At 46.1% G+C, this 57,671-nt stretch carries 55 protein-coding genes and 1 riboswitch (1 of these 56 running past the window's edge); of the genes, 44 read left to right on the top strand and 11 right to left on the bottom strand.

Going from position 1 to position 57,671, the window contains the following annotated elements:
• From V1L65_RS23235 to V1L65_RS23225, 3 genes are all read left to right on the top strand, one after another.
• A protein-coding gene (locus tag V1L65_RS23235; protein ID WP_331701656.1) for an FAD-dependent oxidoreductase crosses the window boundary here: on the top strand, nucleotides 1–1,201 show its 3' portion. The gene continues 335 nt to the left of window position 1, outside the view; only the last 1,201 of its 1,536 coding nucleotides appear in the window; the start codon falls outside the window, past its left edge; the stop codon is at nucleotides 1,199–1,201.
• A 142-nt stretch (nucleotides 1,202–1,343) separates the two neighbouring features.
• On the top strand, nucleotides 1,344–2,300 hold the full coding sequence (locus tag V1L65_RS23230) for a Gfo/Idh/MocA family protein (RefSeq protein ID WP_331701655.1): 957 nt from the start codon (nucleotides 1,344–1,346) through the stop codon (nucleotides 2,298–2,300).
• Nucleotides 2,301–2,381: 81 nt separating this feature from the next.
• Nucleotides 2,382–3,533 carry a sn-glycerol-1-phosphate dehydrogenase gene (locus tag V1L65_RS23225; protein WP_331701653.1) on the top strand — a complete coding sequence of 384 codons (1,152 nt, stop codon included), beginning with the start codon at nucleotides 2,382–2,384 and terminating at the stop codon, nucleotides 3,531–3,533.
• Nucleotides 3,534–3,648: 115 nt separating this feature from the next.
• On the opposite strand, the gene V1L65_RS23220 is transcribed toward V1L65_RS23225, so the two are convergent.
• The 3 genes from V1L65_RS23220 to V1L65_RS23210 form a co-directional block, all read right to left on the bottom strand.
• Complete coding sequence (locus V1L65_RS23220; RefSeq protein ID WP_331701652.1) at nucleotides 3,649–4,332, bottom strand: TetR/AcrR family transcriptional regulator; 684 nt, start codon at nucleotides 4,330–4,332, stop codon at nucleotides 3,649–3,651.
• A 63-nt stretch (nucleotides 4,333–4,395) separates the two neighbouring features.
• Nucleotides 4,396–5,562, bottom strand: a complete 1,167-nt coding sequence (locus V1L65_RS23215; RefSeq protein WP_331701651.1) for an ABC transporter permease — start codon at nucleotides 5,560–5,562, stop codon at nucleotides 4,396–4,398.
• Nucleotides 5,559–6,293 (bottom strand): ABC transporter ATP-binding protein, encoded by a 735-nt coding sequence (locus V1L65_RS23210; protein ID WP_331701650.1) that lies wholly within the window; start codon nucleotides 6,291–6,293, stop codon nucleotides 5,559–5,561. The genes V1L65_RS23215 and V1L65_RS23210 overlap by 4 nt, the downstream gene beginning before the upstream one ends.
• A gap of 377 nt (nucleotides 6,294–6,670) precedes the next feature.
• On the opposite strand from V1L65_RS23210, the gene V1L65_RS23205 reads away from it, so the two are divergent.
• On the top strand, nucleotides 6,671–7,264 hold the full coding sequence (locus V1L65_RS23205) for an AAA family ATPase (protein WP_331701649.1): 594 nt from the start codon (nucleotides 6,671–6,673) through the stop codon (nucleotides 7,262–7,264).
• Nucleotides 7,265–7,394: 130 nt separating this feature from the next.
• Here the strand turns inward: V1L65_RS23205 and V1L65_RS23200 are convergent, their stop codons facing one another.
• Both V1L65_RS23200 and V1L65_RS23195 read right to left on the bottom strand, forming a co-directional pair.
• Nucleotides 7,395–8,222 carry an aldo/keto reductase gene (locus V1L65_RS23200; protein ID WP_331701648.1) on the bottom strand — a complete coding sequence of 276 codons (828 nt, stop codon included), beginning with the start codon at nucleotides 8,220–8,222 and terminating at the stop codon, nucleotides 7,395–7,397.
• A 35-nt stretch (nucleotides 8,223–8,257) separates the two neighbouring features.
• A complete protein-coding gene (locus V1L65_RS23195) occupies nucleotides 8,258–9,424 on the bottom strand; it encodes an iron-containing alcohol dehydrogenase (protein WP_331701647.1) in 1,167 nt (388 codons plus the stop codon).
• Nucleotides 9,425–9,637: 213 nt separating this feature from the next.
• On the opposite strand from V1L65_RS23195, the gene V1L65_RS23190 reads away from it, so the two are divergent.
• The 11 genes from V1L65_RS23190 to V1L65_RS23140 all read left to right on the top strand — a co-directional run bounded on the left by V1L65_RS23190 (nucleotide 9,638) and on the right by V1L65_RS23140 (nucleotide 23,230).
• Entirely contained in the window at nucleotides 9,638–10,543 is a 906-nt protein-coding gene (locus tag V1L65_RS23190) for an ArsR/SmtB family transcription factor (protein WP_331701646.1), read from the top strand.
• Nucleotides 10,544–11,254: 711 nt separating this feature from the next.
• Nucleotides 11,255–12,604 carry an Nramp family divalent metal transporter gene (locus V1L65_RS23185; RefSeq protein WP_432506684.1) on the top strand — a complete coding sequence of 450 codons (1,350 nt, stop codon included), beginning with the start codon at nucleotides 11,255–11,257 and terminating at the stop codon, nucleotides 12,602–12,604.
• Nucleotides 12,605–13,003: 399 nt separating this feature from the next.
• Entirely contained in the window at nucleotides 13,004–15,073 is a 2,070-nt protein-coding gene (locus V1L65_RS23180; RefSeq protein ID WP_331701644.1) for a bifunctional aldolase/short-chain dehydrogenase, read from the top strand.
• 72 nt (nucleotides 15,074–15,145) lie between these two features.
• Nucleotides 15,146–15,523, top strand: coding sequence for a sensory rhodopsin transducer (locus tag V1L65_RS23175; RefSeq protein ID WP_331701643.1), 378 nt, complete (start codon nucleotides 15,146–15,148; stop codon nucleotides 15,521–15,523).
• Nucleotides 15,524–15,546: 23 nt separating this feature from the next.
• Nucleotides 15,547–16,767 (top strand): L-rhamnose isomerase, encoded by a 1,221-nt coding sequence (gene rhaI, locus V1L65_RS23170; RefSeq protein WP_331701642.1) that lies wholly within the window; start codon nucleotides 15,547–15,549, stop codon nucleotides 16,765–16,767.
• Nucleotides 16,764–18,236 (top strand): rhamnulokinase, encoded by a 1,473-nt coding sequence (locus V1L65_RS23165; protein WP_331701641.1) that lies wholly within the window; start codon nucleotides 16,764–16,766, stop codon nucleotides 18,234–18,236. The genes rhaI and V1L65_RS23165 overlap by 4 nt, the downstream gene beginning before the upstream one ends.
• Before the next feature lie 71 nt (nucleotides 18,237–18,307).
• On the top strand, nucleotides 18,308–19,066 hold the full coding sequence (locus tag V1L65_RS23160; protein WP_331701640.1) for a DeoR/GlpR family DNA-binding transcription regulator: 759 nt from the start codon (nucleotides 18,308–18,310) through the stop codon (nucleotides 19,064–19,066).
• 93 nt (nucleotides 19,067–19,159) lie between these two features.
• On the top strand, nucleotides 19,160–19,888 hold the full coding sequence (locus tag V1L65_RS23155) for a (Fe-S)-binding protein (RefSeq protein WP_331701639.1): 729 nt from the start codon (nucleotides 19,160–19,162) through the stop codon (nucleotides 19,886–19,888).
• Entirely contained in the window at nucleotides 19,885–21,438 is a 1,554-nt protein-coding gene (locus V1L65_RS23150) for a LutB/LldF family L-lactate oxidation iron-sulfur protein (RefSeq protein ID WP_331701638.1), read from the top strand. Before V1L65_RS23155 ends, V1L65_RS23150 begins: the two co-directional genes overlap by 4 nt.
• Nucleotides 21,431–22,168, top strand: a complete 738-nt coding sequence (locus tag V1L65_RS23145; protein ID WP_331701637.1) for a LutC/YkgG family protein — start codon at nucleotides 21,431–21,433, stop codon at nucleotides 22,166–22,168. Before V1L65_RS23150 ends, V1L65_RS23145 begins: the two co-directional genes overlap by 8 nt.
• 657 nt (nucleotides 22,169–22,825) lie before the next feature.
• Nucleotides 22,826–23,230: a zinc ribbon domain-containing protein gene (locus V1L65_RS23140; protein WP_331701636.1), complete on the top strand. Its 405-nt coding sequence runs from the start codon at nucleotides 22,826–22,828 to the stop codon at nucleotides 23,228–23,230.
• Here V1L65_RS23140 and V1L65_RS23135 read toward each other — a convergent pair.
• Together V1L65_RS23135 and V1L65_RS23130 are read right to left on the bottom strand one after the other, a co-directional pair.
• A complete protein-coding gene (locus tag V1L65_RS23135; RefSeq protein WP_331701661.1) occupies nucleotides 23,158–23,613 on the bottom strand; it encodes a phosphodiester glycosidase family protein in 456 nt (151 codons plus the stop codon). The two genes, V1L65_RS23140 and V1L65_RS23135, sit on opposite strands and share 73 nt — an antisense overlap.
• 20 nt (nucleotides 23,614–23,633) lie before the next feature.
• Nucleotides 23,634–24,542, bottom strand: a complete 909-nt coding sequence (locus V1L65_RS23130; RefSeq protein WP_331701635.1) for a J domain-containing protein — start codon at nucleotides 24,540–24,542, stop codon at nucleotides 23,634–23,636.
• A gap of 228 nt (nucleotides 24,543–24,770) precedes the next feature.
• Nucleotides 24,771–24,814: riboswitch (PreQ1 riboswitch) on the top strand.
• Nucleotides 24,815–25,076: 262 nt separating this feature from the next.
• On the opposite strand from V1L65_RS23130, the gene queC reads away from it, so the two are divergent.
• The 8 genes from queC to V1L65_RS23090 all read left to right on the top strand — a co-directional run bounded on the left by queC (nucleotide 25,077) and on the right by V1L65_RS23090 (nucleotide 31,663).
• Entirely contained in the window at nucleotides 25,077–25,784 is a 708-nt protein-coding gene (queC, locus tag V1L65_RS23125) for a 7-cyano-7-deazaguanine synthase QueC (RefSeq protein ID WP_331701634.1), read from the top strand.
• Nucleotides 25,784–26,227 carry a 6-pyruvoyl trahydropterin synthase family protein gene (locus tag V1L65_RS23120; RefSeq protein ID WP_331701660.1) on the top strand — a complete coding sequence of 148 codons (444 nt, stop codon included), beginning with the start codon at nucleotides 25,784–25,786 and terminating at the stop codon, nucleotides 26,225–26,227. Before queC ends, V1L65_RS23120 begins: the two co-directional genes overlap by 1 nt.
• Nucleotides 26,224–26,982, top strand: coding sequence for a 7-carboxy-7-deazaguanine synthase QueE (gene queE, locus V1L65_RS23115; protein ID WP_331701633.1), 759 nt, complete (start codon nucleotides 26,224–26,226; stop codon nucleotides 26,980–26,982). Before V1L65_RS23120 ends, queE begins: the two co-directional genes overlap by 4 nt.
• A gap of 43 nt (nucleotides 26,983–27,025) precedes the next feature.
• Nucleotides 27,026–27,523 (top strand): preQ(1) synthase, encoded by a 498-nt coding sequence (queF, locus tag V1L65_RS23110; RefSeq protein ID WP_331701632.1) that lies wholly within the window; start codon nucleotides 27,026–27,028, stop codon nucleotides 27,521–27,523.
• A 365-nt stretch (nucleotides 27,524–27,888) separates the two neighbouring features.
• Nucleotides 27,889–29,238, top strand: coding sequence for a hypothetical protein (locus V1L65_RS23105; protein WP_331701631.1), 1,350 nt, complete (start codon nucleotides 27,889–27,891; stop codon nucleotides 29,236–29,238).
• A 689-nt stretch (nucleotides 29,239–29,927) separates the two neighbouring features.
• Complete coding sequence (locus V1L65_RS23100; RefSeq protein ID WP_331701629.1) at nucleotides 29,928–30,485, top strand: DUF1273 domain-containing protein; 558 nt, start codon at nucleotides 29,928–29,930, stop codon at nucleotides 30,483–30,485.
• Nucleotides 30,486–30,593: 108 nt separating this feature from the next.
• Complete coding sequence (locus tag V1L65_RS23095) at nucleotides 30,594–31,145, top strand: hypothetical protein (protein ID WP_331701628.1); 552 nt, start codon at nucleotides 30,594–30,596, stop codon at nucleotides 31,143–31,145.
• A gap of 128 nt (nucleotides 31,146–31,273) precedes the next feature.
• On the top strand, nucleotides 31,274–31,663 hold the full coding sequence (locus tag V1L65_RS23090) for a cytochrome C oxidase subunit II (protein ID WP_331701627.1): 390 nt from the start codon (nucleotides 31,274–31,276) through the stop codon (nucleotides 31,661–31,663).
• A 65-nt stretch (nucleotides 31,664–31,728) separates the two neighbouring features.
• Here the strand turns inward: V1L65_RS23090 and V1L65_RS23085 are convergent, their stop codons facing one another.
• Complete coding sequence (locus V1L65_RS23085; RefSeq protein ID WP_331701626.1) at nucleotides 31,729–31,998, bottom strand: hypothetical protein; 270 nt, start codon at nucleotides 31,996–31,998, stop codon at nucleotides 31,729–31,731.
• 138 nt (nucleotides 31,999–32,136) lie between these two features.
• Between V1L65_RS23085 and V1L65_RS23080 the strand changes: the two genes are divergently transcribed.
• From V1L65_RS23080 to V1L65_RS23065, 4 genes are read left to right on the top strand one after another with little or no spacing between them, the layout of a single operon-like run.
• Nucleotides 32,137–32,424 (top strand): Dabb family protein, encoded by a 288-nt coding sequence (locus tag V1L65_RS23080; protein ID WP_331701625.1) that lies wholly within the window; start codon nucleotides 32,137–32,139, stop codon nucleotides 32,422–32,424.
• Nucleotides 32,425–32,441: 17 nt separating this feature from the next.
• Nucleotides 32,442–32,564: a hypothetical protein gene (locus tag V1L65_RS23075; protein WP_331701624.1), complete on the top strand. Its 123-nt coding sequence runs from the start codon at nucleotides 32,442–32,444 to the stop codon at nucleotides 32,562–32,564.
• A 22-nt stretch (nucleotides 32,565–32,586) separates the two neighbouring features.
• Nucleotides 32,587–33,006 carry a DUF86 domain-containing protein gene (locus V1L65_RS23070; RefSeq protein ID WP_331701623.1) on the top strand — a complete coding sequence of 140 codons (420 nt, stop codon included), beginning with the start codon at nucleotides 32,587–32,589 and terminating at the stop codon, nucleotides 33,004–33,006.
• Nucleotides 33,007–33,047: 41 nt separating this feature from the next.
• Nucleotides 33,048–33,722, top strand: coding sequence for a helix-turn-helix transcriptional regulator (locus V1L65_RS23065; RefSeq protein WP_331701622.1), 675 nt, complete (start codon nucleotides 33,048–33,050; stop codon nucleotides 33,720–33,722).
• Here the strand turns inward: V1L65_RS23065 and V1L65_RS23060 are convergent.
• A complete protein-coding gene (locus tag V1L65_RS23060) occupies nucleotides 33,710–33,874 on the bottom strand; it encodes a hypothetical protein (RefSeq protein WP_331701621.1) in 165 nt (54 codons plus the stop codon). The genes V1L65_RS23065 and V1L65_RS23060 overlap by 13 nt on opposite strands.
• 68 nt (nucleotides 33,875–33,942) lie before the next feature.
• Between V1L65_RS23060 and V1L65_RS23055 the strand changes: the two genes are divergently transcribed.
• From V1L65_RS23055 to V1L65_RS23025, 7 genes are all read left to right on the top strand, one after another.
• Nucleotides 33,943–34,464 carry a DUF948 domain-containing protein gene (locus V1L65_RS23055; protein ID WP_331701620.1) on the top strand — a complete coding sequence of 174 codons (522 nt, stop codon included), beginning with the start codon at nucleotides 33,943–33,945 and terminating at the stop codon, nucleotides 34,462–34,464.
• A 158-nt stretch (nucleotides 34,465–34,622) separates the two neighbouring features.
• Entirely contained in the window at nucleotides 34,623–35,432 is an 810-nt protein-coding gene (gene racE / locus V1L65_RS23050) for a glutamate racemase (RefSeq protein ID WP_331701619.1), read from the top strand.
• A gap of 160 nt (nucleotides 35,433–35,592) precedes the next feature.
• Complete coding sequence (locus tag V1L65_RS23045) at nucleotides 35,593–36,486, top strand: M14 family metallopeptidase (RefSeq protein ID WP_331701618.1); 894 nt, start codon at nucleotides 35,593–35,595, stop codon at nucleotides 36,484–36,486.
• Nucleotides 36,487–36,605: 119 nt separating this feature from the next.
• Nucleotides 36,606–36,839 (top strand): hypothetical protein, encoded by a 234-nt coding sequence (locus tag V1L65_RS23040; RefSeq protein ID WP_331701617.1) that lies wholly within the window; start codon nucleotides 36,606–36,608, stop codon nucleotides 36,837–36,839.
• A gap of 34 nt (nucleotides 36,840–36,873) precedes the next feature.
• Nucleotides 36,874–37,176, top strand: coding sequence for an iron-sulfur cluster assembly accessory protein (locus V1L65_RS23035; RefSeq protein ID WP_331701616.1), 303 nt, complete (start codon nucleotides 36,874–36,876; stop codon nucleotides 37,174–37,176).
• A 39-nt stretch (nucleotides 37,177–37,215) separates the two neighbouring features.
• Nucleotides 37,216–37,443, top strand: coding sequence for a DUF1450 domain-containing protein (locus V1L65_RS23030; protein WP_331701615.1), 228 nt, complete (start codon nucleotides 37,216–37,218; stop codon nucleotides 37,441–37,443).
• 125 nt (nucleotides 37,444–37,568) lie between these two features.
• Nucleotides 37,569–38,954: a PDZ domain-containing protein gene (locus V1L65_RS23025; RefSeq protein WP_331701614.1), complete on the top strand. Its 1,386-nt coding sequence runs from the start codon at nucleotides 37,569–37,571 to the stop codon at nucleotides 38,952–38,954.
• A gap of 106 nt (nucleotides 38,955–39,060) precedes the next feature.
• Here the strand turns inward: V1L65_RS23025 and V1L65_RS23020 are convergent, their stop codons facing one another.
• A complete protein-coding gene (locus V1L65_RS23020) occupies nucleotides 39,061–41,049 on the bottom strand; it encodes an LTA synthase family protein (RefSeq protein WP_331701613.1) in 1,989 nt (662 codons plus the stop codon).
• A gap of 49 nt (nucleotides 41,050–41,098) precedes the next feature.
• On the bottom strand, nucleotides 41,099–42,235 hold the full coding sequence (locus tag V1L65_RS23015) for a THUMP domain-containing class I SAM-dependent RNA methyltransferase (RefSeq protein WP_331701612.1): 1,137 nt from the start codon (nucleotides 42,233–42,235) through the stop codon (nucleotides 41,099–41,101).
• Nucleotides 42,236–42,378: 143 nt separating this feature from the next.
• Between V1L65_RS23015 and V1L65_RS23010 the strand changes: the two genes are divergently transcribed.
• From V1L65_RS23010 to V1L65_RS22965, 10 genes are all read left to right on the top strand, one after another.
• Nucleotides 42,379–43,011 (top strand): O-methyltransferase, encoded by a 633-nt coding sequence (locus V1L65_RS23010; RefSeq protein ID WP_331701611.1) that lies wholly within the window; start codon nucleotides 42,379–42,381, stop codon nucleotides 43,009–43,011.
• Nucleotides 43,012–43,307: 296 nt separating this feature from the next.
• Nucleotides 43,308–44,924, top strand: a complete 1,617-nt coding sequence (locus V1L65_RS23005) for an extracellular solute-binding protein (RefSeq protein ID WP_331701610.1) — start codon at nucleotides 43,308–43,310, stop codon at nucleotides 44,922–44,924.
• Nucleotides 44,925–44,947: 23 nt separating this feature from the next.
• A complete protein-coding gene (locus tag V1L65_RS23000; protein ID WP_331701608.1) occupies nucleotides 44,948–45,871 on the top strand; it encodes an ABC transporter permease in 924 nt (307 codons plus the stop codon).
• 70 nt (nucleotides 45,872–45,941) lie between these two features.
• Entirely contained in the window at nucleotides 45,942–46,766 is an 825-nt protein-coding gene (locus V1L65_RS22995) for a carbohydrate ABC transporter permease (protein WP_331701659.1), read from the top strand.
• A 30-nt stretch (nucleotides 46,767–46,796) separates the two neighbouring features.
• Entirely contained in the window at nucleotides 46,797–49,187 is a 2,391-nt protein-coding gene (locus V1L65_RS22990) for a helix-turn-helix domain-containing protein (RefSeq protein ID WP_331701607.1), read from the top strand.
• Entirely contained in the window at nucleotides 49,184–51,499 is a 2,316-nt protein-coding gene (locus V1L65_RS22985) for a glycoside hydrolase family 31 protein (RefSeq protein WP_331701606.1), read from the top strand. Before V1L65_RS22990 ends, V1L65_RS22985 begins: the two co-directional genes overlap by 4 nt.
• Before the next feature lie 211 nt (nucleotides 51,500–51,710).
• Nucleotides 51,711–52,397 carry an ABC transporter ATP-binding protein gene (locus V1L65_RS22980; RefSeq protein WP_331701605.1) on the top strand — a complete coding sequence of 229 codons (687 nt, stop codon included), beginning with the start codon at nucleotides 51,711–51,713 and terminating at the stop codon, nucleotides 52,395–52,397.
• Entirely contained in the window at nucleotides 52,394–55,180 is a 2,787-nt protein-coding gene (locus V1L65_RS22975; RefSeq protein ID WP_331701604.1) for an ABC transporter permease, read from the top strand. The genes V1L65_RS22980 and V1L65_RS22975 overlap by 4 nt, the downstream gene beginning before the upstream one ends.
• A gap of 108 nt (nucleotides 55,181–55,288) precedes the next feature.
• Nucleotides 55,289–56,023, top strand: a complete 735-nt coding sequence (locus V1L65_RS22970; RefSeq protein ID WP_331701602.1) for a response regulator transcription factor — start codon at nucleotides 55,289–55,291, stop codon at nucleotides 56,021–56,023.
• Nucleotides 56,024–56,025: 2 nt separating this feature from the next.
• Entirely contained in the window at nucleotides 56,026–57,432 is a 1,407-nt protein-coding gene (locus V1L65_RS22965) for a sensor histidine kinase (protein ID WP_331701601.1), read from the top strand.
• The last annotated feature ends 239 nt before the right edge of the window (nucleotides 57,433–57,671 follow it).

Raw genomic sequence — 57,671 nt, 5'->3', positions numbered from 1 at the left:
GTTTGACCGATTCAAAAAGGGTGAAATTCGTACTTTAGAGCAATTTACCGCTTATTATAATGATTTGATAGACGGAATTCCAATCGAGTCCGGTATTGAAATTACAGATGTGAAGAAGGAAAACGATGAAGCGACTGGCCGCACAAAAATAAGCGAGCTGACTTATAAGACAGCTGGCGGCGAAACAAAAACGGTAGCTGCAAACTATTTTGTAGAAAATACAGATTTCACTGCCCTTACCCATTTGCTTAGCGATAAGCGTATTCCAGGGGTAGAGACGATCTTTAATCAATCCGAGCCGGATTATATGGCTTCTTCTATTATGATGAAGTTTAAAGGGGTAGACTGGGATAAGTTTCATAAGGAAGTCAATAAGCTGAGTCAAGCGGAACGGGATGAGAAGTATGGCTCTACTACGAATGTAACAAATACGTTTACATGGGGCTTTGGTAATGTAGGTGGCAGCTACACAGCAACGCGGGACGATATATTTTTACGTGGCTTGAATATTTTGAATCAGCTTAATGGCGAAACGTTAATTAACGCCTTGCTTATCTATGATGTAGTACCTACTGACGCTGCAAGAGTTGCGGAAGCGGTTGAGCTTGGCAAAAAGGAAACGGATCTCGTGCTGGAGCATCTGCGCAAAGAGCTTCCTGGCTGGGAAAATGCTGAAGTGAATGGTTACCCGGAATATTTATATATTCGCGATTTTGATCGCTATGAAACCGATTATGTCCTGACAGGCACAGATGTAATGGGAGCTGAGATGTTCTGGGATAATGTGAGCATCGGTGGATACCCGCTCGATAATCAGGGGACGAAGACAAGTGTTTGGGGAATCAGTCTAGGCAATCCGGACAAATACGGTATGCCGCTTCGTTCCTTTATTCTAAAAGATTATGCTAACGTAATTGTAGCAGGCAAGAACGTAGGTGCTTCCGCTGCTGCATATGGCAGTGCGCGCATTCAGCCTAATACTTCGCTTGCTGGAGAGGTTATCGGCATTATTCTCGGACAAATTGAAGGTGAAAAACAGCTGACTCAGCTTGATGAGGCAGATATGAAGGAGCTTCATGCTTATTTGAAAAAGCAATATAATATAGTAGTAAGCGGTGTGAAAGGCAAAAATAAAATTGCTGATTACACAGAAGAAGAGAGAGCACAGCTTAATAGCGGCAAAAAAGTTGAAAAGAAATAACGATTCCTTTTAAAATTTCACGGAAATGAAGCGCCCTTTGGACAAGTGTACGTAAACGCTTGTTCAAAGGGCGTTTATATGCTTACAATAGAGCATAGAACTCAAAAAAGTATCATTGGTTGGGCAGCAGGGAGGAACAACAATGAAGGCGGTTTTAGTAGGACTGGGCAGATTCGGGCTTGGATGGTATAAGCGATTGCTGGAGCGCGGCATGCTGGCTGCGGTAGTGGATAGCAATCCAGAGATGATGGACAAAATGGCGGCTGACGACATTCCTTTTTACCATACGCTGGAGGAAGCGCTGGAGCGGGTAAATGTTGATTTTATCGTCAATGTAACACCGCCGCATATACATATGGCTATTAACCGGATTGCGTTTGAGCGCGGCATTGCAGTGCTGTGCGAAAAACCGATCGCTAACGATTTTGAAGAAGCGGTCGAATCCGTTAAGCTTGCGGAGCACTATAATGTGCCTTTTATGATTGCAGAGAACTATAGATTTGCTCCAAATATTAGAACGCTCAAGAAGCTGATCGAAGAAGGAGCTATTGGTCAGATTTCTGAAATCGATATTCGCTTTCACCGCTACCACCCGCTTAAGAGAGCTTATCCGACTCATTTGCTGAAGGACATCGGTATACATCATCTGGATATGCTGCGTTATTTGACAGGAAGGGAAAGTATTAGCGTACAAGCGTATTTGCACAAGCCGATCGGCAGCTGGGAAGAGGAGGGCGCTATTCTAAGCGCTTCGCTAGCTATAGAGCTTGAGGGCGGTATCGCTGCCAGCTATACTGGTACTATCGCTTCGCATGCTCCGGCTACTAATTGGCCGGGCAATTGGCGCATAGATGGTACGAAAGGCTCGCTGGAATGCATACAGGATCGCCTCTATTTGACGGTGAATGGCGAAACGTCATTGATTGAACCGTTAAGCGGTGAGCAATGTCCTGATTGCTTGCAGGAATTTTTGGATGCATTGGCCGAAAAGCGTGCAGGGGAGACTAATGCGCGTGATTATTTGCATACCCAGGCTCTGGTTGAATATGCCGAAAGATCGCATCAGGCGGGCAGAAGGATCGCAATAGATTCTATATAGCAGCCGGGGCAGGCAACTGCATACGGACAACCTCGATCATACAAGGTGATCAGGCATAACAATTATAGAAAGAGGGACAGCATGGCTTCATTGCTTTGGAATAGGGAAACGGAAAGCAGCCGTCTTGCAGGAATGGATTGCTTGCATATTGAAGACGATGCCCTGATGAGGCTGCTTCCATATATTGAAAATAAAGGATACTCAAAAATAATCATTGCCGCGGATGCTATTACCTCGGCTTTGGCAGGTAATGTGCTTTTGGAGAAATTGAGCAAGGCGGGAATTGCAGCTTACGAAACGATCATTAAACCGAACAGCTGCGGCGATGTCGTGGCCGATGAAGCATCGGTCATTCAGCTGCTGCTGGATGTGCAGCAGCTGGAAGCAGAGGCTGTCGTCGCTGTCGGAACAGGAACCTTGCATGACATCACCCGATATACAGCATATACAGCGGGCATCCCATTTATTTCGGTGCCTACCGCACCTACAGTCGATGGTTTTAATTCGAAAGGCGCGCCACTGCTGCTGCGCGGTGACAAAATTACAATTGCTGCAAAAGGCCCATCGGCTATGTTTGTAGATTTAACACTGCTGCAGCAAGCGCCAGCACAGCTTATCGCGGCTGGCTTCGGCGATATGATCGGTAAGTATACCTCATTGCTTGACTGGCATTTTGGGGTGAATGAGCATAACGAGCCGTTTTTGCAATCGACTGCTGATTTGACCATAGAAGCGCTGCAGGCTTGTTTGGAGCAGGCCCAGGATATCGCTGCCGGTACTCGTGAAGGAGTCAAAGTATTAATCGAAGCGCTTATTCAATCAGGCGTAGCGATGCTGCAATTTGGACAGTCGCATTCAGCATCGGGCTCGGAGCATCATTTGTCGCATTATTGGGAGATGGAGTATATACGGATCAACCGGCGTCAGCTGCTGCATGGGGCAAAGGTAGGCGTTGCCTGCGCAGAAATGATCAAGCTCTACAAGCAGCTTGCTGTACAAGATGGAGGACTGGATTTTGTGCGCGACCCTCATACGCTGCGCAAGCTTATTGAGCAGCTGCCCGATGAGGATGAGATAAGGTCGCTGCTTAAACAGGTAGGCGGACCAGCTTCTGTTGAAGAGCTGGGCATCAGCGATGAACTGCTGCAGCGCAGCTTGCGCGAGGCGCATCATGTCCGGCCGAATCGCTATACAATATTGCGGGCGTATAATGAAGCGAGAGGGCTGGGATAATGATTATCCGATTGCCTGACAAACCACAGCCAGTACATAACAAGCAAAAAAAGCGGGCCAAGAGGAGATTTCTCTAAGCTCGCTTTTTATTTGCGCTGCAGCTTCTTAACCCAGCTTAATAAGATTTCGGCTGAGCGGCGATGCCGTACATCAGCATATTGATGGTACGGTCGATTTCCTCATCCTCGTCAAAGGGCTGCTCGGGAATAATAATGATATGCGTAATAATCATGCCTACCAGCACAGTAGAGGCTGTGCGGATAATACGCCATGGCGGCTCTTCTATAAGCTGGCCTTGCTCTTGAAAGTGTTTAATCATTTTTTCAACCCGCTGCAAGACGATCGTAGTCATTGCTTGCTTGATTTGACCAAGCAGCTCAGGCTGAAAAGGGACCTCATGAATTAATATTTTAATCAGCTTGACGTTTTTTCGAGCGAATGCGATACGATCCTTGGCTATTGCCCGGAAGAGATCCTCAACCCGCTGATAGGGCAAATCTAACACTTTGGCAAAATCTCGCATAATAAATGGAGCGACGAGCTTTCCGACGATCGGCCCGGCTATCGATAGAAGAAGATCTTTTTTCGTTTTATAATGACGAAAAATCGTTCCTTCCGCAACGCCTGCCCGTTGGGCGATTTCACTCGTCGAGGTCGCCGCAAAGCCTTTTTCTGAAAAAATATCGATAGCAGCTTCAATAATTTTTATTTGCTTAGCTGTTTTTTTGTCTTCATCATCGTCAGCCAGCTTTAACAAATCAGCCAGCCACTTTTCTTCGTGATTCTCCTTGCTTGCCACAGGGCTGTACCTCCTTGCGGTTATGCTGTGCGGCTGCGCGGCAGCCTTATAGCTCTTACCTTACTATATTTTTCTATGCTTGCGCAATGCAGCGATATTAGCTGCGATAAATATTAGTGACAATGCTGCGAGTACAAAGACATTTACAGCAATGGCCTGCCAGCCTTCGCCGCGTATCATGACATCTCTTAGCGCGTCCGCACCATACCGCAGCGGCATTAGATAAGAGAGCCAGCGCAAGCCGGGCAGCATCGTATCCAAATCGAATAAGCCGGAGAAAAACACTTGAGGGACAATGACGATCGGTATGAACTGGATCATTTGCAGCTCTGTTTTTGCAAAAGCCGATAAAAATGTGCCAAGACTGAGTGCGGTTATGGAAAGCAGCAACGTAATCAGCAATACATAGAAGATTGAGCCGACCATCATAAGCCCGAGCACTTGAATGGAAAAGCCTGCGATCAGCATAGCTTGAATGCTCGTAAATATGCCAAAGCCTGCAATATAGCCGACTACGATCTCCCATCTTCTAAGCGGCGTAGCAAGCAGGCGCTCCAGTGTTCCGCTTGTTCGTTCCTTCAAAAAAGAAATGCCGGCTATTAAAAATACGAAAAAAAATGAAAATACACCAATGAGTACCGGTCCGAAATTATCAAAGGAGGTCATTTTCTCAGAGCCGTGCAAATATTCAAAATGCGGCTGCAGCTGCTGCAAACCTGATGCTGGGCCTGCAGGATTAGCAGTCGTTCCGCCACCGGTCTCACCGGTCTGTGAGCTTGGCTGCTGAGCGTCAGGCTGTTGAGCCTGCTGTGAGCTTTGCGGCATGCCCGCAGGAGCAAGATGCTGCATATTTTGCTGCACAGCTACCTGCATCGTTTGCTGCAGCAATAGCATAACGGCTTTGCTCTTGGCAGGATCGCTGCCCTCCAGGCGGACGATAAGCTCTTCGCCCCGCAGCGTAATGATAGCATCAAGCTCTTGTTTGCCAAGAGCCTTGGAGGCGGCATCTTCGCTATCATACTGCATAATCGAAATATCGGCAGCTTCAAGCTGCTTCACCAAATGCTCAGGTGCTTGCCATACGCCGAGCGTCGGCTTATAAGTATCTCCGTTAAAAACAAGATACATTAGTGTTATGACGAGCAGCGGAGCAGCGATAAGCAAGGCAAGCGTACGTTTATCGCGTACAAACTGGCGTATAATCCGAATAATGAGCGCTTTAATTCTCATGCGGTCTCACCCCCGTATACTAAAAATGCCCCTTCAAGCGTTTGGGAGTTTGTTTTAGCCTTCAGCTCAGCCGGCGTGCCGATTGCGATCAGCTGTCCCGCTCGGATCATGCCCAGACGATCGCAGCGCTCTGCCTCATCCATAACATGGGTTGTTACAATGATGGTCGTGCCTTGCCGGCTAATTTCCTCCAGCTCTTGCCAAATCGATTGCCGCAGAACAGGATCAATACCTACGGTCGGCTCATCAAGAATAAGCGTCGGTGGCTCGTGAATTAATGCGATTGCCAGTGAAAGTCTGCGCTTCATCCCGCCGGAATAGTTCGCAACGAGATTATTCATCGCATCCTGCAAGCCGACCAGCTCCATAACGCTCTTGATTCGCTCCTGCAGCGCCTTGCCCTTCAATCCATATAAAGCTCCAAAAAACTGCAAGTTTTCCTTTGCTGTCAATTCATTATAGAGCGCATCAGCTTGCGCCATATAACCGATGCTGCCAAGCATCGCTAAACTAGGCATTTGCGTATTCATTACCGTAACGCTGCCTTCGGAAGGAATATCAATTCCGGCAATCAGCTTGATCAATGTTGTTTTACCTGAGCCTGATGGCCCTAAGAGACCGAAAATTTCTCCTTGTGAGATCGCAAGCTCAATATGGTCCAGTACCGTGGCAGAACCGAATTTGCGGCTGACCTGCTCTACACGAATCCAGTCAGATTGGTTTAAGGACATGAATTTCACTCCTTTTTAGGTAGTCCATGAGGATAAAAAATGAAAGTGAGTAATCACTCATTTATTTTACGATTTCAGTGTACTTCTTGCTCAAGCTTGTTGTCAAGGATCATATTTTTATTTATCGTGCAACATTATGGAATGTAACTCGTTAAAAATTGATAAGAGAAGCCCCAAGATGTTAGCCCCAAAAATAGCACGGCTGATTTTATAAGTATAGAATTACCCATATGCAATATTTGGCTATTATATTAGAATAGAAAGGAACGTCATGTCATTTATCCAAGTGTGATAACTGGCTGACGCTCCTTTCTTATTATTGGGTTAACTATAGTTTCTGGTTGATTTAATCAAGTCATCAGTCAAGGAGATAGCAAATGGGAAAATTAATATTTGTCGTTGGCGGTGCTGGAGCGGGTAAGACGACTATAGCTAAGGGGCTGGCGAGCAAAAGGAAGCTGGCTTTTTTTGATATGGACACGCTGTTAAGGCCTGCAGCAGTCGCTATTATGACGCTTCAGGGGCTTGATCCGAATGATCGTGATTCTCCGGAATATAAGCGATTATGCCGGGATTTAGGTTATCGTATAACGATGGATGCTGCCTTGGAAAATGTAAGTATTGGGATAGATGCTGTCGTTATAGGACCTTTTACCAAAGAAACCGAGGATGCCAAGTGGTTGGAGAAAGAGCTGCAGATGGCAGGGATGACGCAAGATCAGGTAGAGGTAAAGGTGGTTGTCGTTCATCTTTCCGACGAAGAAACGTATCGGTCGCGATTCATAGCAAGGAGCTCTGAATTGGATAAGTGGAAGCTGGATAATTGGAAGAGCTTTAAAGCGAGCTTGAAGCGAAGAGAAATGGCTTGGCCATTGAAAGAGGGTTCTATTTTATATTTTGATAATTCTCTTGCACTTTCGGATGATCGGCTTGCAATGCTGGAGCAGTTTGTTTTCGGAGCAAAAACCTAACTCTGATGATGATGCTCTGTATGCCAATTATTCTAATGAGTCTGTACTTCATTTTTCGTAATTGGCATACAGCAGCGGTTAATGCTTAATTCGTTAAGTCAGTTAGGCTTGCTAGAAGGTAAGAGTTTTTCTAGAAGTTGAAATTATCCGGGTCAGCGCCGAAGCGTTTATTTTGGTTAAGGGCGGAAATTTGTGCCATTTCCTCATCCGTTAAAGAAAAATCAAAGATTTCAGCATTTTCCTTCATTCGGGAAGGCGTAACCGTTTTTGGAATGACTACAACGCCGTTTTGCAAGTCCCAGCGCAGCACGATCTGTGCGGCTGATTTGCCGTATTTGGCTCCGATTTCCGTTAGGACTGGCAGATCCAGATTGCCTTGCATAAGCGGGCTCCATGCGGTCAGCTGTATTTGGTTTTCTTTGCAGAAAGCATGAAGCGGCTCTTGCGTTAATAGCGGATGACATTCTACTTGGTTAATCATCGGCTTAATCTCGCAGGTTTCCATTAAATCCTGCAAATGATGAATTTGGAAGTTGCTTACGCCGATCGCGCGTACATGCCCTTCTTTATAAAGCTTTTCCATAGCGCGCCATGTATCCTTGTACTTGTCTTTGACAGGCCAGTGGATAAGCAATAGGTCAACGACCTCCAGGCCAAGCTTCTTGCGGCTTTCTTCGAATGCGGCCAGCGTCGTGTCATAGCCTTGGACGGCGTTCCATATTTTCGTAGTTACAAATATTTCCTTGCGTGGAACGGAAGTAGCGGCAAGCGCTGCGCCAACGCCCTCCTCGTTATTATAAACAGCTGCAGTATCAATGCTGCGATAGCCAGTTTCCAGCGCAGCCAGAACGGCCGCCTCTGCTTGTCCTTCCTCTGTAACTTTCCAAACCCCAAGTCCCAGCCAAGGCATGCTTACTCCGTTATGCAATGTAGTGCTGCTAGTAAAAGGTTGTGACATCGTTAGTCCTCCTTAAAATTTACAATATAAATGTTTTATAGAGATGCTTCTAAAATGGCACGCACATCCTGCTTGCCAAGGCGTTTGAAGGAGCCGAAGTCGCCATAACGAACCGCTTCCTCTGCCATGCGATCAAGCTGATCGTCACCAATTTTAAAGTCAGCTAATCTGGATTCTGCCCCAATGCGTGAAAAGAAGCTGCGTGTCGCTTCAATGCCCGCCAGTGCTATTTCCTCATCCGACATGCCTTCGCCATTAATGCCCCATACTCTAGTTGCATACTGTACAAAACGATCAATGCGCTCTTTGTAAACATATTTCATCCAATTCGGGAAAATAACAGCCAGACCTGCGCCATGAGGAATATCATAGATTGCGCTGACCTCATGCTCGATATTATGCGAAGCCCAGTCATTTTCCATACCTGCGCTAATAAGTCCGCCGTTAAGCGCTAACGTTCCGCACCACATCAAATTAGCTCTTGCAGCGGCATCCTCTGGTTTATCAATTGCGATTACAACATTTTCGATAACGGTTTGCAAAATGGATTCACAAAGTCGCTCTTGCAGCGGTGTATTTGTAGTTTTGCTGAAGTATTGCTCAAAGACATGAGACATAATATCAATCGAGCCATATACAGTCTGATTGCGTGGAACCGTATAAGTCAGTGTTGGATCTAAAATTGAAAAGACAGGGTATAAATGCGGGCTGCCGCAAGCTCTTTTTAAATTTTGCTCCCAGTGGGAAATAACGGTGGAGCCGTTCATCTCGGAGCCGGTAGCCGCAAGTGTTAGGATAGTTCCGATTGGCAAAGCCTTTTGAACGACTGCTTTATTCGTATAGAAATCCCATACATCGCCATCGTACAAGGTTCCGGCTGCAATTGCTTTTGCTGCGTCAATAACACTGCCGCCGCCTACAGCGACAATAAGATCAACATTATGCTCTCTGCATAGCTCTATTCCGGCATTTACGCTAGTAAGACGTGGATTCGGCTCTATTCCGGACAGTTCGATTACTTTCAAGCCTTGCTGTGTAAGCTTATCGATCGAGCGGTCATATAAACCTGAGCGTTTAATGCTTCCTCCGCCATAGACAAGCAGCACAGTACTGCCATATTTCGCAGCTAGCTCGCCAATTTGATCCGCTTTGCCTTCGCCAAATACAATACGTGTAGGGTTGTAAAATTGAAAGCTATTCATAGTCCAAGCCTCCTTAGTTAATTAGTTACTTTAAAAGTTAACTAATTATCTTTTTAGTTATGTAGACGAGCTTTATTCTATTTAAAATAGTTGAAAGTGTCAAGTGCCATCACAATTAGATTGAAAGGTTAACTTCTAAGTTATATAATTGGTTCAGCATGCAGGAGTGAAGGCGGGGGAATTACAATCAATATTGAAGTTAATAGTCATAATATGCACATTTTAGAGTGCTTCTCATCCCATACACGTGTACGGATTATTGAGCTGCTTGGCGAGCAGCCGATGAATATTAAAAGCTTGTCGGAGGAACTGGATATCAAATCGCCAATCGTTACGAGGCATATACAAAAGCTGGAAGAAGCCGGCATTGTACGAAGCGAAAATGTAGCAGGCAAACGCGGTATGCAAAAAGTATGCTATTTGCAATTGTCGCGAGCCACACTGCTGTTTCAAGGCGGGGAGAACAGACAGGAGCAAGCGCATCATAAAGAACTGGAACAAGGAAATCGCTATGATATTTCTATACCGGTAGGCAATTATTCTGCCTTTGAAGTGAAGCCGACCTGTGGTCTGGCCTCCGAGACACAAATGATCGGCATGTGCGACGATCCAAGATATTTTGCTGATCCGCAGCATGTGCAGGCGCGCGTCATTTGGTTTGGTTCAGGCTATGTCGAATATCGCATTCCGAACTATATGATTTACAATGAACAGCCGGATTCATTGGAGTTTTCAATGGAGATTTGCTCGGAAACGCCTTGTGCGGTCAGTCATTTGCCGTCGGATATAACGTTTTCTATTAACGATGTGGAAGTAGCGGTATGGACATATCCTGGTGATTTTGGCAGTACGAGAGGTATTTACACTCCGCAATGGTGGTACAAAAATATTCAGCATGGATTAATGAAGATGATTCGCGTTACGCGCCAAGGCTCGTTCATCGATGGGATTAAAGCGTCAGATGTTACGATAGATAAACTGAAGCTGGCCTATGACAAGGAAATTTTGCTGCGTATTTCTTGCAGCTCGACAGCTAAAAATTGCGGCGGCGTTACTTTGTTTGGAAAAGGCTTTGGCAACTACAATCAAGATATTGAGGTAACGCTGAGGTGTAAGTAGCTGCAATAGAAATTTGCGTCCCTAGCAAGTTCAATGAATATAGAAGTTTAATGGAATACGTAAACAAACCGTGATTATAGGTGTCTTTTGTTCCCAATAAGGCCGTTTGGCAGGCATTGGCTCGTTGTGATTAACTCGAAGCATTGGCTAACCATTGTATATGAAAAAGCATTCAGAATAGGCATGTGCCACCTCAAAACGGCTAAATGTATATGAAATTTCATGTACATTACACTGAAATGCCTCAAAAAGCACGATTGTATATGAAAAAGCATACAGAATAGGTTGGTGCTACCTCAAAATGGTTAAATGTATATGAAATTTCATATACATTACACTGAAATGCCTCAAAAAGCACGATTGTATATGAAAAAGCATACAGAATAGGCATCTGCCACCTCAAAACGGTTAAATATATATGAAATTTCATATAGAATACGCAGAAACGTCCAAAAACACAACAATTGTTTACGAAAAATCATATAGAAAACACCGGTCGGCGCTTGCTCCAAACTGCTTTTGTTGGGCATATTTTCGCTATAAAAGTGTTTTTCAACTGCCTACCAAACTCAATTTAGTTTGATAAAAAGATCGCCTCTCCTGGCTAAGGAGGAGGGCGATCTTATTTGTGATAGCGCAAAATATGATCAACAAATCACCGTTAAAATAAACGGCTTCATAATTTGTGCAGAAGATGTAAAAGCTATGGACATGAAAAAAGATCAAACGAATCATAACGGATGGCTGCGGAACAGTAATAATATTAGCTTGGAAGAGGTTAATAATACCGTTAAAATACCTGCCAATGCGGGGTTTTGGCGCAAATTGCTAGCTTTTGCCGGACCGGGCTCGCTTGTCGCTGTAGGCTATGTCGATCCGGGAAATTGGGCTACCTCAATTGCAGGAGGAGCGCGTTTTGGCTATACGCTTTTATCAGTCATTCTAATTTCCAATGTAATTGCGATGCTGCTGCAAGCATTATCTGCGAAGCTGGGCATCGTGACCGGCAAAGATTTGGCACAGGCTACACGCGACGCTGTTGGGAAAAAGACAGCGACCTTTTTATGGATTTTAACAGAGCTTGCAATTATTGCGACGGATTTGGCTGAAGTAATCGGATCTGCCATTGCCCTCAACCTGCTATTCGGCATTCCCTTGCTGCTCGGCATCGCTATAACAGTGCTGGATGTGCTGCTTTTGCTGCTGCTTCAGCGCAAAGGGTTCCGCTGGATCGAATCGATTGTTATCGTGCTGATGGCGACAATTCTGTTTGTATTTGCATTTGAAGTTATAATATCCAAACCAGAACTATCTGCTTTGTTCGGCGGGTATGTTCCAAGCTATGAAATAGTGACCGACCCAGAGATGCTATTTATTTCACTAGGTATTCTAGGCGCAACTGTTATGCCTCATAATTTATATTTGCACTCGTCTATCGTTCAAACCCGGCAATATAAGCGGACAACGGAAGGCCGGAAGGAAGCGCTGAAGTATTCCTTTATCGATTCAAATGTTTCATTATTTTTTGCATTCGTAATTAACTCTGCTATATTGATACTAGGCGCTGCTGCTTTTTACGGAACAGGGCTTGAGGTTTCAGAAATTGAAGCAGCCTACGAGCTGCTAAGCCCAACTTTGGGGGTAAGCATTGCGGGCACATTGTTTGCAGTTGCTTTGCTCGCATCTGGGCAAAATTCGACGATAACCGGTACGCTGACTGGCCAAATTGTAATGGAAGGCTTTATACGCATGAGGATATCTCCTATATTGCGCCGCTTGATTACAAGACTCATTGCTGTCGTGCCGGCATTTGTAGTAACATGGATTTCCGGATCAAAAGGGACGGGTGAATTGTTATTATGGAGCCAGGTTATACTCAGCCTGCAGCTGCCATTTGCCGTAGTGCCTCTAGTACTGTTTACAAGCGACAAAAGAAAAATGGGCATTTTCGCCAATCGAACGTGGATTAAAATAACGGCTTGGACGGCAACCTGCGTCATTATTGCTCTAAACATTTTTTTAATCGCGTATATTATTATGACAGGTCGAGAGTTAGGTTAGCCTTTCTTGAAGAAAGCTGGCGATTCATAGAATACTAAACGTTTTGAGAGCTGTGTAAGATCAATGATCTTATACGGCTCTTTTTTAAATGTAAGAAAGTATAAGTTTTGGTAACCTTATATCCATTCTTGTATTTTATCGGTAATCGCATCTGTCGAAAGGACGGCGGAGCCGTTGATGCTTGTTCGTTTGCCATTACTCAGGTAGTTTGTTTTTATTTGTTTCCTATTAATGATGTCCGATTATTTTTGTTTCAATGGTATTCAAACATAAACAAAGATGATATACTGGGGATAATTACAGATAAACAAATACAAAAACAAGAAAAACTAAGGGGAAAGGACCTGGTTTTCTTGTGCAATGATGCATGAACAAAAATGATATTTGGAGGAACTATCTATGGTACAACCTTTATGGGACAATGCGAAAGCAGCTAATTTGCAGGGTGGCTTGGAGGAGCTTGTCTATCGCTCCAACATTATCGGCGAGGATCGCCGCGTGTGCAATTACGGAGGCGGCAATACGTCCAGCAAAACAATCGTGAAGGATTTCCGCGGCCGCGATATAGAAGTGATGTATGTAAAGGGCAGCGGCTCTGACCTTGCAACGATGAAAGCAGGCAATTTCACAGGATTGCGTATGGACGATATTCGTCCGCTGTTTGAACGGAATGAAATGTCAGATGAGGATATGGTTGCTTATTTGGTTAATTGCATGATCGATGCCAAGCATCCGCGTGCTTCTATTGAAACGCTGCTGCATGCTTTTTTGCCGTTCAAGCATGTTGACCATACCCATCCTGATGCGATTATCAGCCTGTGCTGCGCGCATAACGGCAAAGAGCTTGCCAAACAAATTTTTGGCGACCGCTTTGTATGGGTGCCTTACGTCCGTCCTGGCTTTACGCTTTCCAAAATGATTGCAGAAGGCGTATTGGCTAATCCAAACGCTGAGCTAGTATTAATGGAGAAGCATGGCCTTGTAACCTGGGGCGAAACCTCTGAGGCATGCTACGCTCAAACGATCAAAATCATTAACGAAGCTGAAGCTTTCATTGAAGATCGCGTACAAGCGGACAATGTATACGGCGGCGTGAAGCATGAAGCGCTGGCAGCGGAAGTCCGCCGCAGCATCGCAGCGGCAGTTATGCCTACGATTCGCGGTGCTGTAAGCGATGAGAAGCTGATGATATTGTCATTTGATGATGAAGCGGATGTGCTTGCCTTTGTGGGCGGCAAAGATTCTGCCAAGCTGTCTCAGGTTGGCGCAGCTTGCCCTGACCATTTGGTGCATACAAAGGTTGTGCCTTTGTTTATCGACTGGACTCCGAATGCAGACGATGTAGAAGGCTTGAAGCAGAAGCTTGTTGAAGGTGTTGCAGCCTATAAAGAGCAATACAAGCAATATTTTGAACGCAATAAAAACGAAGGCGACGTTATGTTTGAGGCTGCTCCCCGCGTTATCCTGATTCCGGGTGTAGGCATGATCAATACAGGCAAGAGCTGGGCGATGTCGCAAGTAAGCGGCGCTTTGTTCCACCGTGCGATTGCTGTAATGCGCGGGGCTACAGCGCTTGGTGATTTCGTATCGCTTAGCGAGAATGAGTCGTTTAACGTAGAATATTGGCCGCTTGAGCTTTACAAGCTTTCTCTTGCCCCGGCTGAAGCTGAATTTTCTCGTAAAGTAGCCTTTATTACTGGCGGAGCCGGCGGTATTGGCAGCGAAACGGCAAGACGTCTCGTTTCCGAAGGCGCGCATGTCGTACTTGCGGATCTGAATTTAGAAGGTGCTGAGCGTGTCGCTGCCGAAATTAATGAGAAGTACGGTGCAAACAGAGCTTTGGCCGTCAAGATGGACGTAACTAGCGAGGAAATGGTAGCCGCAGCTTATGCAGAAACGGCGCTCGCTTACGGCGGCGTTGATATTATTGTAAATAATGCAGGCCTTGCTACTTCCAGCCCATTTGACGAGACGTCCTTGAAGGAATGGAACTTGAATATGAACGTGCTTGGAACCGGCTACTTCCTAGTAGCTCGTGAAGCATTTAAAATTATGAAAACGCAAGGTGTAGGCGGAAATATGGTATTTATCGGATCTAAAAATTCGGTTTATGCCGGCAAAAACGCGACAGCTTACAGCTCTGTTAAAGCGCTTGAAGCGCATTTGGCACGCTGTATTGCAGCAGAAGGCGGCGAATTCGGCATTCGCGTCAATACGGTTTTGCCTGACGCTATTTTGCAAGGCTCTGCGATTTGGAACGGCAGCTGGCGCAATGAGCGCGCAGCGGCGTATGGCATTGAGCCGGATCAGCTGGAAGAATACTATCGCAAGCGTACTACTTTGCTAGTGAATATTTATCCGCGTGATATCGCGGAAGGCATCGCGTTCTTTGCTTCTTCCAGATCGGCAAAAACAACCGGCTGCATGCTGACTGTTGACGGCGGCGTACCGGCAGCGTTCACCCGTTAATAGCGGAAACGTACGATTTTTGCCTGTAAATCTCATTTGCTTAAACATGATTCTATAAAAGGGGGATGCTGGATGTTCGAGGCATATGGCGAGAAAATTTGGTATATACCGGATGGCTATATTCCACCCAAAAGCTCTGGCGAGCTTATAAGTCATGAATCAATATGCGTGCTTAATCGCTCATCTGTGGATGCTGAGCTTTCAATAACGATTTTCTTCGAGGATCATGAGCCGATTGACAATATTTCTGCAGTTGTTCCTGGCAGAAGAGCGTATCATATTCGCACAAGCTCGCTCGCAAAAGATGGCGTATCGATCCCGGCAGGCATTCCATATGCAATTGAAGTAATGAGCAGTATCCCTGTTATTGTGCAATACAGCAGATTGGATTCGACCCAGGCTGAAAATACACTAATGTCGACCATAGCTTATCCGATTAAGCAATCATAAATTTTATTAGGAGGGCGTTACCCATGTCCGATCGCGCATATGCATTATTCGAAGAGCAGCAGAAGGCTAGAGGAATCGATTTGAATGTAGTAAAAGAGCGTCTCAAGGCATTGAAGATTGAAACTCCTTCATGGGGATATGGTGATTCCGGTACAAGATTTAAAGTATTTCAAAAAGAAGGCGTGCCTCGCAATCCATTCGAGAAGTTTGAAGATGCCGCACAGGTGCATGCCCTGACAGGACTTGCTCCTTCCGTTGCTATTCATATTCCTTGGGATAAGGTGGAGGATTTTGGGAAGCTGAGAAGCCATGCTGAAGGTCTAGGTCTTTCTATCGGCGCGATTAATCCGAATCTGTTCCAGGAAGATGAGTACATGCTCGGTAGCGTAACTCATGCAGATGCAGCGGTACGTCGTAAAGCTACCGATCATTTGCTAGAGTGCGTCGATATTGCCAAGGAAACAGGCTCACGCGATATTAGTCTGTGGTTTGCGGATGGTACAAACTATCCAGGTCAAGGACATATCCGCAAGCGCAAAGCTTGGATGCAGGAAGCTTTGACTGAAATGTATAAGGCGCTTACGCCGAAAATGCGCATGCTTATTGAATACAAATGCTTTGAGCCAGCGTTTTATCATACGGACCTTGCAGACTGGGGCATGGCTTACAATCTAGCGCAAAAGCTCGGACCGCAAGCTGAAGTTCTAGTAGATACAGGGCATCATTTTCAAGGAGCTAACATCGAGCATATCGTAGCCTATTTGCTTGACGAGAAGCGTCTTGGCGGCTTCCATTTCAACAGCCGCAAGTATGCGGATGATGATCTAATTGTCGGAACAGTTAATCCATACGAGCTATTTTTAATCTTCTATCAAATTCTTGATGCGGCTAATGACGAGGATGCGGCTATACGTGATAATGTGTCCAACATCGCTTATATGATTGACCAATCTCATAATATCGAACAGAAAATTCCAGCCATGATGCGCTCTGTACTTAATGTTCAGACGCAATTTGCTAAGGCGCTTCTTATAGATCACAAGGAAGTAGCAGAAGCTGCTGATCGCCATGATGTACTTGCGGCAGAGCACGCTGTCCGACGTGCATTTGAGTTTGACGTTACGCCGCTTCTTCATGCCATCCGCGAGGAGCAAGGCTTGCCTGTCGATCCGATGCAGGCTTATCTATCAAGCAGCTATGGAAAAGACATCCTGGTGAGAGGCAAGGGTGGTGCGAGCTGGTGACCCATGTTCTTGCATTCGATCTTGGCGCAAGCAGCGGCAGGGCAGTGCTTGGACGTTTAGTTGATGGACGGATTGAGCTGGAGGAGCTTCACCGCTTCTCCAATGATCCCGTTCTAGTTGGCAAACGGCTGCACTGGGACGTATTGCGTTTACTGCACGAACTGAAGCAGGGCTTGCTGAAAGCAAAAAACCAAGGCATCGAGCTTGGCAGCATTGGTATTGACACCTGGGGAGTTGATTTTGGCGTTATTAACGAAGCAGGCGAGTTGCTTGGCAATCCATATCATTATCGCGATACTCATACAACTGGCATGATGGAGCAGCTTATTGAAGAGCTGTCTGCTGATACGATCTTTGAACGTACGGGCATTCAATTTATGCCGATCAATACGTTGTATCAGCTCGCTTCCTTGAATCGGAATCATTCACAGCAGCTAATTGGCGGCAAGCATATATTGTTATTCCCATCGCTGCTCCGTTATTTTTTGACCAATGAGATGTATAATGAATTTTCACACGCTTCAACTACGCAAATCTTTAATCCGAAAACAATGGATTGGGATGACCTGCTGCTGCAAACAATTGGGATTGATCGTGAGCTGCTGGGCGAGGTTGTACAGCCTGGCACACAAGCAGGGAAGCTTAGTGATGAGGTGTGTGATGAGCTTGGCATTGACACTGTACCTGTGATCGCCGTTGCAGAGCATGATACCGGCTCAGCAGTCGTTGCTGTTCCTTCTACTGAACGCTCTTTTGCTTATTTAAGCTGCGGTACTTGGTCGCTAATCGGGACAGAGGTGCAGGAGCCTGTTATTAATGAAATGTCGCAAAGCTTGAACTTCACGAATGAGGGCGGCGCATATGGCACCTTTAGGCTGCTCAAAAATATAATGGGTCTTTGGATTTTGCAGGAAAGCAGGCGCGCGTGGGAGAGAGAAGGCAAAGCTTATTCGTTCCCGGAGCTAGTTCAGCTGGCAGAGCAAGCTGAGCCATTCGCTCATTTTATAGATGTAGACGACGATCTGTTTTTGCATCCTGGGGATATGCCTGCACAGATTCGCTTGTATCTGGATCGTACCGGACAATCGCATCCTACTGATGTAGGCAGCTATGTGAGAGCAATTCTGGAAAGTCTCGCTTTTAAATATCGCCAGGCTTTCGAGCAGATTGAACGATTGACAGAGGCTGTGTATGAGGGACTGCATATGGTTGGCGGCGGCATTCAAAATACATTGTTATGTCAGTGGACAGCAAATGCACTAGGCAAGCATGTATGGGCAGGTCCGGTTGAAGGCAGCGCCATCGGAAATATGGCTGTACAGTGGATTGCCTCTGGCGAGCTTAAGGATGTTTGGGAGGCAAGACGTGTTATTCGCGATTCATTCCCAATTGTCCAGTATGAGGCTCAGGATGCCGAAAGCTGGAATAATGCGTACAAACAGTATAAAATGAAAACGAACATTAAATAGTGAACATGTACGTAATATACTCATTACTGCGCAGCGGCTATGAGGACTAATGTGTGAAATGAGGAAATGGAATGTTGGTTGCTGAACGCTATAACTACATCGTGCAGCTTGTAAATGAGAGAGGGAGCATACGCGTCACAGAGCTCAGTGAGCTTTGTCAGGTGACGGAGGAGACGATACGCCGTGATTTGGACCGTTTGGAGCAGGTTGGCAGACTGCGCCGTTCTCATGGCGGTGCTGTCAGCGTAAAGGATCAGCAGCCGGAAACACCTTTCTTCGAGAGAGAAGTCGCTTATGCCGATGAAAAGCGAAGAATTGCGGAAGCAGCTGTGAAGCTAATTAAGCCGCAGGACCGGATATTGCTTGATGCCAGCTCAACAGCGTGGTACATGGCAGCATCAATGCCGGATATTCCGCTTACCGTCCTTACGAATTCTATTAAGGTAGCGTTGGAGCTTAGTGGAAAAGAGAAGATAGAGGTAATTTCTACTGGAGGGATTCTAGCTTCTCGTTCATTATCTTACGTAGGTCCGCTAGCAGAACGTTCACTTGATGCCTATCATGTAGATAAAGTTTTTTTCTCGTGCAAAGGTGTTCATTTGGATCGAGGCGTTAGTGAATCTAATGAGCTTCAAGCTCGAATCAAGTATCGGATGATTGGCATGGCAGATGAGATTGTTTTGCTGGCGGACTCTAGCAAGTTTGGCATGCAGGCGTTTACACATGTCGCTGATTTGGCAGATATAGATCGAATTATTACGGATAAAGCTTTGGAATCCAGTATACGTGAGAGATTGCAAGAGCGTAATATAGAAGTAACTATAGTTTAACGGTCCTCGCATAATAGGCGCTGGCTTCCCCAAAAGAAGCGCAGCGCCTAGCTTCGATTAGGCTGTTGCTATTTTATGGCTAGGGGGATGACGATGAAGGTATCTTTATTTATTACATGTATAAGTGATGCTATGTTTCCGAAGGTAGGAGAAGCGATGGCAAGGCTGCTTGCCAGACATGGCATCAAGCTGCAATTCCCTACTGTGCAAACCTGCTGCGGACAGCCTGCCTTTAATAGCGGCTATTGGAAGGAGGCGCGCGAATCGGCTCGTACTATTGTCGATGCGTTCGAAGATAGTGACTTTGTAATTGCTCCTTCCGGCTCATGTACAGGTATGATCCATCATTATCCGAAGCTGTTTGAGAATGATCCAGTTATGCTGGAGCGTGTTACAAAATTGAAGGAAAAGTCTTATGAATTTACGCAATTTCTTGTACAGGTGCTTGGGGTTACCGATCTTGGAGCGAGCTTTCCGCATAAAGTAACTTACCATCCATCTTGTCATGGCAGCCGGATACTTGGTGTAAAGGACGAACCGATGCTGCTGCTCGAAAATGTGTCGGGACTGGAATTCGTGCCGCTTCCGTTTGCTGAGGACTGCTGCGGCTTTGGCGGTACTTTTGCTGTAAAGATGGCACATATTTCCGGAGCAATGGTTACAGAAAAGGCGGATCATGTGCTGGAAAGCGAAGCAGAGGTGCTGGTAGGACTTGATATGGCTTGCTTAATGAATATTGCGGGCAATTTGCATTATCGGAATAAGCCGGTGCGAGTGATGCATCTGGCTGAGCTGCTGTACGAAGGGGTGAAGCAAGCATGAGCGGACAACAGGCTATGAAGAAGTCCGTGAAGGAGCGGGCAGAGCTTGCCCTTCATGACGAATTTTTGCGCAAGGCTGTGCGCTTTACAACAGAGCGGCTTCGCAATGGCAAGAAGAAAGCTTCTGAGGAGCATGGCAATTGGGAGCTTTGGCGCGAGCAGGGGAGACAAATCCGTCTTCATACGATTGCTCATTTAGATTATTATTTGAACTTATTCGTTGATAATGCAAGAGCTAATGGCGTTCATATTCATTTTGCTTCGACTGGACAGGAGGCTGTTGCAATTGCTTTGGATATTGCCAAGCATGCTGAAGCCAAGTCCGTTGTAAAATCGAAGTCGATGGTTACAGAAGAGCTGCATTTGAACCAGGCGCTCGAAACGATCGGTGTTGAGGCGATAGAAACCGATTTGGGCGAATATATTATTCAGCTTGCTGGCGAGATGCCTTCGCATATCGTTATTCCGGCCATTCACAAAAATCGCTATCAAATAGCTGAACTGCTGTCGAAGGAAGCAGGTTATGAGCTGCCGCCGGATACGACGGCGCTTGCCGGCTTTGTGCGCAAAAAGCTGCGCGAAAAGTTTCTTGAAGCGGATATCGGCATGACGGGCTGCAACTTTGCGATCGCCGAGACGGGCTCTATGGTACTGTTTGAAAATGAAGGCAATGCGCGGATGGTCAGTACGGTGCCGAAGACGCAAATTACGTTAATGGGCATGGAGCGTATTATTCCTTCCTGGTCTGATTTGGAGGTTATGGCTACGCTTCTGCCGCGCTCGGCAACCGGACAGAAGCTGACGATGTATATGTCCGGCATTACAGGTCCGCGTCGCAATGGAGATGCGGATGGACCTGAAGAGATGCACATTATTATTGTTGATAATGGACGTTCCCTGCAGCTGGGCGACCCTGAATTTCAGGAGCTGCTCAACTGTATTCGCTGCGGCGCTTGCTTGAACGCTTGCCCCGTATACCGCCATATTGGCGGTCATGCTTATGGCAGCACCTACAGCGGGCCGATAGGCGCAGTGCTGACGCCTTCGCTTAATAGCAATGTAGCGGAGTGGGATGATATAGCTGGTGCTTCGAGCTTATGTGGCGCCTGCTATGAGGCGTGCCCTGTCAAAATACCGCTGCATGATATGCTTGTCTACCTGCGCAGGCGCAAGGTGGAAGGCGGGCATGGCAATAAGCTGGAATCGCTTGGCATGCAGGGCTTTGCTGCGGTGATGGGCAGCTCGGGCAAATTTGGCGGACTTGTCCGGCTAGGCAAGCTTGGGCAAAAGCTTGTCGTCCGCGACGGATATATCCGTACGAAGCTTGGACCGCTTAAAGGCTGGAACAGCTATCGTGTCACGCCAAGCTTGCCTAAGAAATCCTTCCGTGACCGTTGGCAAACGCTAGATCAGGAGTTGAAGACTGAGCTGCGCGAGCTCGATGACGCGGCGCGTCAGCGGATGGAGGCGCTTGTTCGAGGGCGTGCGGAGGGGCGTAATAGCGCGTTGAATAGTAAAAAGTCTGGCAAGGGGGATGGCGCAGATGAGTGAGACGCATGAGCAGTGGCTGGCAAGGCTGGCGGAGCAGTCTAAGGCGAAGCAGGAGCGGTTTATGAAGGATATTGCAGCAAAGCTTAGACATCCGCGCATGACGGAGAAGCCTGTTCAGCCTTATCGTGGCGCGCCTGACTTCTGGCAGGCATTTAATTGGTCGCAGGAGGAGAAGGAAGCACAATTTATCGATAACTTTCAGTCCGTTGGCGGCCATACGGCGAGGCTTGCTTCCATGGAAGAAGCTAAGTCTTTTATCGTTAATAAAACTGTGGAGCTAGGCGCCAAATATATCGTTCGTCAGAATGAGTCGGAGCTTGCGGCGCTGGAGCTGGAGGAAGAGCTGAAGCAGCGTCTTCCAGAAGCCGAGCTGAAAGCGTGGAACACGGATGAAGAGCATGCCTGGATGGCAGAGGCGGCACAGGCTGATATCGGCATCGTGATGGCGGATCATGCTGTAGCTTATACTGGCTCGATTACAGTGTTGTCGGCTAATAACAAAGGTCGCTCAGTAAGCTTGCTGCCAACAGTTATGTTCTTTATTATTCCGGTTGACCGCTTGCATACGAGACTGGGTGAGGTGCTGGGCGGGTTTGATCAGGTTGGGCGTGAGAAGCTGCCTGCTGGCATTCACTTTATATCAGGTCCGAGCCGATCCTCCGATATTGAGAATGATTTGACGATTGGCGTGCATGGTCCGGGTGTCGTGTATGCATTGTTGGTAGGTTAAATTAAATGAATAGACAAGAGGCTCGCTGACCATCAGTCGTAAGGACTTATAGACAGCGGGCTTTTTGAGGTGATTTTGGCTAAAGAATGCTTCTGGCGAGGGTGGCGATTCATTGTGGGCGACGATTGCAAGCAAAAAGAAAGGGGGAACGAAGTGCAAGATGGGGAATGGAGAAGCGGCAGTGTCCGCCTTTGTAGGTCAATTTTATCCTTTATAGGGGTTATTTCATCAAAAAAATGGACTAGACAGCGGTCGGAATCCCAAACTTGATCGTAGTAGCATCCTTTCAATTGCTTATTGCCCTATTAACAATTAATCGACACCCTCCTGGCGATCGTTAGCCTAATCCGTAATGAATCGCCAGCTTCCCTAGCTGGTCAGCCGTTCCGTTATTATGCCTTATATCGCAGTTTTGAGGCAGCAAAGTGACAGACGTTCCGTTATTGAAACATAAATCGCAGAAAAAGCCCCATTTTATGCCGAATAGCGGAATGTGTGACCATATTGATTCATATTGATACCCTAAGGTAAGGCAACTGCATACTCCATAGCGCTTAGACGCTCCAATTTATAGCTTTATGAAACTAATGCGGCAAATAGACGTTTTATAGAGTAAGACAATTTTTCCAAATGAAAATATATTGGAGGGAAGGGCTTATGGAACAAGTGGAATGCCCGTGGTGCGGTGAAGAAGTTGTCATTGTCAACGATATTTGCCCGAGTTGCAGACATGAAGTTCTGCTGGACAGAGACGGCCAGGTTTACTTTGTCAATGAAGATGAACTGGAGCAAGACAGTTATGCGGAAAATCTTAGCCTGGAGAACATTCGCGAGCTGCTCCTGCTAAAATTTAAATGCAGCAAATGCGAGCATGAGGAAGCTGAAATTAGAGAGCTGGCGATGACGGGGACGGGGCTAAGCAAGCTTCTTTATGTGCAATATAATCATTATTTGTTTATTTCATGCTGCAATTGCGGTTATGTGGAAATTTATGATCCAAATGTATTAACAGGTAAAAATATAGGTACAGCAGGCACGCTGATCGATATTTTCTTCGGATAATCGTCATAAATCAAATAAAGGGAAAGGTTCTTGACAAAAGACCTTTCCCTTTTATTTTGGAACCGCTTGTTTACCACTTCAAGTTTTTTCCCGAACATCAGCCCATTGCTTAGCAGTCTGCCAGGCGTTGTAATATATTTTCCGTTAGCGTACATGCCGGAGGATGCTCCGCCATCAAGGTTCATGCCGCTAACTGCGCCTAATGCGAGCATCACCTCGCCCCATTGCTTCATGGTGGCGCCGGCAATCGTTGCAATTACAATGGTGCTGTCTTTTTTAACAAAAATCCCGCTTCTGCTCGCTGCGGTTGTTAGTATTTTAGCTTCTGTAAATCCTTCCGCCTGCGCGTTCAAGGCAAGCTTGCCATCCTTTACTAATCTCAGTCAAGTGTTTAACGAACAAATTACTGAGCTGCTTTTTCTAAATAATGCTTCAAAAATTGCTTGGCCTTCTCAGGGTTTTTGGCATTTATGCGAATACCGACGTAAAAGTTTTGCCCTAGTACAGGGACATCATTGACGAATTCCGTTTGTCCAAGATCTACAGCGTAAATTCTTTCAGTCGGATCTTCTTGAATTGCAAATTTTTTGCTGTTTTGCTCTGTGAGAAGCGGGGCGAGCATCGGCTCTTCTCCAAGATCAAGAAAAGCTCCCTGCTGTCCAATCCAATGCAGCATCGCCTCATCCATCACATAAAGATCATCTATTTCAGTTGCCAAAATGACAGTAGCCTTTTGCAAATAAGCCATCTGGTTCATATCATCTTTAGGCACAAAAATAATGTTGGAATCAAAGCGCGACCAGTCCGGAAAAGCTTCAAGCAGCGCATCGTTGATGCGATCGAATTTATCATCATTTTCCTTCATGCCGAAGGTGCCCATAAACATAACGCTTACATCGACGGGCGGCAAGCTGGCCAGCCGTTTCTTTTCCTCCTGATGGTCAATAAAGCTTATAATGCCGTAAATGAGAAGAGCGACGGCGGCGATGGCGCCGATAGTATGATATTTGTAATAGCGCCAGAAGTGGTCGACTTTTTGCGCTTGTCCGGAAAGCTTCTTGTATTTGCCGTATTCCTGTTCGTTGAAGGCTTCTGTAAACTTCTGGTCCTCATAAGCTAATATTTGTTTGTAGGCTGCAGTAACTTGTTCAAAGTCAAGCCCATTCTCCTGCGATGATGCCTCGTCAGGGGCTTCCAGCTTTTGGCGGGAGCGTTCTCGGCGCAGCAGCAGGGAATAGCGTTTTTCCACTTCTTCCTTGTCGGCAAATTCAGGCAATCCCAGTATTTCGTATTGTTTTTTTAAATCCTCCACCATGTCACCTCAATATTAGTATGAAAAAGCTGAATGTTTCGATGAAAAGTTTGTTAATAGATATATCATTTCAACCTGTAAAGCTCTCTATCTTCTAGTATACGGAAATTCGAGAGTAACGCAAATATAATGCCTGTTTTGGACGAGTGGACGTTTAAGAAGGGGTATGCTATAGTAGCGAAGGACAACTAAAGAAGAAATCCGATGCTTGCGCCAGCTGCGGCAGGCTCGGGAGAGGTTCGCGAACTCCCTCTATAAAAAACTAAAACTAAGCGATGGCCATAATTGGCATCGTCGTTTTGTGTTCGGCGTGTTTCGGTCTCAAGGGAGGCTGAAGCACGCCGTTCCTGTTTTTTAATATTTTAAAAGCGGGCAATGATTAAGCAGCTGCTTTTAAAATGCATGAAGAAGCGCCGGCGCAGGCCGTGAGAAACAGAGCATTCTTACGCCAGCCAGCCAAGCTACAGGTATTTCTTCATGTCGGAAGTCAAGCGTAACTCTGCTTCTCCATAACAGAGAGGATGGTTATTACGTATGAACAAAGAAAAAGCAATAGTAGTATTTAGCGGCGGGCAGGACAGCACAACGTGCTTATTCTGGGCTCTAAAGCAGTTCGATGAGGTGGAGGCAGTTACGTTCAATTACGGGCAGCGCCATGCTCTGGAGCTCCAATGCGCCGCTGACATCGCCAAAGAGCTGGGCGTCAAGCACCATGTGCTTGATATGTCCTTGCTGAATCAATTGGCGCCAAATGCGCTTACCCGCACAGAAATCGCGATTGATGAAAAGGAAGGAGAGCTTCCGACTACATTTGTAGATGGCCGCAATCTTTTATTTTTTAGCTTCGCTGCTGTGCTGGCCAAGCAGACAGGAACCCGGCATATTGTCACCGGCGTTAGTGAAACAGATTTCAGCGGTTATCCGGATTGCCGCGATATATTTATAAAGTCGCTCAATGTGACGCTTAATTTGGCGATGGATTATTCCTTCGTGCTGGATACGCCGCTCATGTGGTTGAACAAAGCGGAGGTTTGGCAGCTAGCGGATGAGCTAGGCGCTTTTGAATTTGTAAGAAGCCGCACGCTTACATGCTATAACGGCGTAATCGCAGACGGCTGCGGGCAGTGCCCGGCATGCCAGCTGCGCAGCAATGGCTTGCGAAGCTATTTAGCCGTACGCAGCGCTGTGCCCGTCTCTGCAGGCAAGCGGGAGCCGTTCGAGCATAGGGAGGCGAGAAATTGATGCTGCAGCAAATCTATCCAGCGGCAGTACATCCCTATGAGTATGAGCTGAACAAAGATTTACAGTTTGCCGCAGCGCATTACGTTCCTTCGGAGGCGGCAGGAAAATGCCGGTATGTTCATGGACACACCTATTACGCCAATATCACAATAGCAGGAGATACGCTTGATGAATCAGGATTTCTCGTCAATTTTGCTCTCATTAAGCAGCTTATTCACGGAAGATTTGATCACACGCTGCTAAATGATGATACGAAGCTGTTCAGCAATAGCAATCCCGCACAGTTTCCAACAACCGAAGTAGTAGCGCGTATTATATATGAGCTTGTACAGGAGCATTTGAATGAGCGGCCAAACAAGCCGCAGTGTGTGCAGGTGTTTTTAAGAGAGACACCGACCAGCTATTGCATTTACCGCCCCAAGCGCAAGGAGGCTTCGACATGACTATTGCTGGCACTCGAGCCGCCAGCAGTGCGGCAAGAAAGATACCTGTAATGGAAATTTTCGGACCTACGGTTCAGGGGGAAGGCATGGTCGTTGGACGGAAGACGATGTTTGTCAGAACAGCCGGCTGCGACTATCAATGCTCGTGGTGCGATTCGGCGTTTACCTGGGACGGCAGCGGCAAGGGAGATATTCAGCTTATGACGGCTGAAGAAATTATCGGGCAGCTGGCCGTTACAGGCGGAAGCAGCTTTAACCATGTGACGCTGTCCGGAGGAAATCCTGCGCTGCTGCCGCAGCTGGGCGAGCTTATAGACGGGCTGCACGAGCGCGGTATTGCAGTGGCGCTGGAAACCCAAGGCAGCCGCTGGCAGCGCTGGTTTGAAGCGATAGACGAGCTTACGCTGTCGCCCAAGCCGCCCAGCTCGGGGATGGAGACAAACTGGGGCGTGCTGGACGATATTATTAGCAAACTGCAAGCTGGTCGGCGCAGCTTCTGCATAAAAGTAGTTGTATTTGATGAGCAGGACTTAATATTCGCCAAGCAGGTGCACAGCAAGTATGAGCATGTTCCGTTTTATCTTCAAGCTGGCAATGAGGAGCTGGCTGAGACTAACGAAGCTGTACTGCTGCCTTATTTGCTAGGCCGTTATGAATGGCTGATTGAACAAGTAATGCCGGATGAGGCGCTGCGCGATGTATACGTGCTGCCGCAGCTGCATACATGGATTTGGGGCAATAAAAAGGGCGTGTAGACGTCCAGTCGAATGAAAAAAATGAAAAGGCGGATGAACGACTATGGAAGGCAGAACTAAAGAAGAGCTGAGCGGTATTTCTTTGCTTGGCAGTCAAGGAACGACGTATACATTTGCGTATTCTCCGGAAATATTGGAATCATTTCCAAACAAGCATCCAAATCGGGATTATTTCGTAAAATTCAATTGTCCGGAATTTACAAGCCTATGTCCAATGACAGGCCAGCCTGATTTTGCGACAATATATATTTCCTATATTCCGGATCAGCTGATGGTGGAAAGCAAGGCGCTGAAGCTGTATTTGTTCAGCTTCCGCAATCATGGTGATTTTCACGAGGATTGCATGAACATTATTATGAACGATCTGATTAAACTGATGGAGCCGCGCTATATTGAAGTGTGGGGTAAATTTACGCCTCGTGGCGGCATTTCAATCGATCCTTACTGCAATTGGGGGCAGCCGGGGACAAAGTATGAGCAAATGGCGGAGCATCGTCTGATGAATCACGATATGTACCCGGAGAAAATTGATAATAGATAATTTGCAATAGATAATAGAGCGCAGAAAAAGCTTCGCTTAGGTTAATTATTGGGCAATAGAGCTGACACTACGACAAGTAGAAAAGGCTCTATTGTTTTTTAACGAAGCTGACGAGGGTGTCGATTGTGGGCAACGATTGGCAAGCAAAAAGAAAGGGGAACGAAGAGCAAGATTGGGACTGGAGAAGCGGTATCGCCGCCCAAGCATGAATCGCAATGCGATCCCTTATCTTTACTAGAGGAAATAATCGGTAGAGCTTTGACTTTAATAGTGTTGACAACTCTACTAATCTATTGCTATAATTCTATCTACATAATTCCGATAGGAAAAATATGAATTGTACATACTTACTAGGAGGTCATTACATGACAAGACTGCAGTCCAACTACTTCAAATGGCTGGCGGCGCTGCTGCTGGCGTTCGCTTTGCTGACAGCGCAATCGACAGTTTATGGCGCATCCGCTACAGCTGAGCGTCCAATAGATGCTGAGGAGTACGGCGTATTTTTAAAGGACAAATACAATATTAGCCTAAACAGCTCAATTACGAAAGGCGATTTTATTAAAGCAGTTGCCAGTATACTAGATTATAAAGCAGAAGGAAAGGACCAGCCGTTCACGGATTTGAAGGCGGGAGACGCATTATTTCCAGCTGCTGCAGCCTTGTATGAAAAAGGCATTTTGAAAGGGCCAGCTATCCAAGGAGAGCGTGTGCTGACGAATTCGGTAGCTATTTCAATTGCGGTACGCGCAGCTGAGCTCCAGGAGCTTGCTCTTACTTATCCGGCAGACAAGGTGAATCATTCCTTGAAGGCGCTGAATATTACTAGCAGCGGACTTGGCACTCAGGTAGCGCAGGAATTGGCTGTCGCTGTAGATTCCGGACTTCTGCCGGAAGCAAGCTACGCAGGCTTCAAGCCTGGCGCGGCAGCTGACGTGAAGCTTGCTAACGTTTTGCTTGGCAAAGTACTGGAAGCAAAAGGCCTTTATAAAAACTATATCGGCTATGTGAGCGATGCGGATATTTTTGCAAAATTGAATACGGCATATGCTACTTCTGACATTATTAATGCGCCTGATTTGCAAAAGCTTGTTAACGAAGCGCTAGAGCAGGAGCTGGTAACCGGTTATAATTTGAAAGATTCGCGCTTTCATTCCAACTTCGTTGAATCGTTGACGATCCGATACGGCCATTCCGATTTCAAGCATGCGCTTCAGCTAATTGGCCTATTGCGCAGTGAAGGCTTGGATGCGAAGGTGCAGTTTGAGCCGAAAACATCAGCTTATATTCATTTGGCTGAGTGGGGCGATCCAGGTCCGAATGTTGTCCAAATTGAAAATGGCAATTTTATTGCTTATTCCAAAGAATATGATCTTGCATTTGAATTTTTCAGCACTAAGGATAAAGCAGCATTCCAAAACGTTATTTTAACGTATGCTAAGAAAAACGAAGCTGATCAATCGGGTCTTATTGCTGGCTCATGGTGGCAGCCGCTCTACTTCTCAGCAACTGAGCTGGCTGATTACAAAGTGATTACTAACAATTTGATTACAGATCCGGACAGCGTTTATGAAGTTCATCCATTCTCATTAAATGAAGATTCTGCGAAGGTGGTAGCGGGCTTCAAGGCTATTGATCCTAATGTTATTATTACGCCGTATCAATTCTGGGTAGATGCGCCATTCTTCAACTACTTGCACGGAGAGTCGCTATAATATTACGCCATGAAGAGCTCTGTTCGCCGCTTATGCGGTGGACGGAGCTTTTTTGCTCCCTTACTATCTGGCAGTTGAAAAAGTATGCAATGTAGAATGGACAAGTGCTACATCCACGCTCGTGAAAGTTAAGTACATTTTGTGCATCTAGATTTTCATTTTTTGCCGAATAAACGATTCTAGATGTATTTCATGTATCTAGTTTTATTGAATCACCCTATATCCTGCGAATTCCGCCAAACTAAAGAAGTTTTTCCCCTTAGAATCACTAAAAGGCCAAATTTCTTCAAACTAAGTACAGGATATCAGGCTGTTGAAAAACTGTTTAGGAATGTAACGAATGCCAGAAACGCTATTATACTAAAAACGTTGTTGAAAAAAATCTAACGGAGATATCCTGCCTTATTGAGGTCAAAGGTGCCTAAAAACGTGGATTGTTCACACATAGAGCTACTAATCTTCGTTACAATTTAAAATGAGCTGTTTTGGTTGAAATAGCGCTTGTCAGCTTCGTTAGAATTGTTTCTCAACAGCCTGATTTTCGCAGGATAATCCATAAAAGGTCGAACTAGGCCGATCTGATCAACTTTATTAAGGGTTATCTGCTGAAATTACGCTGAGCTTGACAGCAGCTTGCTTATGCAAAATACTAGGCTCAGTGACAATATGAAAACGAGGGTTGCAGCGATATGAAAAATTTGCTTGTTACGGGCTATCGCGCTCATGAATTGAATATTTTCAGCCAGAAGCATAAAGGGGTCGCTTTTATTAAGCAGGCTGTCAAAAACAGGCTCGTTCCATTGCTTGAGGATGGGCTCGAGTGGGTGATTACACCCGGCCAATACGGAACGGATTTATGGGCGTGCGAGGCGGCGCTTGAGCTTAAAAGCAGCTTTCCGGAGCTGAAAGTATCGATAATAGCAGCATATAGCGACTATACGAAGGATTGGAAGGAGGAGAAGAAGGAATACGCCGATCAGATGATCAGGCAGGTTGATTATTATACAGCTTTGAGCAAGGAGCCGTACAGCGGTCCGTGGCAATTTGCCGCCCGCGACCAATTACTGCTAAGAAAAACTGACGGCTTGCTGCTGTTTTATGATGAGGAGCTGGGCGAGGCAAGCCCGAAATATTTAAAGGAAAAGGCGCTTAAAAAACAAAACGAAGAGGACTACCTTATTATTTCGATAAGTGCTGAGGAGATCCAAAGCATCGCCGATGAACAAAGCTTTCAGCTTCCAGATTAGCCTACTTGCATAAATGCTCGAGATCCGCATATAATAAGAACAGATGTTCTTATTTTTGTGTGTGAATAGCTTGCTTGCAAGCAGCTGTTCGCGCTTGGAGGGTCGGCAATGGCTGTAATAAATGAGAAAACTGTAACAAGGATAGGTGCGGCTAATTTGGCAGGTACAGCAGGCGGCAGCGGGCAACGCGAGAGCGGCAATAGCGACAATAGCGACAATAGCGGTAAGGCCGATACGCATCAAGGCGTTAAGCAAAGCAAGGACGGCAGTGAGCCCGCACAATTACAGAAGGGCGCAGGCTCGCCGCCTATTCAGACGGAGGCGGAGCTGCAGCTGGTAAAGCGGCATATTTTGCTTGGTATTATGATGCAAATTCTTAATCATGATATTCGCGTAATTGATTCAGCCGGCATGAAGCTGCCCCGTCTGTATGAATCGATGCTTCGCGCGGTTCAGGATCGCGTCCTGCTTGATCTTGCCCATACACGCCGATTGTTCCGAGAGCATGGCATCAAGGTATACGAGGAGAAGCGGCAGACCGACGGACTGCACGCCAAGTATGTATGCCGCGGTTACCACCATCATTTTTTTATGCTGTGGGGTTTTGTGAAAGCAGAATCTGAGCGGATGCTGAAGCAATATATTATTCTATCAACTTAATAAAGTTCATTGATTTGTCAAAAAGCTAAAAAACTTTCCTTCTTTGAATAGATTAAGGTTGAGAAAATCTGCTATTGTTAGGTATTATAAGAGGTAGACATTATGAACGCAAAGGGGAGCACGAAGCAATGCATAAGTGGATCATGTTTACTTTCTTTACTGCGGCAGCCTTGTTAGGTGTATATCTACTAGGTTTTGGTATGCCAGAGAAGCCGGTTGATGAATCAGCATCGTTACCGGAAGGAACAGTACTAATGAAGCTTGTAGCAAAAACAGACTTTACATTTGGTGAAGAAGTGTATACTGCAAAAGTGGGAGAAAAAGTTATTTTCAAGCTTGAAGACAAAATGAAGGTTCATGGTGTTGGGATCGATGAGTTGAATGTTGATCTTAATAAGGATAACCCTCAAGCCGAGATCGAGCTAACTGAACCAGGTGAATATGTAATCTACTGTAATATTCCATGCGGTCAAGGACACGTGACGATGAAATCCAAGCTTGTAGTAGAGGCTGCATAATAGAATGTAATGTATGGAAAGGAGCCGATCAGGCTCCTTTTTCCAAATTTCCTGCTGCTTTTACGCTATTGGCTGGCGCTATCCCGGCCTTCATATTGCTTACGCTGCCTGGCAATCATCCAGTCGGCTGCAAATCCAAGCAAAGCCCAGGTAATAATTGTAAGCACGTACATGAGCAGTACGCTGACTTCATGGACATCGACAAAAAAGTCGACAAACCAGGCGGGAATGCTAAGCATAAAGAAAAACATATTATGCGGATCATAGCCTGTATAATTAAATGCACAAATTGCAACTCCGATAAGGGTGGCAATTGCTGTTAATCTATAGCGCATAGTCTTATAGCTCCTTTACGAAAAGTTTGCCGTAATGCTGCTGCATAGGTTATTATGTGACAAAAGGCTAAAAGTCATGCTTAACTGCCGAAGTCTGTTTTCGGCTGAACTCAGTTCTATATTTGGGAGGATATTTTGATGCTAACTCATATTGTATTTTTTAAATTAAAGGATAACAGCCCTGAAAGTGTTGAGCGAACTGCGCAAGTGCTGCGCGATATGGAAGGTAAAATTGATCAACTGAAATATATTGAAGTGGGAATTGATGTGCTTCATTCTGATCGTTCTTATGATATTGCTCTTATTACAAAGTTTGATTCTATGGAGGCGCTTGACGCTTATCAGGTTCATCCGGTTCATCAAGCTGTAATCGAACATATGAAGCAAGTGCGTGAAGCATCAGCCAGCGTTGACTTTGTCAGCTGAGAGGAAGGATAAACGATATGTCAGACGGATCAGATATGCGGGACGTATATGAAATATTGACCTATTTATTGGTCATTATTCTCGGCAGTATTATTATGGTAGCTTGGCTAAAACGCAAAGCGAAGCGTAAGCAGAAATAATAAACAGAGCAGGAGCAGAGCTATGTATTATGTAAATGTTGAGCAAATAGCCGTTCGGCTGCAAGCGATCGACGAGATTACCAAAGCGCTGCAAGAGCTGTCTAGGCAATGGCAAGGCAGCTTGCTGCAAGGCTTGGCGCAGGAACGCGCACTTCATTTGGCTGTTGAGACGGTAACAGATGTAGGCAGTTATATTATTGATGGCTTTATTATGCGTGATGCAAGCAGCTATGAGGATATTATTGATATTACGGGCGAGGAAGGCGTATTTCCCGCCGATATGCAGCCAACGCTAATGAAACTCGTTAAGCTGCGCAAGCCTCTTGTACAGCAATATTTCGAGTGGCAGAGGGCGGAGCTGCATCCATTAACGACTGAGCTTGCAAGCCTGCTTCCAGCTTTTAAGGAAGCGGTTGAGCAGTATTTGAAACGCGAGCTGTAAACGAAGGAACCGGAAGCAGGCAAGGAAGGGGAGGTGAGGAAATGAACCGGAGCAAGGAAAAAGAACTCAAAAGTAAGGAAATATCGCGTAAGTCTGCAAAGGAAACCTCAACAACGCGTGAGCGTATTTTGCTGCAGCTTAAGAAGAAGGGTGCAATGAGCGCAAGCGAGCTGGCGCAAGCGATCGGTTTAACCGAAATGGCTATTCGCCGGCATATGTACGAGCTTGAGAAAGCGGGCAGCGTGCGTATTTTATCGATAAAACAGCCTATGGGCAGGCCTTATCATGCTTTTGAGCTGACTGAAGCTGCTGACGGTTTATTTCCAAAAAATTATGATGCACTGACGCTTGATTTGCTTGCAGAGCTGGCGGATAAACCGGAAACCAACGCTTTGATCGAGATTATGTTCAATGGACGGAAGCAAAAATTGCTGGATCGCTATGCGGCTCGCATGAATAATAAAAGCCTGCAGGATCGCGTTGCGGAGCTTGCCGATATTCAAAATCTTGGCGGGTATATGACGGAGGTTGAGCGAAAAGGCGATGACAGCTTCATCCTGCACGAATACAATTGCCCTATAGCGCAGGTAGCAGGCAAGTATGAGCAGGCCTGTCAATGTGAACTGGCTTTATTTCAAGAGCTGTTGAATGTTTCAGTAAAGCGTACGGAATGTTTGGCTAAAGGACAAAACCGTTGCAGCTATCATATTGGCTGAATCAACAAAATCATGCCTTGCGGCTGCTCCTTTGGGGCAGCTTTTTTTAATATAAGAAAGTATAAGTGACGAGTCGGATGCCATGCAGGCGAAGCTGAGCCGGTTTGCGTCAGCCCGTTGCCCAAGCCAGTTAGCGCAGGAAGCAATGCCAAGTGTGTCAAAACAAGCTGCTGCTGCTTATACTGATTGTAGATAAGTAGGCGTTAGTCTAGATTGGATCATGCACGACAAAGACTTGGCATGCAAAGGAAGTGAAGAAATGATTGGGCAATGGAGTATCGCTATTGCGGCTGGCGCATTTGTTGTGCTCGTTGCAGGTATATTACTTGCGCTTCACAAGGCGCTTGTTCATTGGGGACGTATGCAAATTACGATTGAAGAGCTGGGCAAGCAGGTGCAGGCTACACAGACTGAGTTAGGTCTTATTTTACAGCCCGCAGCCGATACCGTACAAGCGATTAATGATCAATTGCAAAGCAGCAGGAAGCTTTTTCAGGCAGCGGAGCAAGCAAGCGAGGCAGTCGATCAAGTATCCAAAGCAGCAGGTCATTTAACAAATTTGCTATCTGATGCAGCGGTCAGATACGTTGAGCAATCTTCGAAAAAGCAGCAGAAGCAGGTGGATGAGGCACTTCAGTGGGCCGAGATTGCTGTTATAGCATGGCAGCTTTGGCAGAAAGGAAGAAGCAGAGCGGTAAAGATGGAGCAAAGCGGGCAAGAGGAAGCGCTCGTTGAGGTTTAAAGTAGTGAACGAAGTGTGTAAAGTTTGTCGATTTTTGCTTCTGCATACTGTTAAATTGTTGAACGAAGCTTTGATTTACGATAAGATAAGGTTACGTTTTATGTATCCGTATCATATATTATAATATCCTTCAATACGTTTGAGAAAGCGGTGTGCATGTGCAACAGCCGATAGCAATATTAGACTCTGGCGTGGGCGGTCTTACAGTCGTGAAAGAAGTAATGCGCCAGCTGCCGCGTGAAAAAATTATTTATTTTGGTGATACAGCAAGAACGCCTTACGGGCCGCGAACGCCTGAAGAAGTAAGGCAGTTTACAAGAGAAATCGTTGATTATTTAATTCAATATCAGCCGAAGATGATCGTTATCGCATGTAATACAGCGACAGCAGTATCCTTGACGGATATACGCTCGCGAGTAGCAATTCCTGTCGTAGGCGTTATTAATCCTGGAGCCCGAGCCGCGATTGGCCGAACAAAAACAGGCTGCGTAGGCGTTATTGGAACAGAAGGCACGATCAAGAGCGGCGCCTATGAGGATGCTTTGCGCGAGCTGTCGCCGCATGTTCAGGTGGTGAGTGAAGCATGCCCGCAATTTGTCCCGCTAGTCGAGCGCGGCAATTTCCGTTCGGCAGAAACATATGAGGTCGTGCGCAGCTCAATCGAGCATATGAGAAGCTATCCGATTGACTGCCTTATTCTCGGTTGTACGCATTACCCATTTTTATCGGATACGATATCAGAGGTAATGGGTCAGAATGTTAATTTAATTAGCTCGGCCGAGGAGACGGCAAGAGAGGTTAGTACGATTTTGCAGGATAAGCGCAAGCTTGCCAAAACAGAAGCAGTTCCAGTCCATCACTTTTTTTGCAGCGGGGAGCCGCATATGTTCAAGCATATTGCACAGCAATGGCTTGACAAGCAGATTGAGCTCACTCCTGTCGTTTGGCAAGTGCCTAATATCAGTTAACGATGAACCAATAGCCGGAAGCTGTCCTAGAGAGTGTAAGCTCTCCAGAGACAGCCTTTTTATATGTGGTTGCAGGATGGAAGTTTCCTAAGAAGAGATTCTAAGACAGGCTGTTCTTCTCATACGATGGTAGGAGCGTAAGAGAGAGGAGAATTTGCGAATGTCTGAATGGAAGGAAAATGTGCTGTATTTGAATGACGACGTAGCCGCTCAGTGCAGCCAATTAGCTCAAGTGTATCCATTTACAGCTGTTCATGTTATTGGGCATAGTGTGATGGGAAAGCCGCTGATCGCTCTGCGCTGTGGCAATGGATCCAAGCTTATTCATATTAATGGCGCTTTTCACGGCAATGAATGGATAACATCTGCTTTGCTGATGCGATTTATGAACGAGCTGTGCGCCGCCTATGCTGGCGCCGGTTCAATGGAAGAGCGGCAAATAGAGAATTTATGCAATGAAGTTACAATATGGGCAGTGCCGATGGTCAATCCGGATGGCGCCGAGCTGGCGCAGTGCGGCGTTAATCCGCAGCATCCGCTCTATAATGAGCTGCTGCAATGGAATGAGGGCTCGCAAAATTTTGCAGGGTGGAAGGCTAATATTCGCGGCGTGGATCTGAACGATCAGTTTCCCGCATTTTGGCAGGAGGAATGCGAGCGCAGAGGGGTAACACAGCCCTCGCCTCAAGATTATCCTGGCCCGTACCCGCTTAGCGAGCCGGAAGCTGCCGCGATCGCGCTGCTGACAGACCGTATACCTTTTTATTCCGTTGCGGCTCTTCATACCCAAGGCAGAGAAATTTATTGGAATTACCGCGGCTTTGAGCCGCCTCAATCGGAAGCAATGGCACAGCGGCTAGGCGAGGCTAGCGGGTATGCCCCAATTAAGTTAAGCGGCAGCGATGCAGGTTATAAGGATTGGTTTATAAAAAAATACAGCAGGCCCGGCTTTACCGTCGAGGCGGGCTTTGGGCAAACCCCCCTTCCTCTTGATCAATTTGAGGATATTTATAGCGAGCTTAAGCCGCTGCTGCTGGAACTGATTCAGCTGTAAAAGGATTGCTGTTTTTGCGATTCAGCCAGTTAAAGGTTGGAATTAAAAGATAGATGTATGTTATACTTCCTTTAATTAAATGATAATAATACTTACATTGATTAAAGGACGGAGACGATATGCGCAAGCTGCTTTCATTGCGTCACTGGAAACAGACCTTTCTCCTTATTTTTCGTTTGCTGAAAAGTAAGGAAGTTTCTTTTTTGGACAAGCTATTGTTTATTGTGCCAGTGCTCGTGTACTGGATTTCTCCGGACTTTATGCCGTTTATACCGATTGATGATATTGCCGTAACGATGATTGTGGCGGGGTGGTTTGCTAGCAGGATGGGCAGGAAGTATAATATAAAGTAATTACATTCAATGTACTTGAGGAGCTGGACTAATCATGAAATGCAAAATTACACGCAATGCTGCTAAAATGCTAAAGCTTGAGCTCGATAAGCCTGAAAATGCCGGAAAGCTTCTTAGAGTATATGTGACTCATTCTCATGGTGATCATGCTCATTATGGAATGGGCGTCGATGAGCCTACGGACAAAGATGTAGTTGTATCGACTGACAAAGAGATCGATGTTATTTTGGAAAAGGATAACGAGCTGCTGGACGGCGTTCGAATTGATTATTTTTATGTGCCGGAGGAAGGCTTTGCTATCTCGAATCCATCTAAAGGAAATCATGGCGACCATTAAATTATGGATTAGTGTAAAGAGCGAAAAAGGTGATGAAGTATGTCTAAAAACGATATAAGAGTATGCGACAAATGCCAGCATATGCGTATGAAGTCTACTGTTGCCAAACTGCAAAAGCTGGTGCCTGATACAGAAGTTAGAATCGGCTGCAAATCGTATTGCGGACCTTGCAAGCGAACAGCGTTCGTATTTGTTAACGGACGATATATTAAGGGAACTTCCGAGGATGATGCCATTGAAAAGGCACTCGTTTATGTGAAATCATAACTATTATATACACAATTGGCCCAACAACGCTCGGAAGCTGTTGGGCTATTTTAGGTACAAGTTGCCGAAAGGAATGAATACAACTGAACGAGAAGCATGCGACCGCATATAAAAATCGGTATTTATTGTATTGGCTTGGCTTTATAGCAGCAATACTGGCCATACTGCTCTCAGAATTAATCTGGCTTCCTGCTCCGCTTGTACTGGGCAACGGCATGCACTGGATAGAAATCATTGACTGGCTGTATTACGGCTTGCTGCTTATTCCGCTGCTTTGGCTGGCATGTGCATGGCAGGGCCTAAGACAGCTGCGCAGCCTGGGAGCTGCCAAGGGCACAGCAGCTGCATCCCATACTCTAATATACATACTTATATTAGTACGATACTTGATTATGACGCTGAGCGTTGCAGTTATTATTCTGCTTGCACTCCCAAGCAAGCCGTATAATTGGCTTATAATTGCAGCAATTCCATTAGTGCTGCTTGTAATATCGGACATTGTAATTGGAAGCGCAGGCACAGCAAGGCAGCTGTGGACAAGCATAGGCAAGCTGGCTGCCGTTGCGCTGTTGCTGTCCTTTATTATCGTGCCGACTCGATATGAAGTCACCTATCCCGGCATGACGCTGGATATGAACCGTTATGCAGCTATTGAAGGCGGAAGAGCGACCGGTGCCGTGGATGGCGTGCTCGTCTTTGACCGGCCTGCTGTGCTGGCCGATTGGCTGTTTGCGCGCTTGTTTCCGCAATATGAAATAAACAAAATACCGGATAACGAGCCGCCACTCAGCGAGCAATTTGCACAGGTCATCGCTATGAAGCGCGATGCCAATCAGCTGGCCGCTGCAATAGCGCTGCAAAAAACCGGAAAAGGCGCAGGGGTAATAGCGGACGGTGTGCGAGTGGTAGGCATATTAAAGGAGAGTCCGGCAGACGGTAAGCTGCAAGCAGGAGATATTATTGTTGCTATTAACGATCATGCAGTGCTTACTAGCGAAGCTATGCAGCAGTATATGGAAGAAAATGTTAAGCCGGGGGATACGATCCAAATTGAAGTTCGGCGCAGTACAGCCGGAGAAGCCGTTGCAATTAAGCTAATCGCGGCCGGTTCGCCGGATGACCAGAGCAGAGCGGTCGTTGGAGTTACGATTCAAACCGAGGTTAAGCTTGATGCACCAGTTCCGATTGCATACAATCAATACTTGGCGCATCTGGGCGGGCCGTCGCATGGCGCGATGCTGACGCTTGCTCTTATTGATCAGCTGACGCCAGGCGGCGTCCTGCATCAGATTCAAGTGGCGGGTACAGGCACGATAGAGCTTGACGGCAGTGTCGGTATGGTAGGCGGCATTCCTCAGAAGGCATACGCAGTAAGCCGTACCGGCGCAGAGGTGTTTTTTGTGCCTGTTGAAGGGGAGGCGGCTGCTCGCAAAGCGGCTCCGAAGCTCAATATTGTGCCGGTAGCAACGATAGATGACATACTGGCCTGGCTAGAGGCGAATCACAAATAAATATGCTTCGCCTCTAACTTGAAACTATTCAAAAAAGCTATCTGGCAGCGTTCAATGTTGAACTGCTGCGCAGATAGCTTTTTTTAGCGAAGCCATTTATTCTTGCTTAACCTTTTACTTCCAGCGCGCCATTTTTCCTAAAGTTTTTAATTAAATTATGAATGACGGCATTGTCAGACATCATCAGCTCTTCATTAGCCTTTTCTGTAGCGGCAGCGCACTTGGCGCCGTCTACAGGCTCACCGGTTTCAAGGGAGTAGCAAGTGCCGCTGGTGTTGCTTGTCGGGATATAATAAAGCTCTTCGTTTGACCAAGTGCCATAGCGCTGCACGACGATATGATCTGAAAGAGGGTCTTTTAGCAATAGCGGCATGCCAAGCATGTAATAATCAGCTGTTGATATGCCAAGCAAATGTAAAATTGTTGGCGTTAGATCAGTTTGGCCGCCTGCCATCTTGTATTCTCCTGCATAAGCGCCATCAGGCAGATGAATAAGGAGAGGGACCTGCTTGTTAAAGCGTTTTTGCTCAAATTCTGTAAGCGGCTTGTCGAACAATTTGGCATAAAGCTCCCAATCCTTAATAGAATTATCATGATCTCCGTATAAAATGAGTATAGTATCATCCCAAAGATTCTCCTCTTTAAGACGATCAACCAGCTCACCGACCGCAGCATCCAAATAGTGCACCGACTGCAAGTAGTTGCCTAGAATCGTATCGGTCAGCTCTCCTACGTCAAGCTTTTTCTCTGCGGCAGGCATAGAATAAGGATGATGGCTCGTCAACGTAATTAAAAATCCATAGAAAGGCTTTTTCTGATCGGAAAGAACGTCCATCGATTGACGGAAGAAGGATTTATCTCCGACAGCCCAGCCGACCGACTCGTCGGTTACGAAATGCTTCAGGTTATAGAACATATCATAGTTCATGCTCTTGTACATAGCATTGCGATTCCAGAAGCCGCCCTGATAGGCATGAAAAACACTGGCTGAGTAATTATGATCCTTTAAAATATTAGGCATGCAATCAAAGGTATGGCCTGAGTACTGAATGAATACAGAGCCATTCATAATCGGCTGCATCGAGCAATTGGCGGCAAAATCAGCATCAGAGGTTCTGCCGTTAGAAGTTTGATGATAGAAATTAGAGTAATAGGCACTTTCTTTTATTAGTTTGTTCAAATTTGGCGTAATTTCTTTGCCGCCAATGGATGTATTGAACATAAAGTCCTGGAGCGCCTCTACCTGCACCATAAGCACATTTTTTCCTTTATAAGCGCCGAAGGTTGGATCCTTCTCCAGATCCTTGCGCTCCTGTCCGCGCTGCTGCAGCCATAGCTGCGTCTCCGATTGCTGCTGAGCGGACACGGTTTCCGATTTGAACCAGTTCAGCTTGGCATAGCGAGACAGGTCATAGCTGTGAAAGCCTAGTCCACCTACCGCATTGTAGATGGAAAGGTTCCACCAGTTGCCGGCGAACAAGCTTTTCGAGGATTCCTTAGCGGCATTGACATTAGGAAAGTACAGCTGAGAGCCGACAGCAAGTACGCATGCGCCCAATACGACCCGGATGGCCATCGTACGCCATAAAGGAGCAGGCTTGCGCGTCTCCTTGGCTGCGCGCAAATCTTTGCGCCCCTTCCAGAGCATATAAACAGCAAACGGAATAAGGATGACGAAATCGAAAAAAAGCAAGAAATCAGGCACATGTATAAGCGTGCTGATGCTTCCGCCCAACGATTCAACCTGACCAGCCTGAAGCAGCACAGGCACCGTAATTAAATCCTGGAAATAACGGTAATAGACAACGTCCGCGAACAAGAGGAAGGATACAGCAAAGTTCAAAATAATAAGAGCCAGCAGTCTTCCCCTTGTCGGCAGCAGCAATGTCCAGAAGCCAAGCAGCAGGATGGCGCCCAGTTCAATGGTAGCCATCGTCGATGTCATACCCATATATTTGACGGATAATAAATGGTTGAAATAATAAAGCTTTAAAAGTAATGCGACTGCAAATAAAACAACATCTACTGCGAACAGCCGATCAAGCCAGCTAAGTGACCAGCTTGCTGCAGTACGCAAAAATTTACCCACTTGCATAATTAGGAGTGCCTCCTTAAAAAACGACAGAATTTATAATACTGCTGAATTAAGCTCTGGGCGGCAATGGCCCGAAAAATTGATAGAAATCGCATTGAATGCGTCCGTTGTACAGCTTGCGTTTTTTATCCGCATTTTTGCCGAAATACGTTTCGATCGTTTTAGACGGGCTAATGGCAAAATAGGACCAGGTCGGATAATAAAGCGCCGTACGTCCAAAATCACGCAGTGCGCGCTCGGCTTCGATATCATCGCCGAGTCTCTCGCCGTATGGCGGATTAGTAATGACAACGCCATACTCTCCTTGCAGTTTGGCTTTGGATACTGACGCAACCTGCAGCTTGATATCTTTGCCAAAGCCGGCTTTGCGCACAGCCGCTTCAGCAATTTCAATGGCTCCAGGGTCAATATCCGAGCCTGCAATTTGCAGTGGAATATCATCTTTGACGGAATCAAATGCTTCCTCTCTAGCTTCATCCCACAGCTTGTCAGACATCTGCGGCCAGTTCTCGCAATCAAACGAACGGCGCAATCCCGGTGCGATGTTCCAGCCAATCATGGCAGCCTCAATCAGAATAGTGCCAGACCCGCAGAACGGATCGTACAAGGGACGCTCAGGGCGCCAGCGGCTTAGCTGTATGAGTGAGGCAGCTAGCGTCTCGCGCAGCGGAGCTTCAGTAGAAAATTTGCGGTAGCCGCGCTTATGAAGCCCAAAACCGGACGTATCAATAGTTATTAACGCTTCATCATGCAATAATGTTACTTCAATGACGTAACGAGCTCCATCTTCCGGAAACCATTCCGTATGATAGTGCTCCTTCAGCTTCTCTACAATCGCTTTTTTGACGATGCTTTGGCATGCCGGTACGCTGGAAAGCTGAGATTTATGAGAGCGGCCATTGACGGGAAATTCACCATCCTCTGGAATCCAGGCCGGCCAATCCATCGCTTTTACAGCCTCAAACAGCTCTTCAAACGTAGTTGCAGGAAAGCTGCCCATATTAATAAGCACTCTTCCCGCACTGCGCAGCCACAAATTAGCCCGGGCAATATCGATTAGCCCGCCTGTGAAGTGCACTCTGCCGTTTTCTACACGCTGCTCTGCGTAGCCAAGCTCTTTTAATTCTCTTGCCACAACGGCTTCAAGTCCCATAGGGGCAGTGGCAATTAACTGCAATTGATTCATCGTACACACTCTTTCTTTTTAAATAGTCTATAAGTTTAAGTTAGTCTAATAGCTGTGCTTGTCACTTCCTATATAAAAACATACAATTAAGTATAGTTTAATGGCGTGAAATGCACAAATAGCGAAATAATGGAGATGGTAAAATGTTACAAAACGAAAAATATGTTGATGACTTATATAAAATAGACCCTTTGCTGCAAATAGTAAAGCAAAATATTGAAGCCAAGGGCATGCCCAGCATTTCTGTAGCGGATGGCTATGGTCGGCTGCTGACGATGCTCGTTAAAATGAGCGGAGCTTCCAAATTGCTTGAGGTTGGCGCGCTTGGCGGATACAGCGGAATATGCCTGGCACGGGGCTTGTCAGGCAGCGGCTCGCTTGTATCGCTTGAGCTGCTGGAGCAATATGCCGAAGTAGCGAAGCAGCATATGGAGCTGGCTGGGCTAGGCGAGCATGTAGAGTATATGCTGGGGGATGCCAGAGACAGCTTTGCGAAGCTGGAGGAGCAGGGCAGAACCTTTGACTTCTTTTTTATCGATGCGGACAAGGAAGGCTATCCGGTTTATTTGGATTACGCTATTAAGCTTGCGGAGCCTGGCGCCATTATAGTCGGCGACAATATTTTTTTAAGAGGCAGAACGCTCGATGAAGCGAAGCAGGGACCATCTGTGCAGGCAGTCCGAGCCTTTAATGAAACGATTGCAAATGATCCAAGGCTGGAAAGCACTATTTTGCCGGGCTATGACGGATTGGCGATCGCAATTGTGCGCAAGTAGCACGAGTGAGAAGAGCTAGGCGCAAGACTGGAATCAAGCTATAATTATTTCACTTTCATAGTATTTCCAATATGAGACCGCTTATAGGCGGTCTTTTTGTAATTTGAAAAAAACGATAGGATTTTCAGTCATAAATGCCGAAAAAGCCCGTAAATAAAGGAAACTTTATAAATATACACTGCCAGTTTAAAAAATGTATCTATCGCATGACAGCGTTTTCGCTTTATATTGATTACGTAATTAGGCTGCCTTGAAGGGGCTTAATCAAAGACGAAAATTTGAAGGGGAGTTGTAAAATGACAAAAAATTGGTTACAACCTACGCTTTTCAAAACAGTTGCAATGATGCTGACAGTAATGCTGATGCTAAGTGCCTGCGGAGGGGGGGAAAGCGAAACGGGCGGCCCGGACAGCAATAATAAAGAAGAACAGCCGAAGAAGCTCTCCTCGCTTACTTATTGGGCGCCGATGAGCGGACAAGCAGCAGCTACGATGAAAAGCTATAACGAAATTGAAACGTATAAAGAATTGCAGCGCATTACAGGTGTAGCTGTCGATTTTCAGCATCCGCCCCAAGGGCAGGAAGCGGAGCAGTTCAGCTTGATGGTCTCTGCTGACAAGTTGCCGGATGTTATCGAGTATTCCTGGAATTTGTATCCGGGAGGGCCTGAAAAGGCGTTGAAGGACGGAAAAATTATTGATTTGAAAAATCTTATCGAAGAGCATGCTCCAAACTTGAAAAAAATATTGGATGATCATCCGGATTGGAAAAAGCAAATTACAACCGATGACGGCAATATTATTGCTTTTCCGTTTATCCGCAGCGTCGATGAGCACCGAATTTTTTATGGACCTGTAATCAGGCAAGACTGGCTGGACTACTTGAAGCTTGATAAACCGGAAACGCTGGATGATTGGTATAACGTATTGAAGGCATTTAAAGACGGAGATCCGAACCAAAATGGCAAGGCGGATGAAATACCGCTTTACATTAGCGAGGACAATGTCACGCTATCCAATATGTTCATCGGCGCTTGGGGAATATCGAACGGTTTCTATCAAGAAAACGGAGTTGTCAAATACGGTCCCGCACAACCGGAATATAAAGAGTTTCTTGCTTATATGAACAAGCTTTATGCAGACGGCTTGCTGGATAAGGATTTTGCAGTAACAGACGGCAAAATATTCGATGCTAAAATGACTGGCAATCAAATCGGCGCAGCTCCATTGTTTGTTGTTGGCGGTCTTGGAAAATATATGAATTTGATGTCAGAAAAACAGCCTGGCTTTCAATTGGAAGGTATCGGTTATCCTGTAATCAATAAAGGTGACAAGCCGCTATTCGGACAGCGTGATTATGCTGTAACAGGTCTCGGCGCAGCAATAAGCAGCTCCAATAAAAATATTGAGGAAACGATTAAATGGCTGGACTTCGCATATGGCGAGGAAGGGAATCTGCTATTTAATTTCGGTAAGGAAGGCGTTAGCTACACGATGGAGAACGGTTTCCCGAAGTATTTGCCAGAGGTGTTGAAGGACCCTAGCGGATTGCCGTTGCAGCAATCGCAAGCCAAGCATAACCGCTCCAATTGGAATGGGCCATTTGTAAGCGATGTGCGTAATTCCAAACAAGGAATTGATACGTCGGCCATGGAAAATGCAAAAAAAGTATGGGCAGAGCCTACAGGAGAAAAGCAACTGCCGCTTATAACGCCATCTCGTGAAGAAAGCAGTAAATATTCGTCGATTATGACGGATATCAACACATACAAAGGTGAAATGTATGTCAAGTTTATTATAGGCTCGGAGTCGCTTGATCAGTTTGATAAGTTTGTCAATACTTTGGAAAGCATGGGCATCGCAGAGGCGACAAAAATTCAGCAGGCGGCGCTTGACCGTTACAACAAGCGGTAGCTGTCCGAAAGGAATGAATCGGTATGAAAAAAAGGAAGCTGCGCTTTCACGTCATTATAACTGATATTTCTAAAAATAAAATGCTGTACCTGATGGCCATACCCGTCATTGCCTACTATGCGATATTTCACTATGGACCGATGTACGGTTTGCAAATTGCATTCAAAGATTTCAGTCCCGCACAAGGCATAACAGGCAGCCCGTGGCTCGGATTCCAGCATTTCAGCGATTTTTTCAACGGATATTATTTTTGGCGGCTGATTCGCAATACGGTGCTGATTAATATTTATGAGTTGGTTTTTGGGTTCCCTGCTCCGATCATATTGGCGCTGCTGCTCAACGAGCTTAGGCATCAGTTGTTTAAGCGTTTCGTACAAACGATATCTTACTTGCCTCACTTTATTTCGATCGTAGTTGTTGTTGGTATGATGGTTGACTTTTTTGCAAGAGACGGTATAGTCAATCAGCTTTTGGTTTTTTTCGGAGTAGAGTCTGTTGCGTTCATGAGGGAGCCCGGCTGGTTTAGAACTTTATTTGTATCTTCAGGCATATGGCAAGGAGTAGGCTGGGGAACGATTATTTATTTGGCTGCTATGTCAACGATAGATCCTTCTCTTTATGAAGCGTCAAAAATGGATGGGGCAGGCCGTTTCAAGCAGGTCGTTCATATTACGCTGCCAGGCATTATGCCGACAATCGCCATTTTGTTTATTCTCAATATGGGCTCCATGCTGACAGTAGGCAGTGAAAAAGTGTTGTTGATGTATAATCCGCAAACCTATGAAACGGCCGATGTAATTTCAACTTATGTTTACCGCAAAGGTATTCTGGAAAGCAATTACGGATATACGGCGGCTGTCGGGCTGTTCAATGCAGTAATCAGCTTTCTGCTTATAGTGGGTGCAAACAGCTTCAGCAAGCGGATTAGCGACAACAAGCTTTGGTAAGGGGAGAGTGCAAGTGAGAAAACAGGATACTTTTGGAGAGAAGCTGTTTGATGCCGGCAACATTTTATTTATGCTATTGTTATGCTTTATTACGCTCTATCCGTTTCTATATGTTCTATTCGCATCCTTGAGTGATCCGACTGCCGTTTCCCAGCACCGCGGCCTGCTGTTCTGGCCGCAAAGCCTGCAGTGGGAATCCTATAAAATGGTGTTTAATAATCCAATGATCAAAAGCGGCTATCAAAATACGCTGCTGTACGTTGGAGCGGGTACGGCGATCAACTTGTTTTTCACGGCGCTCGGGGCATATGTGCTGTCCAGAAAGGGCTTTTATTTTAAAAACTATATGATGTTTTTTATCGTCATCACGATGGTTTTCAACGGGGGCCTGATCCCGACCTTTCTGCTAGTCAACAAGCTTGGCATGCTGAATACGGCATGGGCGCTGCTTATCCCTTCGGCGATTAATACATTCAATCTGATCATTATGAGAACCGCGTTTCAAAATGTGCCGGTCAGTCTGGAGGAATCAGCGAAAATCGATGGAGCCAACGAATGGACGATTTTGTTCCGCATTATCATACCGTTATCTATGCCGGTCATTTCTGTTATGATTTTATGGTATGCAGTAGGTCACTGGAATTCTTATTTCAGCGCGCTTATTTACTTGCGCAGCAGAGAGCTGTACCCGTTGCAGCTCGTGCTGCGGGAAATACTCGTCACTAACAGCACGGACAGTATGATGACTGGGGCGGGAGCGGCTGATAAGGAGCCTATCGGCGAAACGATTAAATATGCTACTATTATAATTTCTACACTGCCTATTTTATGCTTGTATCCGTTTTTGCAAAAGTATTTTGTAAAAGGCGTAATGATTGGAGCATTAAAAGAATAGAAGCCTAGTGGCCGGCTGGGGGGAAGCGCGATGATGAAACAGACAAAGCAGATGAATGGGCACCGTTCAAAATTGCGCAGAAGCGCCTGGTTATCTTTAATGCTGTCAAACCTATTGATATTGCTTGTTCCGATCATGCTCGGATTTTTGCTTTATATTAAGGTGGAGTCTTCCGTCAAAAGCAATACCGAAAGATACAATTCTGCCATGCTGGAGCAATTGCGCTTGTCTATGGAAAGCAATATGAACGGCATGAATTTATTGGCGGAACAGGTGACACTTAACCCCAAGCTTAATTATTTGCTGAATATCAAGTCGATGAATGAGAACGAAAAGAGCGATTTTATCGACTTTGTACGCAATTATTTGGAACATTATCGTAAAATGACGGGCAGTTTTGTCAATATGTTTTATATTTATTTGCCTAACAGCGATACGATATTGAGCCCTGGCGTAATGTCATCTCCATCTATTTTTTATGAAGCCTATCTGGAGAACGCAGGTCTTCAATATGAGGAGTGGATCGCGCTGCTGAACAGCCGCGGCAACAAAGCCTTTATTCCGTTGCCCGGCAATGGGCTGGCTTACGTGCAGTCTTTGCCTCTTCTCGAAACGGTAGATGTGAAGGGCACCTTCATCATTATGCTCGATCAAATGCAAATAAAAGAAATGTTCAGGCAGATTGAAGCAGTCAATGCAAGCTCAATTTATATATTGGACCGAAACCATAAGATCATTGTCGGAACAGGCGATGAGCTTCCTGAGGAGCTGCTTGGAAAGCTCCTCAGGAAGCTCGACCAAAAGCAAGGACTATTCGAAAACTATATTGATGGCACCATTTCTATGGTGTCTTATACGAGTTCAGAAAAATATGGACTGACGTATGTTTCTGTTATGCCACAGGATACATTTTTACAATGGGTCAACCAAATCAAAACATGGGCGATCATTATTTTAGCAGTCAGTCTCATTATCGGGGTTACGGCTGTGGTCTCGGCCACTTACCGAGGATACAATCCGCTTCGCAGGCTTGCTTTAATTATTAAGCAAAGCAGCAAGCAGGAGCGCTCGCCGTTTGATAATGAGTTTGATTATATCCGCAAAGCGCTTGAGGGATCTATGTATAAAGAGCAGGAGCTTAAAAGTATGCTGGACCGGCAGCTGCCTGTTATTCGGGCAAATTTACTGTCCCGGTTGTTTCGCGGATATATGGAAGGGGAACGGGAGGAAAAACTGAAGGCGCTGCAGTTTGCCGGCGTAGAATTTGTGTCGCAGCGATTTGCTGTTATTTATGTATATACTGAAGATATTGCGCAATTTTCACATGGTCAAAATGAGCATCAATGGGCATTTTCTCAATTTATAATAACGAATATAAGTGAAGAGCTGATCAATGAACGGCACCGTGGCTTTGCAGCCGAAATTGACCGTGACCGGCTGGCTATTCTTGTTAATTTTCGCGCACATCGGGAAGAGAGCAGCGATCAGGGCAGTAATCTAGACGAGCGGCAGAGGCTGGACGAGCATGAGGAATTGAAAACGATTGTGGGCTCTTTAAAGCAGCTTATTGCAGAACGCTTTAAAATGAGTGTGACGATAGCGGTGAGCAATAGCTATACGGGCATCGAACGAATTGAGGACTGCTTCATGGAAGCAGAAAATGCGCTTGATTATACGCTTGTAAAAGGGAAAAGCAGTATTATTTTTTATAAGGAAGAGGCTAAGTTTACCGGGAATTATTACTACCCGCTGGAAATGGAGGTTCGGCTTGTCAATTTCGTAAAGAGCGGCGATAAAGAAAATACGGCTAAGCTGCTCGACGAAATTTATACAAAAAATTTTATCGTTAATCCGATTTCGCCGGAACGTGGCAAAATGCTGTTCTTTAATATTATGAGCACCTATTTGAAGGTTAAAAATAATATTAACAATTTTGCCGAAGAGGATGAGACTGATTTTGATCCGGCTGTTCAGCTTTTAAAGCTGCAAACAGCTGGCGAGATGCACCAGGCTGCATTGAAGCTGTTTAATCGGCTTGCTTCAAGCTTCCAAACGGAAACGACTGACCGCGGCTTGCAAAAGTTTGAAGAGATGGTCCGCCTGATCAGTAATAATTTGTCCAGCACAGAACTCGGACTGCCTTTTATTGCCGATTATTTTCAAGTAACGCCGCAGTATGTGTCATCTTTTTTTAAAAAATACAGCGGCAGCAATTTTGCGGATTACATTGCCCGGCTGCGAATTGACCATGCCAAGCGCCTGTTAGTCGAAACCTCTTATACAAATGCGCAAATTGCTGAAGGCGTAGGCTATTCCAGTACCGTGGTGTTTATACGGGTCTTCAAAAAATTAGAAGGAGTAACTCCAGGAATTTATCGTGAATCGCATTTATACAATGAAGGAGAAGTGAACGTAAGATGAGTGGGAACCGAGTAAATACATTAAATCAAGCGCCCGACGTTACCGAATGCTGGGCTAAGCCTGACAACACTTTTTTTCTAGCTGCGGATGTCGAGCGATTCGATGAGAATCGCGGAGAAGGCTGTATTCGATGGGAACGATATGCCAAAAAGCCCCGTTTTGCTTTTAATCAAGGCGATTACAGATTTGAAAGGACAGACCCATGGATTTTTCCTAATGAATATGCTGAAAATCCAGTAACTAATATAAAGTTATCATTTGTTACGCCGCGCACCGTGCGTATTCAAATGACAGCTAACGAAAGAGAAAATTTTGTTGGCTGTAATAAAGGCCCTATGCTGGTAAGCAATCCGTTGCCGCGTACCGATTTTGTACAAGCGGAGCATATTCAGTCAAATTCGGAAGACCCGCAACAGATCGTCTGGACGTTTGAGGGAGGTTCCGTCACTTTATGCTATCAGCCGTTCCGGCTCATATTCAAAGATGCCGATGGCAAAGAGCTGACGCGGACGCAGCATTTTACCGACACTTCCTGCCTGGTTAATACTGAGCCCGTACCGTTCTCATTTGTACGTTCTACAGAAAATTATTCAGATAGGATGGCGGCAAGCTTTACACTGTCGCCTCAAGAAAAACTGTTCGGCTGCGGCGAGTCGTTCACAAGATTAAATAAGCGCGGACAAAAGCTGGACTTATGGGTGAAGGATGCGCATGGCGCGCAAACGGCGCAAATGTACAAGCCGATTCCTTTTATGATCAGCAGCCGCGGATATGGCATGTTTATTCATTCTTCCGCACCGATGTCATTTGATATGGGGCATTCTTATGATAGTGCTAATGTGCTGTACACCGGGGATGAGAATCTGGATTTGTTTTTCTTTTTTGGAACACCCAAGCAAATTTTATCGGAGTATACAGCATTGACCGGTCGCAGCCCAGTGCCTCCGCTGTGGTCATTCGGCTTGTGGATGAGCAGAATTACATACAAGTCAGAGGAGGAGGTTCGGTCAACGGCTGCCAAACACCGGCAATTGCAAATTCCTTGTGACGTTATTCATCTTGATACCGGATGGTTCGAAAAAGACTGGCGTTGCGACTACCAATTCTCAAATCAAAGATTTACGGATGCAAAACAAATGACAGCCGATCTGTTAGAGGATGGCTTTCGCATTTCATTATGGCAAATTCCATATTTTACACCAACCAATCCGCTTTATGAGGAAATTTTGCAAAAAGGGCTTGCTGTTAAAAGCGCTGATGGCAAATTGCTGACGGAAGACGCTATACTCGATTTCAGCAATCCGGAAGCAGTGCGCTGGTATCAAGAAAAAATAGCGGCACTGCTTAAGATTGGGGCAGCAGCCATCAAAGTCGATTTTGGCGAAGCGGCTCCGAGAATGGGGCTTTACGCTTCCGGCAAGAGCGGATACTATGAGCATAATTTATATCCGCTCCGCTATAATCAGGCCGTTGCGGATATAACGATGCAAACGACGGGCGACGCGATAATTTGGGCTAGAAGCGCATGGGCAGGCAGTCAGCGCTATCCCATACATTGGGGCGGCGATGCTGAAATTACGGATGGCGCCATGGCTGCTTCCTTGCGCGCTGGCTTATCGCTCGGCTTGTGCGGCTTTAGCTATTGGAGTAATGATATAGGCGGATTTACCCGCAGAAGCCCGCAGGAATTGTATGAGCGGTGGCTTCCATTCGGCTTGCTTGTATCGCATAGCCGCTGTCACGGCTCCCCTCCCAAGGAGCCTTGGGAATACGGCGCAGATTTCACAGATGCTTTTCGCAGCGCGACAGAGCTTCGTTACCGGCTGTTGCCATATATTTATACGCAGGCGCAGCTAAGCTCGCAAAAGGGGCATCCGATGATCCGAACCTTGTTTTTCGAGTTTCCAGAGGATGAGGGCAGCTGGCATGTCGAGGATCAATATATGTTCGGCTCTCAGCTGCTAGTTGCTCCGTTGTTTGAAGCCGGGAAATCAAGAAAGGTGTATTTACCGCCTGGAGGCTGGATTGACTATCAGACGGGCACTGCTTATGCCGGTTCGGGATGGAAGGTAATAGAAGCGGACAAAGTGCCGGTTATTATACTGGTGCGCAGCGGGTCGATTATTCCACATGCTCCGCTGGCGCAAAGCACGGATCAGATTAAATGGCAGGATGTTTATTTCGAGCACTTTGCGGACCAGGCAGATCATAGCGCCATTACGGGCTTGTATTATAACCCGGTAGAAGAACAGTTGTATGAATTGACGTACGATGCTTCAACGAACAAGGTAGTGAGCAAGGTTCACATATAAAAAAGTATAGTCGCTGCTTTAAAGAAGAAGTATCATATATTAGGGATGCCTAAGGGAAACTTGTAGAGAAACCCGCGTGTTTTAAGACGCCGGGTTTTTCTTTACTTTAAAAAAGACAGGTTCTGCACAAGTTCTGCATAATTGCTCCATTAAATGTGCAAATCATTTTGCTAGAGTAGAGGCATCAAGCGAAATAAGAGGTGGAAGGCATATGTTAATTCGTGTAAAGGACTTGTCGAAAACGTATGGGCAAGGAGAAGCTGCAGCCAAAGCGCTGCGCGAGGTACAGTTTGAAATCAGCCAAGGGGAAATGGTTTCAATAACAGGGCCTTCCGGCTGCGGTAAAACGACATTATTGCATATCCTTGCAGGCATAGAATCTCCCAGCAGCGGTGAAGTATGGATAGGTGAAGCGCCGCTTCATCAATGGGAGGATAAGCAAATTGCTAGGCTTAGACTCGAGAAAATGGGCTTTATTTTTCAAGCATATCACCTGATTCCAGTTCTTACTGCATGGGAAAATGTAGCATTGCCGCTCATTTCTGCGGGTCAGCCGGCACGGAGAGCCAAAAAACGGGCAATCGAGGCGCTGAAGGAGACGGGGCTGGCTGATAAAGTGAACCGTTATTCGCATGAGCTGTCGGGAGGGCAAAATCAGCGCGTTGCCATTGCCAGGGCGATAGCCGCCAAGCCGGATATAATATGGGCGGATGAACCGACCGGTGCGCTGGATACAGATACTGCAGAGCAAATTATCGGCATGCTCGAGATGCTGAACCGCCATCATGGCACGACAATCGTTATTGTTACTCATGATCCTAAGATTGCTGCCCGCACAAGCCGAATCATTCGTATGGAAAACGGCAGAATTATGCATGATGGAGGCGGCGTGCGATGATCGGCTCGAGTATTGTATGGAAAATGGCGTTCAGTAATTTGCGCAAGCATTGGAGGCAAACGCTTTTGACGGCCGCGGCAGGGGCGATTGGCGCGATACTGATTGCGGTAAGCGCAGTTAACTATGATTCAGTAAACCAAAGCGGGAAAAATTGGATCGATACACGGCTTGGACCGATTAATTGGAAATTGACGCCGGAAGGCGGCACCGACTTATTCACGCGTGAGCAATTAGATGTAATAAGGAAATATACACGTAATTCCATAGATCGCTACGAAATATTGCCTTATGTCGGCGGTGAGGCTGCTATTACAGCAGGAACAGATTTGCTTGGCAGCAGCACAAATAATAATCGTGCCAATGAGACAGAGCCAAGGGCAGTCACTTCCATGCTTCTGTTAGGCTTTTCTATGAAGGAAGCTGCTCTGTTCGATCCGGCAAGGGCTCAGTTATGGGAAAAGGGCCTTGGCGATGACGAGTTGATTCTTAACGATGAAACAGCCAGTTTACTGCAGGTAAAACAAGGCGATACGGTTAATGTAATGAGTAAGAATAGTGATCGGCTGCTAAGGGTGCGCGAAGTTACCGAGCAGGCTGGTTTGACAGGCTACCGGGAATCTGGCAATTTCCGAGGTACGGCAATTGTATCTGAGAAGACAGCAAGAGAAATGGCAGGTATGGATGAAGAAGGGTATCGCACCATTTTTGCTACCTCACATAATCCGTCCATATCTGTCAATGGAATGTTCAGCCTTTCAGATGTAAGCTATCAGGTGGAATTTCTGAAATATGACTACTTAACAAAAGTGAAAAAAATGAATTTTACTCTTCTAATTGGGCTGATCAGTTCGGTTGCAGTCGTATCCAGCTTATTGTTTATGCGTCAAGTGCTTATTATGATTGGAGAGTCGCGCAGAAATCTTTATGGCATTTTAAGAGCGATCGGTATGACGCAAAGAAATATATCAAGCATTTTTATGATAGAAGCCGTTTTGCTTTCCTTGCTGAGTGCAGGTGCTGGCACCATAATTGGGCTATTGGGCGGTTATGGCTTGGTAGACTGGGTGTATAGTGCGTATGCCGAGGAACTTACGCGAATGTCCGGTGAAAATATTTCGGTGTATCCGCATCTATCGATTCAAAGTGCATTAACGGTTTTTGCTATTGTGCTGCTGTTTTTATTGGCTGTATCTTTGATGGCCGCCAGAAAAGCGGGAAAGGTGAGTATTACGGATGCGTTGAAAGGAGCTCCCTCAACCGTTACCCAAAGTAAAAAAAGCAGAAAAATTACGGCAGTGCTTGCGGCGGCGGCAGGTGTATCAGCAGTCGGTTTGCATATCTATTATGCTTTTATCGAAACGCCGGAATTGGACGGGAATCAGTTTCCGCTTATTATATTGAGCTGGCTCGGCAGCTGCTTTGCTGTGCTTTATGCAGCATTGGCACTGCTTTCCAAAGCGGGAGGCTTGTTTGAGAAGCTGTTCGGCATTTTGAAAATTCCGAAGCTGTCGATTATGCTGGCATTGAAATACCCCCGGCAGCACAGCGGGAGAAACTATACAGCAGCATTGTTGTTTGCGCTTGTGATGATGACGGCGACCTTTACTGTGACCATAACCTCGCTGGTCGTTGCTATTTCAGATGTGGACCGTACTAATCAGGCTGTGTTTGGATATGGCGGTTATGCATCCTATCGTACAGACGACGAACGCAATAAAATTATAGCTGCGGCAGCCAACGATTCAATTATTGGTGAAAATGTAAAAGGAAGTATTACGATAGAGCCCTTTATGATTAATTTTTTAGAACAAAGCAGCGCTCAATCAGTTATTCCTGTCAGCTCTGAGCTGGCCGGGCAAAGCGATTTCAAGCTGCTGGAGCGCTCTCCGGAATTTAGCAGTGATGCGGAAGCTTGGGAAGCTGTGAATCGTGATCCGAAATATATTATTTTGCCGCCGTATTACATGGAAAAGGGCGGCATCTTTGATGCAGCCTTCATGCCCGTAAAAGCAGGGGATACGATTACACTTTCTATCTATGAAGATAAATTGAGGAGTTTGGATGAAAAATGGCAGGCAGTTGGAGAACACACCTTTGTTGTTGCGGGCTTTACAGATGATGAATCGAAGCGGATTTTGATCGACTTATACGCAGCAACCTTTGTGCATCCCAGCGTGGCGGAGGAGCTTCGCCCATACGGCTTTAAGTGGCAAAATCAGCCTGATCTGGGCTTTGTTTTATTTGATTTTGACTATAAAGATATTAAAGCTGGACAGCTTTTGGAGCAAAGATTTGCCCTGCAAAATATTTTAACATTCAAGGTGCCTTATTTGGATAATCGTGCTGAGCAATTGATGAACAAACAGTTTGGCGAAGGCTTTACCGGCTTTACCGTTTTCTCGGCGCTTATCGGGCTAATGGGCTTGGCGGTTATTCAATACCGGGCTGTTCAGGAAAGAATAAAGCAAATCGCTATGATGCGGTGTATAGGCGTACCGGGCAAGCAAGTGTACTGGGCATTTTTAATAGAAGGCTTTGTAATTAGCTTAACCGGGCTTGCTATAGGCTGGGCGTCAGGCTTCAGCGGCTCGCATATTATTATTCAATCGGTTTTCGGTGACTTGAAAAGCTATGAAGAACCGCTTCACATCAGCTATCCGTATGAAGTTATCCTGCCTGTATTATTCGGCCTTGCGTTGCTGTCGCTGCTTCTGAATACTGCTCCTGCAAGAGCGGCAGTTAAGCTGAAGGCGGCTGATGCGCTAAGAATGAATCAGGATTAGTTTGGGCATATGTCAAAAGAAAACCAACCGCTTGCGTGATTTGCTGAACTTCTATCATAATGTGAAGTGAACAGATTCAACGGTCAAGAGGAAAGCGGGGGCTGAAAAATGAGGATTGTATGGATTGAGGATGAGCTGCAGCTTTTACAGGAATGCGCTTCGTTTCTCGGCAAGGAAGGCATAGAGGTGTTCGGAACGGATTCCTTTGAGAAAGCTGAGGAACTGATCACTGCAGTTCGTCCTGATCTTCTGTTAGTGGATTGGATGCTGCCTGGCGGTGTCAGCGGAATAGATATTTGCAAGCTTAACGAAAGAAAGTGGCAGCTTCCTTTTATTATGGTAACGGCCAAGGAAGATGAGTTTGACAAGGTGCTTGCACTGGAGCTCGGTGCAGATGATTATTTGACCAAGCCGTTCGGTCTAAGGGAGCTTAGCGCCCGGATTAAAGCTGTTATGCGCAGAATCTCCAAGCAGCCGGCTGCCTTAGCTCAATTGCAGAGAGGCTCGGGGGAGTGGCAGGACGCTTTTTCAGAGGAGCCTGTCATTCGCCGTGGAGAATTAATAATCGATAAGATGAAATTTATAGCCGAGCTGTCTGGTCAGAGGCTGGAATTGACTCGGACAGAATTTCTGCTGCTGTGGAAGCTTGCTTCGTACCCGGGCCGAGTGTTTACAAGGACGCATTTGATGGACGAGGCATTGGGCGATGGCTTTATAGGTTATGAGCGAACGCTTGATTCGCATATACGTAATTTAAGGCGCAAGCTGGCAGATCACGAATCGGAGCGGGCTTATATTGAGACCATATACGGTGTCGGCTACCGCTTTGCGGAAGAGGAATAGTGATGGAACGTTCAAACAGGGACGGTATATCCAAGCAAAAGGGCTATCGAAAGGGCTATAGCCTAATAGCCGTTATTAGTGCTGCAGCAGCAGTGTTTGCCTGGTTTGTCGCCTCCGCTGCTGCTCAAAGCCTGCATGACAGAGAGCTGGAGATTGCGAGATTATATTGGAACGGCTATGCGAAGCTGTATGCCGAACAAAATAATGGGGAGTTAACGGGACTGTCGGAACGACTTCAAAAGGATCAGTATATGTTTGGCTCTAATCAACGGATTTCTGTTATTTTTTATGATCCGGACGGAAAGACGCCAGTGGCTGCCACTCAAAACGGTATTTACATAGAAGCGGCAGAGGGGCTGGAACAACAGTTAAGACACTTGGACAAAATGTCTGTATTGTCTGATGGAAAAATTACAGGATATATTGCTGTCTATTTGGAGCAGTCGTTATATTTACGCTTATTAGCGGGATTATTTACGGGATCAAGCGCTGTTAGCGTAATTGTAGCCGGGTTTATTGTTATCAGGCGCAGCAAAGCTGCGTTTGATAAGGCGAGGCTTGAAACAGCGAGCTTATTATATAGACAGATGACTGATAAAGATATAAAAGAAGCTTTAGTCGCAGAAATCTTGCAAAGTGAATCACGTAAGCTTTCGCATTCGGAATGTGCTGTACGTGTCGCACTTCAAAGTGCAGCAGAGCAGCTTGAGAGAATCAATAAGCTGGAAACTGTGCGGCGGACGATGGTTGCAGATATTGCCCACGAGCTTCGAACGCCAATTGCCGTAATGAGATCGCAGCTGGAGCATGCAATTTCAGATAATGTACCGCTTCCGGTTGAGAAGGCCGCCAGACTGCATGATGAAACGCTTAGACTAACAAAGCTGGTGCGCGATTTGCAGGTATTGGCGTTAGCGGAGTCAGGCAATTTGCCCCTTGCGAAAAGCTGGTTTTCGCTGACAGAGGTTGTTTCGCAGGTTGTTGAAACTTTGGCGCTGGAAGCTGAGGAAAGAGCAATCAAGACGGATATGAAATCGCCGCATGAGCTGATGATCTATGCGGATGAGAGCCGTATCCGGCAAATGATCATTAATTTGACAGGCAATGCGCTGGAGCATGCCCGCAGCAGCGTGCGCATTATAATTGGCATCAATGAAAGCAAAACGATGGTCCATATTGTTGTTCAGGATGACGGCATGGGGATGGAGGAAGAGGAGCTTGGCCGAGTGTTTGACCGGTTTTACCGGGGGAAGAGAAATAACAAAAGCAAGAGCGGGAGCTCAGGGCTGGGACTGGGACTTGCCATCGCACGTGAATTTGCGCACGCTCATCGCGGTACAGTAGAAGTAGCCAGCCGATACGGAGAAGGGACACGATTCTTCGTTGAGCTGCCAATTATGAATGATTGAGAGACGATTGCTTCTCCACTCGCCTGAAGTCGTATTCAGGCGAGCACGTTCACGAAGGCCTGAACTGCGAAGCCGTTTACCCTTGTGTTGGCTGGAGTCTAACGAATTCCAGCAGCGTTATTTCAACGAAAATAGCCAATTTTCTTTTGCATCGAAACTCTATAACCCTATGCGTGTCCGCGAACCTCGAAACAGCTCAATGTATATGAAATTTCATACACAATACGCAGAAATGCCCC

Origin of the sequence: Paenibacillus sp. IITD108 (assembly GCF_036541265.1) — a bacterium.
GTDB lineage: Bacteria > Bacillota > Bacilli > Paenibacillales > Paenibacillaceae > Pristimantibacillus.
This window is presented reverse-complemented; position numbering and strand designations above follow the sequence as displayed.

Bases quoted from the DNA above. Each gene is read 5' to 3' on its own strand.
- V1L65_RS23230 (WP_331701655.1), top strand. From the start codon at position 1,344: ATGAAGGCGGTTTTAGTAGGACTGGGCAGATTCGGGCTTGGATGGTAT.
- V1L65_RS23225 (WP_331701653.1), top strand. From the start codon at position 2,382: ATGGCTTCATTGCTTTGGAATAGGGAAACGGAAAGCAGCCGTCTTGCA.
- V1L65_RS23215 (WP_331701651.1), bottom strand. From the start codon at position 5,562: ATGAGAATTAAAGCGCTCATTATTCGGATTATACGCCAGTTTGTACGC.
- V1L65_RS23210 (WP_331701650.1), bottom strand. From the start codon at position 6,293: ATGTCCTTAAACCAATCTGACTGGATTCGTGTAGAGCAGGTCAGCCGC.
- V1L65_RS23205 (WP_331701649.1), top strand. From the start codon at position 6,671: ATGGGAAAATTAATATTTGTCGTTGGCGGTGCTGGAGCGGGTAAGACG.
- V1L65_RS23200 (WP_331701648.1), bottom strand. From the start codon at position 8,222: ATGTCACAACCTTTTACTAGCAGCACTACATTGCATAACGGAGTAAGC.
- V1L65_RS23195 (WP_331701647.1), bottom strand. From the start codon at position 9,424: ATGAATAGCTTTCAATTTTACAACCCTACACGTATTGTATTTGGCGAA.
- V1L65_RS23190 (WP_331701646.1), top strand. From the start codon at position 9,638: ATGCACATTTTAGAGTGCTTCTCATCCCATACACGTGTACGGATTATT.
- V1L65_RS23185 (WP_432506684.1), top strand. From the start codon at position 11,255: ATGAAAAAAGATCAAACGAATCATAACGGATGGCTGCGGAACAGTAAT.
- V1L65_RS23180 (WP_331701644.1), top strand. From the start codon at position 13,004: ATGGTACAACCTTTATGGGACAATGCGAAAGCAGCTAATTTGCAGGGT.
- V1L65_RS23175 (WP_331701643.1), top strand. From the start codon at position 15,146: ATGTTCGAGGCATATGGCGAGAAAATTTGGTATATACCGGATGGCTAT.
- rhaI (WP_331701642.1), top strand. From the start codon at position 15,547: ATGTCCGATCGCGCATATGCATTATTCGAAGAGCAGCAGAAGGCTAGA.
- V1L65_RS23160 (WP_331701640.1), top strand. From the start codon at position 18,308: ATGTTGGTTGCTGAACGCTATAACTACATCGTGCAGCTTGTAAATGAG.
- V1L65_RS23155 (WP_331701639.1), top strand. From the start codon at position 19,160: ATGAAGGTATCTTTATTTATTACATGTATAAGTGATGCTATGTTTCCG.
- V1L65_RS23150 (WP_331701638.1), top strand. From the start codon at position 19,885: ATGAGCGGACAACAGGCTATGAAGAAGTCCGTGAAGGAGCGGGCAGAG.
- V1L65_RS23145 (WP_331701637.1), top strand. From the start codon at position 21,431: ATGAGTGAGACGCATGAGCAGTGGCTGGCAAGGCTGGCGGAGCAGTCT.
- V1L65_RS23140 (WP_331701636.1), top strand. From the start codon at position 22,826: ATGGAACAAGTGGAATGCCCGTGGTGCGGTGAAGAAGTTGTCATTGTC.
- queC (WP_331701634.1), top strand. From the start codon at position 25,077: ATGAACAAAGAAAAAGCAATAGTAGTATTTAGCGGCGGGCAGGACAGC.
- V1L65_RS23120 (WP_331701660.1), top strand. From the start codon at position 25,784: ATGCTGCAGCAAATCTATCCAGCGGCAGTACATCCCTATGAGTATGAG.
- queE (WP_331701633.1), top strand. From the start codon at position 26,224: ATGACTATTGCTGGCACTCGAGCCGCCAGCAGTGCGGCAAGAAAGATA.
- queF (WP_331701632.1), top strand. From the start codon at position 27,026: ATGGAAGGCAGAACTAAAGAAGAGCTGAGCGGTATTTCTTTGCTTGGC.
- V1L65_RS23105 (WP_331701631.1), top strand. From the start codon at position 27,889: ATGACAAGACTGCAGTCCAACTACTTCAAATGGCTGGCGGCGCTGCTG.
- V1L65_RS23100 (WP_331701629.1), top strand. From the start codon at position 29,928: ATGAAAAATTTGCTTGTTACGGGCTATCGCGCTCATGAATTGAATATT.
- V1L65_RS23095 (WP_331701628.1), top strand. From the start codon at position 30,594: ATGGCTGTAATAAATGAGAAAACTGTAACAAGGATAGGTGCGGCTAAT.
- V1L65_RS23090 (WP_331701627.1), top strand. From the start codon at position 31,274: ATGCATAAGTGGATCATGTTTACTTTCTTTACTGCGGCAGCCTTGTTA.
- V1L65_RS23085 (WP_331701626.1), bottom strand. From the start codon at position 31,998: ATGCGCTATAGATTAACAGCAATTGCCACCCTTATCGGAGTTGCAATT.
- V1L65_RS23080 (WP_331701625.1), top strand. From the start codon at position 32,137: ATGCTAACTCATATTGTATTTTTTAAATTAAAGGATAACAGCCCTGAA.
- V1L65_RS23075 (WP_331701624.1), top strand. From the start codon at position 32,442: ATGTCAGACGGATCAGATATGCGGGACGTATATGAAATATTGACCTAT.
- V1L65_RS23070 (WP_331701623.1), top strand. From the start codon at position 32,587: ATGTATTATGTAAATGTTGAGCAAATAGCCGTTCGGCTGCAAGCGATC.
- V1L65_RS23065 (WP_331701622.1), top strand. From the start codon at position 33,048: ATGAACCGGAGCAAGGAAAAAGAACTCAAAAGTAAGGAAATATCGCGT.
- V1L65_RS23055 (WP_331701620.1), top strand. From the start codon at position 33,943: ATGCACGACAAAGACTTGGCATGCAAAGGAAGTGAAGAAATGATTGGG.
- V1L65_RS23045 (WP_331701618.1), top strand. From the start codon at position 35,593: ATGTCTGAATGGAAGGAAAATGTGCTGTATTTGAATGACGACGTAGCC.
- V1L65_RS23040 (WP_331701617.1), top strand. From the start codon at position 36,606: ATGCGCAAGCTGCTTTCATTGCGTCACTGGAAACAGACCTTTCTCCTT.
- V1L65_RS23035 (WP_331701616.1), top strand. From the start codon at position 36,874: ATGAAATGCAAAATTACACGCAATGCTGCTAAAATGCTAAAGCTTGAG.
- V1L65_RS23030 (WP_331701615.1), top strand. From the start codon at position 37,216: ATGTCTAAAAACGATATAAGAGTATGCGACAAATGCCAGCATATGCGT.
- V1L65_RS23020 (WP_331701613.1), bottom strand. From the start codon at position 41,049: ATGCAAGTGGGTAAATTTTTGCGTACTGCAGCAAGCTGGTCACTTAGC.
- V1L65_RS23015 (WP_331701612.1), bottom strand. From the start codon at position 42,235: ATGAATCAATTGCAGTTAATTGCCACTGCCCCTATGGGACTTGAAGCC.
- V1L65_RS23010 (WP_331701611.1), top strand. From the start codon at position 42,379: ATGTTACAAAACGAAAAATATGTTGATGACTTATATAAAATAGACCCT.
- V1L65_RS23005 (WP_331701610.1), top strand. From the start codon at position 43,308: ATGACAAAAAATTGGTTACAACCTACGCTTTTCAAAACAGTTGCAATG.
- V1L65_RS23000 (WP_331701608.1), top strand. From the start codon at position 44,948: ATGAAAAAAAGGAAGCTGCGCTTTCACGTCATTATAACTGATATTTCT.
- V1L65_RS22995 (WP_331701659.1), top strand. From the start codon at position 45,942: ATGCTATTGTTATGCTTTATTACGCTCTATCCGTTTCTATATGTTCTA.
- V1L65_RS22990 (WP_331701607.1), top strand. From the start codon at position 46,797: ATGATGAAACAGACAAAGCAGATGAATGGGCACCGTTCAAAATTGCGC.
- V1L65_RS22985 (WP_331701606.1), top strand. From the start codon at position 49,184: ATGAGTGGGAACCGAGTAAATACATTAAATCAAGCGCCCGACGTTACC.
- V1L65_RS22980 (WP_331701605.1), top strand. From the start codon at position 51,711: ATGTTAATTCGTGTAAAGGACTTGTCGAAAACGTATGGGCAAGGAGAA.
- V1L65_RS22975 (WP_331701604.1), top strand. From the start codon at position 52,394: ATGATCGGCTCGAGTATTGTATGGAAAATGGCGTTCAGTAATTTGCGC.
- V1L65_RS22970 (WP_331701602.1), top strand. From the start codon at position 55,289: ATGAGGATTGTATGGATTGAGGATGAGCTGCAGCTTTTACAGGAATGC.
- V1L65_RS22965 (WP_331701601.1), top strand. From the start codon at position 56,026: ATGGAACGTTCAAACAGGGACGGTATATCCAAGCAAAAGGGCTATCGA.